Below are 41,922 nucleotides of genomic sequence, written 5' to 3'. Positions count from 1 at the left end.
CACGAAAGCCGTCAAGTCATGGCGAGGGTTCGCAGGCAAACAGCGAAGGCGGATAGAGCCATCAAGGATTGGCAAGGATTGGCAAGGATTGGTGGCCAGGCACCCAGGAGGGGGAAGTCAGAGGGGTTTGGGAGGAGATTGGTGGCCACGCACCCCGAGGGAGGAGATTGGTGGCCACGCACCCCGAGGGTGAATCCGGAAGCGTCGATCCGTTCAGGCGGTGCGTCCTTTCTGGTTCCCTGGCTTCTCGATCCTGGCTGTGTGCCCAATGATGGACCCCGATGCCCCTGCCTGCCGAGCTCGGGAGGGAGCTCCCGGTCAGCCAGCCGCCGGCGAAGTGCCTGGGGTGCGGGGGCGGGAAGTGGTGCGGGCGGAGGGCGGAGTGAGCCTCGATCAGGCCTAAGCGAGGTCATCGTACATGGCAGGATCGGCCATTGGTTTTTCCGGATACCTCGGGGTCGGGATGCTCGGCGATCCGAGTGAAACCGATTGAGGTTGGAGGAAAACGACGATGATGAAGGTGGCTGCCGGGCCGAGCAGGAGCGAGATGAGCCACCAGGCCATGCCGCTGTGGCCCTTGGATTGCGCCAGTCCGGCATTGATCAGCGACAGGGTGCCCCAACCGATGAAGTATGGCGGTAGTCCCGGATGGTCAGTGGCGGCAAATAGCGGGAGCATCGTAGCCTCCGTTCCTCCGATCACCTCAACGGTGTGTGCTTCGGCGGACATCCGAGAATATTGAGCCCGAGGCATCCACGCCGAGGGCTCTGGCGGCGTGAAGGGATGGGCGGCCAGGCCGCGACGGACGCATCGAGTCGTTCGGGCGGTGCCTTTCCCCGCCCCCGGGCTTCTCAATCCTGGGAGCGTGGCTCCACGCGGGGCCGGCCGGCCAGGGGGCTTCGTCATCCGGGCATTTGCCCGCGGACGGTTCGACCTCATCTCGTCGCGAACACCCGTCCCGCCATCTATCGGTGAGACCACCCGACGAGTAGAATCCCCGCAATGCCGTGGACGACGTCGCCTGCGATCCGCCCTGCGTCTCACCGGGACACCTCTGATGTCGAAGTCGACGACAAGCTGGCTCCTCTCACTCGGGATCGTCGGAACCATGACCGTTCCGAGCCTTGCCCGACCGGACGCCCCCGGTGGCGAGGTCCAGGCCATCGCCGAGGAGGCGTTCATCTACGGCTTCCCGATGGTGATGAACTACGGGACGATGTACGAATACGCGATCGACATCTCCTCGTCGCAGTACAAGGCCCCGTTCAATCGGGTCTACAACACGGCCAGGGTCTTCACGCCCCGGGATACGGCGATCGTCACCCCCAACAGCGACACGCCCTACTCGTTCCTCTGGATGGACCTCCGGGCCGAGCCCGTCGTCCTCACCGTCCCGAAGATCGAGAAGGGGCGGTACTTCTCCGTCCAGCTCATCGATTTGTACACCCACAATTACGGCTACCTCGGCACCCGCATCACGGGCAACGAGGGCGGCCGATACCTGGTCGCCGGCCCTTCGTGGCACGGCGAGACACCGAAGGGCATCGACGGTCTGATCCGGTGCGAGACCGAGTTCTCGCTGGCGGGCTACCGCACCCAGTTGTTCGGGCCGGGCGACCTGGACAACGTGAAGGCGATCCAGGCCGGGTACAGGGCACAGACGCTCTCGGGGTTCCTCGGGACTCCCGCTCCCGCGGCCCCGCCCGGGATCGAATGGCCGAAGATCGACAAGGGCCTGGCCGCGACCGATCCGTTCCGGTATCTGAATCTCGTGCTCTCGTTCTGTCCCACGGTGGGCACGGCGGAGGTCGAGAGGCCGCTGCGGCAGCGGCTCGCCCGGATCGGGATCGAGCCCGGCAAGCCGTTCACGACGGACCACCTGACCCCCGACCAGAAGGCCGGACTGGTAGCCGGGATGAAGAGCGGCCTGGAGAAGATCAAGGCCCGACTCGCCGGCTTCGGCACGGAGGTGAACGGCTGGCGGATCGGGAGTGCCTTCGGGGACCGCGACTTCTACAAGGGCGACTGGGCGCTCCGCGCGGCGGCGGCGATGGGCGGCATCTACGGCAACAACGCCACCGAGGCCGTCTACCCGATCCTCGCCGCCGACAGCGAGGGCCACAAGCCCGATTGCAGCAAGGCCCGCTACGCACTCACGTTCCCGAAGGACCAGTTCCCGCCCGCCAACGCCTTCTGGTCGGTGACGATGTACGACGCCCGGACGCAACTGCTGGTCGAGAACCCGATCGGCCGCTTCCTGATCAACTCGCCCATGCTCGCCCGGATGAAGACCAACGAGGACGGCTCGCTGACGATCTCGATCCAGAGAGATTCTCCCGGCAAGGACGGGGAGTCGAACTGGCTCCCGGCCCCCGATGGGCCGATCTACGTGGTGATGAGGGTGTACTGGCCCAGGCGGGAGGCCCTCGACGGCACGTGGAAACCGCCGGCGGTCGTGCCCGTGAAGTGATCCTCGGCGGCGAATGGCGGCGTGCCACCGAAGATTCGGCCGGCTCGGGGTCGCCTCGTGTCCCGAACGTTCGGCCCCGGATCGATTCCTTTCCACGACCTCTCGAGAAGGCGGCCGATGGGACCGACACCTCCGAAGCATCCGGGTCTCGGGCTGATCGCATTCGTGGCGGCCTGCTTCGTCGCGGCCAGTGTCGGTGGGATGGTGACCGCTCCCAACATTCCCGGCTGGTACGCCGGGCTGGCCAAGCCGAGCTGGAACCCGCCGGCCTGGGTCTTCGGCCCGGTCTGGACGGCGTTGTATCTGGGCATGGCCGTGGCCGCCTGGCTGGTCTGGCGGCAGGGCGGATGGGCCGGGGCGGCACGACCCCTCTCCGCCTTCGGGGTCCAGCTCGTCCTGAACGTCCTGTGGTCGTTCGTCTTCTTCGGGCTGCGCCGGCCCGGCCTCGCCTTCGGTGAGGTCTTGCTGCTCTGGGCGGCCATCGCGGCCACGATGGTCCTGTTCTGGCGGCGGTCGGTCGCGGCCGGGGCGCTCTTCGTCCCGTACCTGGCGTGGGTCACGTTCGCCAGCGTCCTGAACTTCGCCGTCTGGCGGCTCAACGCGTAGCGATCTGATCTCGGCCGGCGCTCTGGCGGGGTGTGGGCGATCTCGCCGCTGTATCGGGAAGTAAATTCCCAGATCCTATGATGAAAATTCGATGGATCGTGGCCGCGCCGGCCCTCGCGGCGAAGGGGGGAGGGCCACGGACGGGCTGTTACGCCGGGACCGCGGGGAGATTCGGGCCAGCGACGGGGACGGAAGACGAATTGAGCCACAGATGGACACGGATGAACGCAGATGAGGAGTGGCAACGGAAGGAGGAGAGGGGATCGGGATGGGGATGAGTTGGGGGGGAAGGTCAGGGCCGGTGGATGCATGAGGCCGGCCGGGATCGGGGGTCGGGACGAACGAGTCTCGGGCCCGCCGACCCATAGTGGTTCATCGGATCATATCTAATTCATCTTTGTGCGTGGATTAGTTGATTCGGCTCTCATTCGTGCCGGGCTGACCATCCCGGAGCGACGTGTCGTTCCAGAGGAGGATGGCGGGCTCGTCGGGGCCGTGGTCGTGGCCGAGGATGCTGACGGACGCGGTGGACAGCACGAGCTGGGCCGCGACGGCGAGGTCCAGGCCCAGCCAGCGGACGGCCAGGGCGCGGAGGAAGTGGGCGTGCGAGAAGACCAGGACGTCGCACGGGGCCTCTCGGAGCCGTGACACGACGCGGTCGGCCCGCGTGGTGACGTCGCGGACGGACTCGCCGCCGGGGCAGCCGTCGCGGAAGACGTTCCAGTTGGGGTGCTGCTCGCGGATCTCGGCGGTGGTCCGCCCCTCGTAGACGCCGTAGCGGAACTCGACGAGGTCCGGGACGACCTCGGCGGCCTCGCCGAAGCCGGCGAGCTCGCAGGTCCGGCGGGCTCGGAGCAGCGGGCTGGTCAGGACCGTGGCGCAACGCCAGGTCCGCGCCAAGGCCCCGAGGGCCCGGGCCTCGTCCTCGCCGCGGGGGGTCAGCGGGATGTCGGAGTCGCTCGTGTGGCGGCCGGAGGCCGACCACTGGGTCTCGCCGTGGCGCAACAGGTAGATACGGGGCATCGTCGACATGGAGATCCTCTGGACCTTCTCCCCTCTCGCCGCGGCCGGCCGCGGCAGGAGGTGCGGGGCGGGAGTCTTACCGTTTGGCGCCGTGGCTGTTCATGAGGTTGCGGTACGCGGGGATGTGGTTCGAAAAGAGCGCGGCGAGGCCGTCGATGTCGTTCCGCCAGTCGCGGTGGAGCTCGCAGGCCATGCCGAACCAGGTCATGAGGTGGACGCCGGCGGCCTGCATCCGGAGCCATGCCGCGTCGCGGGTGGTCTGGTTGAACGTGCCGGAGGCGTCGGTGACGACGAAGACCTCGTAGCCCTCCTCGCGGGCCGAGAGCGCGGGGAAGGCCACGCAGACCTCGGTGACCACGCCGGCGATGATGAGCTGCTTCTTGCCCGTGGCCTTCACGGCCTTGACGAAGTCCTCGTTGTCCCAGGCGTTGATATTCCCGGGCCGGGCGATGTAGGGCGCATCCGGGAACAGTTCCTTGAGCTCCGGCACGAGCGGGCCGTTGGGGCCGTTCTCGAAGCTGGTGGTCAGGATCGTGGGGAGCTTGAAGTACTTCGCGGAGTCCGCCAGCGCCAGGACGATGTTCTTGAACTCGTCCGGCGAGAAATCCCGGACCAGGTTGCAGAGCCCGGTTTGGTGATCCACCAGCAGGACGGCGGCGTCGTTCTTGTCGAGGCGGCGATAGGGCACGGAATGGCTCACGGCGGATACTCCGTTGTGGACGCTTTGGCACGGATGACGTCGAGGAGAGGACGTTGTGGGCTGCGAACGGCGTGCCGCCGCGAGAGTGGCTCGACGTTACGAAGACGCGGGCGGAAACACAACCCTTGCGTCGGCGCCCGGCGAGGCGCGAAGATGTGGCCCTCGAGTCGATCGACCGACCACTCGCACGGAGCCAGTCATGAGAGCGGCCTTCCCCCTCGCCCTCGTCGCCCTGCTTTCTCCGCTCGCCGCGGCCTCGGACCTGCCCCGGAGCCGGCCGGAGCCGCAGGGCGTCTCCCCCGCGGCGGTGGTCGCGTTCGTGGAGGCGGCGGACCGCATCGAGACGATGAACAGCTTCATGCTCGTGCGCCACGGCCAGGTCGTCGCGGAGGGATGGTGGGCCCCCTACGCGGCCGGGACGCCCCATTCGCTCTACTCGCTGAGCAAGAGCTTCACCTCCACGGCCGTCGGGCTGGCGATCGCCGAAGGGAAGCTCCGGCTCGATGACCCGATCCTCAAGTTCTTCCCCGAGGACGCGCCCGCCGAGCCGAGCGCCAACCTCAAGGCGATGCGGGTCAGCGACCTGCTGCGGATGTCCACCGGGCATCAGACCGAGCCCGAGCGGAAGAAGGACGGGGTCTGGACGAAGGACTTCCTCGCCCACCCGGTCCCGTTCAAGCCGGGGACGCACTTCCTCTACAACACGTCGGCCACCTACATGCTCTCGGCGATCGTCCAGAAGGTGACCGGCCAGAGGCTCCTCGATTACCTCACCCCGCGGCTCTTCGAGCCGCTCGGGATCGAGCGCCCGACGTGGGAGCAGAGCCCGCAGGGGATCGACACCGGCGGCTACGGCCTGAGCGTCCGCACCGAGGACATCGCCAAGTTCGGCCAGCTCTACCTCCAGAAGGGGAAGTGGCAGGGCAAGCAAGTTGTCCCCGCGGAGTGGATCGAGGCGGCGACGGCCCGGCAGACCTCCAACGGCAGCAATCCGGCCAGCGACTGGGACCAGGGCTACGGCTACCAGTTCTGGCGGTGCCGGAACGGGGCGTTCCGGGGCGACGGCGCCTTCGGCCAGTACTGCATCGTCCTGCCGGAACAGGACGCCGTGATCGCGATCACGAGCGGGGTGAAGGACATGCAGGCCGTGCTCAACGTCGTCTGGGACAAGCTCCTCCCGGCCTTCCATTCTTCCCCCCTGCCCGCCGAGGACGGCGCGTGGGCCGGGCTCTCCGAGAGGCTGAAGGGGCTAGCCGTGGGCTACCCGCAGGGCGGCGGCAAGCCCGCGAACCCGGCCGGCAAGACGTACACATTCGGGACCAACCCGCTCAAGCTCGAATCGGTCGCCGTGGAGGCCGATGATCGGGGCGAGACCCTGGTCCTCAGGGGCGGCGGCAAGGAAGGGCGGATCCGGGCCGGGCATGGCGTCTGGGAGAAGGGGACCTCGACCATCGGGCCGCTGTCGGCCCTCTCCGGCGGGAAGTCCGAATGGCTGATCGGGGCGACCTCCGCGTGGACGGCCGACCAGACGCTCGCCGTCAAGGCCTGCTTCACGGAGACCCCCTTCATCGCCACATTCCGCTTCAAGTTCGACGGCGACGAGGTCCGCCTCGACGCCGAGAACAACGTCGGCTTCGGGTCGACGAAGACGTCGCCGCTCGTGGGGAAGGCCCGCTGATCGGCGAGGGCATGAGAGGTCGACGACCATGACGCTCGGACGATTCCTGTCGATGGTGGTCATCGTCCTGGTGCTCGCACCCGCATCCGCGGCTGCGGCGGAGGAACGGCCCAACGTCGTCCTGATCCTGGCGGACGACCTGGGGATCAACGACCTGGCCTGCTACGGGCGCAGGGACCACGCGACGCCGCACCTGGACCGGCTGGCATCGGGCGGCTCGCGGTTCACATCGGCCTATTGCGGATTGTCGATCTGCTCGGCCTCGCGGGCGGCGCTCATGACGGGCAAGTCGCCGGCGCGGCTGCACCTGACGACCTTCCTCCCGGGCCGGCCCGATGCGGAGACCCAGAAGCTGCTCCACCCGGCGATCGTCCAGGACCTGCCCTCGTCGGAGGTCACGCTGGCGGAGCGGTTCCGGCGGGCCGGCTACGCGACGGGGATCTTCGGCAAGTGGCACCTCGGCAACAAGGCGGGCTCAAAGCCCGAGGATCAGGGCTTCGACGAGGTCTTCCTGCCGGCCACCGACTCCATCCCCTCGGCCACCGAGGGGGGCAAGAACGAGTATGCCATCACGCGGCGGGCGATCGACTTCATCGACCGCCGCAAGGGGGGGCCGTTCTTCCTCTACGTGGCCCATCACAACCCGCACATCCGACTGGCGGCCAGGCCGGAGCTGGTGGCGAGGCATCCCGACGCCTTCAACCCGGTCTACGCCGGGATGATCGAGACCCTGGACGACACGATCGGCCTGATCGGCGAGTCGCTGGAACGAAGCGGGCTGACTCGTCGGACGATCGTCGTCTTCATGTCGGACAACGGCGGCCTCCACGTCCTGGAAGGGGGCGACGTCCCGACGCACAATACCCCTTTTCGCGCCGGCAAGGGATATCTCTACGAGGGGGGCCTGCGGGTCCCGTTGATCGTCTCGTGGCCCGGCCGGATCCCGGCCGCGGTGATCGACGAACCGATGGTCAACATGGACCTGACGCCGACCCTCATGGATCTCTGCGGCCTCCCCGCGGCGGCGGAGTCGAGCCTCGACGGCGTGAGCCTGGCGGCGCGGCTGAAGGGCGGTCCGGCCGGTCCGCCGCGATCGTTCGCGTTCCACTTCCCGCATTACACCAACCAGGGGAGCCGTCCCGCGGGCTCGCTCCGCGAGGGGAGCTGGAAGCTGATCGAGTCCTACGACGATGGCCGCCTCGAGCTCTACGACCTGGCCGCCGATCCCGGCGAGCGGACGGACCTGGCCGCGCGGGAACCGGGCCGGGCACGAGCCATGCAATCGCGGCTGGCCGCCTGGCGGGCGTCGGTCGGTGCCCAGTCGAACGAGCCGAACCCGAATTACCGCGCCGATCTCGCCCGCCCGCTCTACCTCGACTTCGACGCCTCCGCCGTCCGGCCCCTGGCCACGGCGGCCGAGACGGCCCGGGTCTTCGAGCGTTGGCGAAAGCTCATGAACGCGGCGGTCGCCGGCTCGCGGCCTCGGTAGCCGGGCGAACGGTGGGGCTCAGGGACCGCAGGTGGCTCAGCTCGCCGGCTTTCCCGCCCCGATCGGCCGCGCCGGGATGCCGACGACGGTCTCGCCCGGCGGCACGTCCTTGCCGCGGGTGACGACGGCCCCGGCGCCGACGACGGCGCCCTCGCCGATGGAGACCGGGGCGACCATGATCGAGCCCGAGCCGACGAAGGCGCGGGCGCCGATCGTGGTCTCGCTCTTCCTGACGCCGTCGTAATTGGCGGTGATCGTCCCGGCGCCGATGTTGACGTCGCGGCCGACGGCGGCGTTGCCGAGGTAGGCCAGGTGGCGGACGACCGTGCCGGCCTCCAGGCTCGAGCGGCTGATCTCGACGAAGGCCCCGACCTCGACGCCGTCGGCGAGGGCCGTGCCGTCGCGGAGGTGCGCGAGCGGGCCGACGCGGCAGCGGGCGCCGATCGTCACGGAGCCGGAGATCACGGTGAACGGATAGATCACCGTATCGGGGCCGATGGTCGCCCTGCCGTCGATGTAGGTATTCAGGGGGTCGACGATGGTCACCCCCTCGGTCATCCAGTGGTCCTGGATCCGCCCCTGCATGACCTTGTCGGCCTGGGCGAGGTGCTGGCGGGTGTTCACGCCCAGGATGTCGTCGCCGCGGAGGACGTTCAGGGCGATGACCTTCTCGCCCATCGCGGCGAGTCGTTCGGGGGCGTCGGTCAGGTAGTATTCGTTCTGGGCGTTGCTGGTGTCGATCCGGTCGAGGGCGTCCCAGAGGACGGGGAGCTCGAAGACGTAGCAGCTCGGGTTGACCTCGCGGATGGCCTTCTCCTCGGGCGTGCAGTCGCGCTCCTCGACGATCCGGAGGAAGCGGCCGGCGGAATCGCGAAGGATCCGGCCGAAGCCCATCGGGTCGTGGACCTTGGCCGTGCCGAGCAGGCAGGCGGCCTGCTCCTGGGCCTGGCGTTCGAGGAGGTCGGCCAGGGGTTCGGGGCGGAGCAGCGGCTCGTCGCCGACGAGGATCATGACGGGGCCCGAGTAGCCCTCCAGGAGCGGCCGGCAGACCTTGGCCGCGTGGCCGGTCCCGAGCTGCTCGGTCTGGAAGGCGAAGAGGATGTCGGGCTCGCCGGAGAGCGCCTGGAGGACCTGGTCGGATGCGTAGCCGACGACGACGATGACCGTCTTCGCCCCGGCGCCGCGGGCGGCCTCGACGACGTAGCGGATCATCGGCCGGCCGCAGACCTCGTGCAGCACCTTGGCCTTCTCGGACTTCATCCGCTTGCCGTGCCCCGCGGCCAGGATGATCGCGACCGGTCCGTTCACGCTCATGGGAAACCGTCTTCCGCTCCCGCGTCGGCCCGTTCGACGACGCCGCCCCACGCTGGGCCGGCCGTCGCGGACGGCGCGATCGCGTATCATAGGTGGATCGCCGGGCCCGCGTCAAACCGCCCTCGGGCCCGCTCGCCCGCTCGGTCGTGTCCGGTCGGCGAACCTTGAACGGGCGGGGTGAATCTGTCAGACTGGCGTCTTCCATGCACCGATCTCCGGGCGGGGGCTCCTCCTCCGTCGGGGACGGGTCGGGCGAAGGGCCGGACGGACCGCGGTAAGGGTTGGAATCTCCCATGTCGCTCTCGATCGAAGACGTTGCCAAGGTGGCGATCCTGGCCCGGCTGCGGGTCAGCCCGGATGAGCTTTCGATGTTCACCGGCCAGTTGAACTCGATCATGGACTACGTGAATCAGCTCCAGGGGCTGGACACGGCCGACGTGGAGCCGCTGGCCCACGGGGTCGAGGTCCGCAACGTCTTCCGCGAGGACGTCCGCGGCGAGGCCCTGCCGCGCGAGTCGGCCCTGGCGAACGCGCCGAAGCGGAACCAGGACAGCTTCCTCGTCCCGGCCGTCCTCGATTGACGCGACGCGACGCGGCGTGACCCGACCAGACCCGCCTCGACGGCCCGACCGATCCACCGCCCCCACGCCAGCCTCCCGCGGTCGACCCGCGCCGCACGACCCGCGAGCGACCGACCGGACCGGGCTTCTTTTCCGCGACAGGACGCCGACCGATGACCAGCGCCACCGCGACCTCGCTCCTGAAGTCCCTGGAGAAGGGAGAGACGACCTCGGAGGAGATCGTCAAGGGCCTCCTCGACCGCGTCGATCGGCTCAGGCGGCTGAACGTCTTCGTCCACCTCGACCCGGACCGGACGCTGGCCTCCGCCCGCGAGGCGGATCGGCGGCGGAAGCAGGGCGAGCCGCTCGGCACGCTCGCGGGGGTGCCGGTGGCGATCAAGGACGTCCTCTGCGTGGACGGCGAGCCCACGACCTGCGGCAGCCGGATGCTGAAGGACTTCCGCCCCCCCTACGACGCCACGGTGATCACCCGGCTGAAGGGCGCCGGAGCGATCCTCTTCGGCAAGACGAACATGGACGAGTTCGCGATGGGCTCGTCGACGGAGAACAGCGCGTACGGCCCGACCCTCAACCCGTGGGACGAGGCGCGGATCCCGGGGGGATCGTCGGGGGGCTCGGCGGCGGCCGTCGCGGCGGACCTGGCGCCGCTCTCGCTCGGCTCCGACACCGGCGGCTCGATCCGCCAGCCGGCGGCCGTCTGCGGGATCGTCGGCCTCAAGCCCACCTACGGCCGCGTCAGCCGGTATGGACTGATCGCGTTCGCCAGCTCGCTCGACCAGATCGGCCCGTTCGCCCACGACCTGGCCGACACGGCGCTGGTCCTCAAGGTCCTGGCCGGCCGCGACCCGAGGGACTCCACGAGCGTGGACACGCCGGTGCCCGATTACACGGCCACCCTGGACACGCCGCCCGAGTCGCTCCGGATCGGCGTCGCCCGCGAGTTCTTCGGCGAGGGGCTCGATCCGGAGGTGGAGGCCGCGGTCCGCGAGGCGATCCGCGTCTACGAGGAGGCCGGCGCGAGCATCAAGGAGGTCTCGCTCCCGACCTCGAAGGTGGGCGTCGCGGCCTACTACATCGTGGCCCCGGCGGAGTGTTCCAGCAACCTGGCCCGCTACGACGGCACGATCTACGGCCACCGCGCCGAGGACTTCTCGCCGAAGTATCCCGGCGAGGAGGAGATCGCCCCGCTGGTCCGGATGATGATGGTCAGCCGGGCCGAGGGCTTCGGCGCCGAGGTGAAGCGGCGGATCATGCTGGGGACGTTCGCCCTCTCCGCCGGCTATGCCGACCAGTTCTACAACCAGGCCCTGAAGGTCCGGCGGCTGATCCGGAATGACTTCGACCGGGCCTTCAAGGATGTGGACGTCATCCTCGGCCCGACCTCGCCGACGGCCGCGTTCAGGCTCGGCGAGCGGACCGATGACCCGCTGGCGATGTACCTGTCGGACATCTACACGATCACCGCCAACCTCGCCGGCATCCCCGGGGTGAGCATCCCCTGCGGCCTGACGAAGTCCGGCCTGCCGATCGGCCTCCAGCTCCTGGCCCCCGCCTTCGCCGAGGAGATGCTCCTCCGCACCGCCCGGGTCTTCGAGCGGGCCACGGACTGGCACCTGAAGCGGCCGGGGCTCGTATGATGGCCAAGCAGAGCAGGCATGCGGAACTCGGGGCTCAGGCGGCCGATTTGGAGCAGGCCTGGCAGGATCGGCTGGCCGATGCGAATGCCGCACTCGCCGTCAGCCGCCACGCCCTGACTATTTCCTCCGGCCTCTATGCCATGGAGATCCTCCTGAAGAGGCGAGTCTGCAGCCAACTCAACGTGGGTCAATTGCCCAGGTTGCTCGAGATCCACGACCTCTTCGGCCTGGCAACCTTCGCGGGTTTGAGGAACACTCTGGATGACCCGTCGTTCAAGACGACCAAGATCGGCTTGAACTGGAGGCTCCTCGTCGATCGTTCCGAGGAGCTGAACGATCTGCGCTATTACCCGGATTCTCGATGGTCGGATCAGGACGCCCTCGACCTGTTGACGTGCCTGCAAGATCCCGTAGACGGAGTGATCGCATGGCTACGCTTACAGCCCTGACACGCGTGGTTGTTGATGTGTCGCGTGCGTTCGCTCGTTATGCCGAGGAGCAGGGATGGGGCCGGGGGGACTATTCGATCTACTACAAGATCAACAGCGACTGGGGGGTCGTCCACTTTACCTTCGTCTCACGAAGGATCGGGCCAAGCGAGGAGGATCGATATTACAAGGACGTTTGGGACTACATGGTTCGATCATTCGAGCAGGATCCGGAGATCCTGCGGATCTTCGACCTGCTCGTGAAGAGCAAGGACAACGTCGATAAGGGGGGGATTTCCAGGATCCCCGGGGGATACGAATTGCTCGACGAATTCTCCGTGCTGGCTCCGCTGCTCGATGCCCACGAGAGGTAAATGGTCGAACCGTGACGGCCACCCATCGAGCCCGTCCTTGACTCGAAAGCACCGGTTCTCTTGCGGCTTCCTCCAGGCGGACAACTTCCCATGGACCACCCCTACGATATCGTCATCGGCCTCGAGATCCACGTCCAGCTCCAGACCGAGAGCAAGATGTTCTCCTGGTGCGGCACCGAGTTCGGCCTGCCGCCTAACACCCAGTGCGACCCCGTGTCGCTCGGGCTGCCGGGGACGCTGCCGGTCATGAACGGCAAGGCGTTCGAGCTGGCGCTCAAGACGGCCGTGGCCCTGCACGCGACGATCACGCCGTTCACGAAGTGGGACCGGAAGAACTACTACTATCCCGACCTGCCCAAGAACTATCAGATCAGCCAGTATGACCTCCCCTTCTCCACCGGCGGCTGGCTCGACATCCCGACGCGGAAGGACGGCGGCGGGGGCGGCCGGTGTGCCCTGACGCGGGTGCACCTGGAGGAGGACACCGGCAAGCTCACGCACGCGGCCGGAGGGTACTCCGAGGTGGACCTGAACCGCGCGGGGATCCCCCTGCTGGAGATCGTCTCCGAGCCGGAGATCCGCAGCCCGGCCGACGCCCGCGGCTGCCTCGAGGAGCTGCGGCTGACTCTCCGCTACCTGGGCGTCTCCGACTGCGAGATGCAGGAGGGCTCGCTCCGCTGCGACGCCAACGTCAACCTGCACATCCACAAGGACGGCACGACGATCGCCACGCCGATCGTCGAGATCAAGAACCTGAACAGCTTCCGCGCCGTCGAGAAGGCCCTCCACCACGAGGCCGAGCGTCAGTACAAGAAGTGGCTGGACGACGGCAAGACCATCAAGGACGCCCCCAAGACGACCCGCGGCTGGAACGACGTCGAGGAGGTGACCAAGCCCCAGCGCGAGAAGGAGACCGCCGCCGACTACCGCTACTTCCCCGAGCCGGATCTCGTCCCCGTGGTGGTGGACGAGCCCTGGCTGGAACGGGTGCGGGCCTCCATCGGCGAGCTCCCCGCCGCCCGCCGCCAGCGGTTCGAGGCGAGCTACGGGCTGTCCCCCTACGACGCCAACGTCCTCGTCGAGCAGGGGCAGGACGTGGCCGACTACTTCGACGAGGTCGCCGGCGCGACCGGCGAGTCGAAGCTGGCGAGCAACTGGATCCAGCAGGATGTCCTGCGGACGATCAAGGAGAAGAAGCAGGCCATCGCCGACTTCCCGGTCAAGCCGGACGGCCTGGCGGACCTGATCAACCGCGTCAAGCGGGGCGAGCTGAACACCAACCAGGGGCGCGAGGTCCTGGGCCGGATGATCCAGACGGGCGACCCCGCCGAGGTCATCATCGCCATGGGCGGCTACAAGATGGTCTCCGACCGCGATTCCATCGCCGCGGCCGTCGACGCGGCGATCGCCGCCAATCCCCAGGCGCTCGAGGACCTGAAGAAGGGGAAGAAGAAGCCGGATGCCGTCAAGGGCTTCCTCCGCGGCCAGGTGATGAAGCAGACCGGAGGCAAGGCCAATCCGGCGCTCGTGGGAGAGCTGCTGGAGGCGAAGCTTGCCGCGTTGGAAGCCTGAGTGAACCGGACCGATGAGCGAGCACCACGAGGCCAGCCGGCCCGACCCGGGAGCATGACCATGAATCGCGTCGATCGCAGGACGTTCGTGAAGGCAGCCGGCGGAATCCTCGCCGGGGCGGGACTCGCGGGGCAGGGCAACGCGGACGAGCCCGCCGCTCCGGGGCAGGCCCAGGCGGCCCAGCCCAAGCCGGCGGCCGCGCCCGGCAAATGGAAGCGGGCCTACATGCTCGGCCACGTCACCAAGGGGCCGGTGCTGCCGACGTTCCAGCTCCTGAAGGAGGCCGGGTTCGACGGCGTCGAGCTGATCAGCCCCAACCAGCTCGACATGAAGGAGGTCCTGGCGGCCCGCGACAAGACCGGGCTGATCATCCACGGCGTCAGCGGCGGCCGGCACTGGCAGGACCCCCTGTCGGATCCGGATCCGCTGGTCGTCGAGCGCAGCCTGCTGGCGATCAAGCAGGAGATCGCCGACTGCAAGGCCTATGGCGGCGACACCGTGCTCATCGTCCCGGCCGTGGTCAACAAGAAGGTCTCCTACCGCGACGCCTACGCGCGCTCCCAGGAGAACATCAAGAAGCTGATCCCGACCGCCGAGGCCGCCGGGATCAAGCTCGCCATCGAGGAGGTCTGGAACAAGTTCCTCCTGAGCGCCCCGGAATTCGCCCGCTACATCGACGAGTTCGGCAGCCCGGTCGTGGGCGCCTACTTCGACGTCGGGAACGTGGTCGAGTACGGCTTCCCGGAGGAGTGGATCCGCGAGCTCGGCAAGCGGATCCTCAAGATCCACGTGAAGGAGTACGGCAAGTCGAAGCGATTCGACTACAAGCTCGGCGAGGGCGAGATCGACTGGCCGGCCGTCCGCAAGGCGCTCGGGGACGTGGGCTACGAGGGCTGGATCACGGCCGAGGTCTCGTTCGGTGACCTCGCGGCGATGAAGGACGTCGTCCGGCGGATGAACGAGGTCCTCCAGATGGCCTGACTCGACTCCGCGGATTCTCCCAGGAAACTTGCATCCGCTTCCGCCTCTCGGCGACATTAAGGGGGTAGTGGAACGATCGATCTCCCGGGGGGCGAGGCCTTGATCACCGAGCCGGACAGCGACGCCCGCCTGCTCGAACGGTTCGCCCGCCGCCGCGAGGAGGCGGCGTTCCGCGAGCTGGTGGAGCGGCACGGGCCTCGCGTCCTTCGGGTCTGTCGGAGGATGCTCGCGTGCGACCATGACGTCCAGGACGTCTTCCAGGCGACGTTCCTGACGCTCGCCCGCAAGGCGGGCCGGGTCTCGTGGACCGGGTCGGCCGGCCCCTGGCTCGGCTCCGTGGCCCGGCGGCTGGCACTCCATGCCCGCGGCAGCCTGGTGCGGCAACGCGCCCGGGAGCGGACGGGCTCGACGCTCATCGAGGGCCCCGCCCCCCTGCCCGACTTTCCCGATCCGGCCGGCCCTCCGGACGAGGACCTGGAGCGTCGGGAGCTGCGTCAGATCCTCGACGGCGCGCTCGGGCGGCTCCCGGACAAGTACCGCGAGCCGATCGTCCTCTGCTACCTGGAGGGGATGACCAACGACGAGGCCGCCCGCCGGCTCGGCTGGCCGTCCGGCTCGATGTCCCGACGACTGGAGCGGGCCCGGGCGCTGCTCCGCCGGCAGCTCGTGCAGTCGGGCGTGACGGCCTCGCTGGCCCTCTTCCTGGCGGCGGCGATCGCGTGGCAGGCCGGCCCGGCCATGCCCGTGCCGGGTGACGGCCAGGGCCTCCGGCTGGCGATGCGGGCCTTCGCGACGACGCCGGGGTCCGATCCTCGCCGACCGGCCGTCGGCGAATGGGTCGCCGGGCTGGGGCGCGACGCCTCGTCCGTCGAACAGCTCGCGGACTTCGCACGTAAGGCGGAAAAGGCCGCCGTCGCGGCCTCCGAGCACGTCCCCGACTTCCGACCCGGACGCGCTCGCTGGCGGACCCTCGCCGCGGGGATGCTGTCCGAGTCGCGGGCCCTGGCGGAGGCCGGGCGGGCGGGGGATCGCGACGCGTCCGTGGCGGCGGCCCGCCGGCTGGATTCCACGTGCGTGTCGTGCCACCTGGCCTTCCGCCACTGACCCCCTTGAACCCCCTGCAATCCACGGCGTTCGGGCGGCCGTCGCTCGCCGCGACTGGCTGCCGGCGCCGGCCCCGGATAGAATGAACTCGTCAACCGGGCGAGCAACCGACGGTCCTCCTCACGCGGATCAGGCCCGCCGGACGCCCGGTCCCTCCTTGCAGTGCGACCCTCCTCGTCAGGTGAGAACATGGCGACCGCCGCGAAGAAGTCCCCGGTGATCGACTCGTCGACCGCCGCGGACGCGAAGTCGAAACATCCGTCGCGGCAGCCCGCGTCCGGTCGGGGCGTCGTCGGCCTGCTCATGGCCGTCTATCGCTTCCTCGCCTCGCTCAAGCTGGCGGTGATCGGGCTCGGCTCGCTGGCCGCGGCCCTCGCCTTCGCCACCTGGCTGGAATCCCGCTACGGCACGGCCACGGTCCAGGACTACGTCTATCGCAGCACCTGGTTCGCGCTCCTGCTGGGATTCCTCGCGGTCAACATCTTCTGCGCGGCGGCGATCCGATTCCCCTGGAAGAGGCGCCAGACCGGGTTCGTGGTGACCCACCTCGGGCTGCTCGTCCTGATCGCCGGCTCCTACGTCAGCTTCCGGACGGCCGACGAGGGCGAGGTCGTCATGCTGGAGGGGGAGACCAAGTCGCAGCTCCTGCGGCTCCAGGACTCCGTGATCCGCCTCCGGGAAGTCGATCCCAAGACCGGAGAGCCGGGCACGCCCCGGGAGTTCCACTTCGCCCCCGGCCCGTTCGCCTGGGGCAACGGCCAGGCCCGGCTGAACAACCTGATGGACTTCACGCTCAACGGCCTGACGGACGGCCGGCTCCCCGCCCCCTCGTCCGCGGGCGAGGTCCTGAGCGAGCCCGGCGATCCCGTCAAGGTGGTGATCAAGACGTTCCTCCCGGCCGCCGGCCCGGCCACGCTCCACGAGTCCGACCCGTCGGGCGTCCCGATGGCGCGGATGCAGCTCGAGTTCAAGGCCCCCGGCATGCCCCAGGCGCGGGAGGCCTTCATGTCCGAGGACGACCAGTGGTTCGCCCTCGATCGCCGATTCTACCGGGTCGCCCGGACCGAGATCGGCGGGCGTGAAGCCCCCGCGCTCGTCGCCTTCGCCTACGTGGACCGGCCGGAGCTCGTCGAGGACTTCCTCAAGCCGCCGATGGACGCCGGCCCGCGCGGGCTGGCCCGGTTCCGCTATGCGGACAAGGCCGGCAAGCCGCGGACTTTCGACCTGGCCCTGAGGGATCAGGAAGGGAAGACGATCACGCTCCCCGACAGCGACCTCTCGGTGCTGGTGGAGAAGGTCGCGGACTTCCCGACGAACGACGGCGGCCTCTTCCGCGTCCTGGGCGAGGCGGCCGTCCCGGTGGGCATCTTCGAGATCCGCAAGGGGAGCGGCCCCCCGGTGAAGCACTGGGCGCTCGGCTCGCTGCCCATGATCCCCAACGTGGCCCCGAATACCGAGGACCCGGCCGCGCCGATGCCGCAGCCGCTGGCCTCGATCCACCTGATGGTCGTGCCCGATCTCGACCCGAAGCTCTCGGGCCGGATGGGGCAGATCGAGGTCCTCGCCGGGCCCGACGGCAAGCTCTTCTACCGCGTCTTCGGCCGCGGCAAGGACGGCAAGACCGTGCTCCGCTCGGCCGGCCCGGTCGACCTCAAGAAGGCGACCCCCGCGCTCGGCGGCGGGGACATGCCGATGTTCATCAATTTCCGCGTCGACGACTACCTGCCGTCGGGCGTCGAGCGGAGGATCTACGAGCCGGTCTACCTGCCCAAGGCCCAGATGGACCAGGCCATCCCGGCGGCCCTGCTGGAGCTTTCCACGGGGGATGCCACCCGCGAGGTCTGGGTCCGCCGCGACGACTCGACGGAGGCCCCCGCGTTCCAGCCGATCCAGCTCGGCGACCGGGTCTTCCAGCTGGCTTACGACGTCGATCGCCAGCCGCTCGGGTTCCAGCTCAAGCTCGACAAGTTCGAGGTCGGCTTCAGCCCGGGGACCGAGAACGCGACCAAGTTCGAAAGCCAGGTCGAGCTGACCGACGAGAGCCGGGGGATCAAGGATCGCCCGCACCTGATCTCGATGAACGAGCCGATGACGCATCGGGGCTATACGTTCTACCAGATGCGTTACTCGGCCGTGGCGGATCGGGAGACCGGGCAGCGGAGCGGGATCTATCAGTCCGTGCTGCACGTGGGGGTGGACCCCGGCCGGCCGGTCAAGTATGCGGGCTGCCTGATCCTGGTCGTGGGCATCTTCCTCCAGTTCACCATGAAGGCCGGCGTCTTCAGCGACTCCGCCAAGCGGACGCTCCGGCAGGCCGCCCGCCGGCTGTCGAGCTCGGCCGCGGACCGGGCCGACGAGCCCGAGACGCTCTGAGTACAGAATGACGAGCGGAATCGAAGCGACCCGACGAATCCCAGCAATTCCCCAGCAATCCCCGGGCACTGCCCGTCAAGACGAGCCGCGGAGACCCGTTATGAAAGCGAGACGAGCCGTGCGGTATCTGATCTCCTGGCGGCATCTCGCCGCGGGCCTGGCGGTCGTCCTCTTCGCGACGGTGGCCGGCGCGAGGGCCGAGGAGTCGAAGGTCGAGGACCTGGGCCGGGGCCCGGCCTATGACCGCGTGGGCGAGCTCGCCGTGATGCACGCCGGCCGGGTCAAGCCGCTGGACACCGTCGCCCGCGAGGAGATCAAGGAGGTCTTCGGCCGCGAGTCGATCAACCTCCGCGACGACCGGGGCAAGGTCGTCGCCTCCTGGGGGCCGGTGGGGGCCTTCCTGGACTGGATGGTCCGCCCCGAGTTCTGGGACGACCAGGCATTCGTCCTGGTCGATTTCGGCCCGCTCCGCCAGAAGCTCCTGGACGGGACCCTCAAGCAGCAGGTCAAGGACCTGGCCGCGAAGGCCCCGGAGGCCGAGCGGCCCGCGCTCGAGGCGCTCGCCTCCGGCCCGGAGCTGACCACGAAGGCGTTCGAGGACTACCTCCGGGGCAGCCACCTGGACGACGCCGGCAAGAAGGCCGTCGCGGCGATCGGCCTCCGGCTGGGCGAGGAGCTGAAATGGCTCTCACCCCGCGAGATCGAGGACGCGAAGATCGCCGGCCACGGCGACCCCGAGCCGTTCATGCAGTGGGCCTCCGAGCTCAACGAGCAGAAGGAGAAGTACGAGGCCAATCCGAAGTCGGCGGCCCGGCTCACCGAGACCGAGCGGCGGGCCATCGAGGTCGCCCGCCGGCTGATGACCTACAAGGCCGTCAGCGGCGACGATGCCCGCTCCTCGACCATGATCCGGGTCATGCCCCGGACCTCGTCCGCGAAGGCGATGACCTACCTCGCCGGGGTGGTCAAGAAGGCCCGCGAGTCTCGCGACGTGCGGTCGCTGGCGCCGATCGAGTTCGACGTCCTCAAGGCGCTCGACACCTACTGGGACGCCATCCCCCGCGACCAACGCAAGGACCCGGGCGAGGACGCGAAGTTCGACGACAAGTTCGGGGCCTGGCTCCGCGAGAACTCGGCCTGGGTGCCGCTGAGGGTCTTCGTCAAGGCGGGGGCGAGCGACCTGGTCGCCGCCGGCTATCCCGAGGCCGAGACGAAGGCGTTCCTGGATGCCTACGCGGCGATGATCCAGGCCGAGGATCGCCAGCCGGGCAGGCTGCCGGAGCCGCTCGCCGCGGCGATGATCGCCAGCTCGCGGACGCTCGGCGACGCGGTCGCCGCCGGCCACTATGCCCCGGTCGCCGCCATCGAGCGCGAGACCCACTTTAATAGCATGAACCCGTTCTGGCTGGCCCCATTCGGCTATGGCGCGGCCACGATCCTGCTGGTGCTGACCCTGGTCCTGAAGGCCTTCCGGTCGAGCGGGGCGGCGAGCGTTGGCAGGGCGGTCTACGCGGCGGGGCTGGCGGCCCTGGTGGGCGGCATCGCGATCGAGGCCTACGGCTTCTATCTCCGGATCCGGATCTCCGGCTGGGCCCCGGTCACCAACATGTATGAGACCGTCATCTGGGTCGCGCTGGTCGCCGCGGTGCTCTCCGTCGTGCTGGAAGGGGTCTACCGCAAGGTCTTCGCCGCGCTCGGCGGCTCGGCCGTCGCGCTCCTTGGGACGATCACGGCGGTGAACGTGCCGCTCCTGGACCCGAGCATCGGCAGCCTGATGCCGGTGCTCCGGAGCAACTTCTGGCTGACCATCCACGTGCTCACGATCGTCTCCAGCTACGCGGCCTTCGGCCTGGCCTGGATGCTCGGCCTGATCGCCATGGGCTATTACCTGACCGCCGTATACAAGCGGTCGCCCGGCTATGCCGAGCTCGCGATGCCCATCGCCCCCGGCTTGGGGACGCTGGCGGCCGGTTCGCTCGGCCTCATGGCCACCTCGTCCGGGGCTGGCACGTCCTGGGTTTCCGGCGACGTCCTGTTCTCGTCCTTCCTCCTGATCGCCGAGGCGGGGGGCGCCCTCGTGCTCGCCGGCCTGCTGGCGATGGGGGGCGAGTTCGTGAACCGTCGCGTCTTCCGGAACGCCCTCCGCGACGCGGCGGCCGGTGAATTGGAGGCCGACGACCTGGCGGGCAGCCGGCGCGAGCCGGCCTACGCCGGTGCCCATGCCGCGTCGTCGTCCTCGGGCGGCGGCGTGGCGACGATCGCGCGGCCGACCGTGGCGCAGATCTTCGCCTCGGAGAAGACGGCCTGGGGCAACCTGGACGCCCGCGGCCTGGCCATGCAGGCGACGGCAGCGAACATCAAGCCGATCGCCAACCTGATCTACCGGGCGATGCAGGTCGGCGTCCTGCTGGTCGCGGCCGGGACGATGCTCGGCGGCTTCTGGGCCGACTACTCCTGGGGCCGGTTCTGGGGCTGGGATCCGAAGGAGGTCTGGGCCCTCATCACGCTCCTGGTCTACCTGGTCCCGCTCCACGGGCGGTTCGCCGGCTGGGTCAACACCTTCGGCCTGGTCTTCAGCTCGATCGTCTGCTTCCTCTCGGTGATCATGGCCTGGTACGGCGTGAACTTCGTCCTGGGCGTTGGCCTGCACAGCTACGGCTTCGTGGAGGGGGGCTCGCAGGGCGTGATGAGCGTCCTCATCTTCGCCGTGCTGGCGCTCCCCATCGCGGCGGCCTGGCGGCGGACGCTGGGGTATCGCCTGGCCTGATCGCCGACCATGATTGCCCGCCTCGCCCCCGCCTCCAGGTCGGGGGCGAGGCGGGGTTCCGCACCGCGATCAAGCCACGTCGAACCGATCGAGGTTCATCACCTTCGTCCAGGCCGCGACGAAGTCGCGGACGAACTTCTCCTGGGCGTCGGAGCTGCCGTAGACCTCGGCCACCGCGCGGAGCCGCGAGTCGGATCCGAACACGAGGTCGGCCCGCGTGCCGGTCCACTTCACCGCGCCCGTCTTCCGGCAATGGCCCTCGAAGACGTCCGCGGACTCCGAGGTCGGCGACCAGGCCGTCCCCATGTCGAGCAGGTTCACGAAGAAGTCGTTGCTCAGGGTCTCGGGTCGCTTCGTGAAAACACCGTGGGAGGACCCGTCCGCATTGGCGTTGAGCACCCGCAATCCGCCGACGAGGACCGTCATCTCCGGCGCGGTCAGCGTCAGGAGCTGTGCCCTGTCGATCAGGAGTGCCTCGGCCGGGACCGAGAACTTGCCCCCGAGGTAGTTCCGGAAGCCGTCGGCGATCGGCTCGAGCACCGCGAAGCTCTCCACGTCGGTCTGGTCCGCGAGGGCGTCCATCCGCCCAGGGGTGAACGGGACCGTGACGTCGATGCCGGCGGCCTTCGCGGCCTGCTCGACGCCCACCCCCCCGGCCAGGACGATCAGGTCCGCGAGCGAGACCTTCTTGCCGCCCGATGCGGAACCGTTGAAGTCCTGCTGGATGCCTTCCAGGGCCTGAAGCACGGCCGCGAGCTGCGCCGGCTGGTTGACCTCCCAGTCCTTCTGGGGTGCCAGGCGGATCCGGGCGCCGTTGGCCCCGCCGCGCTTGTCCGAGCCGCGGAAGGTCGACGCCGAGGCCCAGGCCGTCGAGACGAGCTGCGAGACCGTGAGCCCGGCCGCCGCGATCTTCGCCTTGAGTGCGGCGATGTCGTTCGAATCCACGAGCGGATGATCGACCGCGGGGATCGGATCCTGCCAGATCAGGTCCTCGGCGGGGACCTCGGGGCCCAGATAGCGTGCCTTCGGGCCCATGTCGCGGTGCGTCAGCTTGAACCAGGCGCGGGCGAAGGCGTCGGCGAACTGGTCCGGGTTCTCCATGAACCGCCGGGCGATCTTCTCATAGGTCGGGTCGAACCGGAGCGCCAGGTCCGTGGTCAGCATCGACGGCGCGATCCGCTTCGAGGGATCGTGCGCGGCCGGCACGGTCCCGGCGCCGGCCCCGTTCTTCGGCGTCCACTGGTGGGCCCCCGCCGGGCTCTTGGTCAGCTCCCAGTCGAAGCTGAACAGGTTCCAGAAGAAGTTGTTGCTCCAGTGTGTCGGGGTGCTGGTCCAGGTGACCTCCAGGCCGCTCGTGATCGCGTCGGCCCCCTTGCCGGTGCCGAAGCTGTTCTTCCAGCCCAGGCCCTGCATCTCGAGCCCGGCCGCCTCGGGATCGGGCCCGACGTTCGAGGCCGGCCCGGCGCCATGGGTCTTGCCGAAGGTGTGGCCGCCGGCGATGAGGGCCACGGTCTCCTCGTCGTTCATCGCCATACGGCCGAAGGTGTCGCGGATGTCCTTGGCGGCGGCGACCGGATCCGGGTTACCGTCCGGGCCTTCTGGGTTGACGTAGATCAGTCCCATCTGCACCGCGGCCAGCGGGTTCTCCAGGTCGCGGCTGTGGATCTTCCCATCGGCCGAATCGTCGGAGGAGACGACGCCGCCGTCCTTCTCCACGCCCTTCGACCCATGGGAGTAGCGCTCGTCGCCCCCCAGCCAGGTCGTCTCGCTGCCCCAGTAGACGTCATGGTCCGGTTCCCAGGTGTCGGCACGGCCGCCGCCATAGCCGAATGTCTTGAAGCCCATGGTCTCGAGGGCGACGTTGCCCGTGAGGATGATCAGGTCGGCCCACGAGAGCTTCCGGCCGTATTTCTGCTTGATCGGCCAGAGGAGGCGGCGGGCCTTGTCCAGGCTGACGTTGTCCGGCCAGCTATTGAGGGGCGCGAACCGCTGCTGACCCCGGCCGCCGCCGCCGCGGCCGTCGGCGATCCGGTAGGTCCCGGCGCTGTGCCAGGCCATCCGGATGAAGAGCGGACCGTAATGGCCGAAGTCCGCCGGCCACCAGTCCTGCGAGTCCGTCATCAGCGCCGCGAGGTCCTTCTTCACCGCCGCCAGGTCGAGCGACCTGAACTCCTCGGCATAGTCGAAGGACTCGCCCATCGGGTTGGACCGGGCCGAATGCTGATTGAGGAGATCCACTCGCAGCTCATGCGGCCACCAGTCGCGGTTCGTCGTCCCCCCGCCCGCGGTGTGAAAGACACCCTCGCCCGCGAACGGGCACTTCGTCGCCTGCTCTGACATCGGCGTTCTCCCCTGGCTGGTCGATTTGCAGGATCAGTCGGACGGGTTGGAGACGTTCGTTCTCAATCGTGATCCGGCGGCGGAGCCGCGGCGAGGCATTCGGGGCAGGTGCCCCAGAAGATCACCTCCGCCTCGTCGATCCGGTAGCCCGCCGCGTCGGACGGCGTCAGGCAAGGCATCGCGCCGACGGCACAATCCACGTCCACCGTCTTGCCGCACGACCGGCAGATGACGTGATGGTGGTTGTCGCCGACCCGGTCCTCGTACAGCGCCGGCGAGCCGGCCGGCTGGATGCGGCGGATCAGGCCCCTGTCGGCCAGGATCCCGAGGGCGTCATAGACGGCCTGCCGCGAGATCGTGCCGATCTCCGCGCGTACCCGCTCGGCCACCTCATCTGCCGTGCAGTGCGGCCGCGCCTGGACCGCCCGCATCACCGCCAGCCTCTGGGCGGTGACTTGCAGCCCTCGCGAGCGAAGCAGCTTGGCCTTGGCGGGATCTCTGGGCATGATTCGAGACTAAATCTAATTCTGGACTCTGTCAAGAATGTAGGTCCGCGAGTTTCGTTTGCCTCAGATGGTGGCCCGACCCGGATGGCCTGGCCTCGGACGGCCCGAGCGAAACAAGACGCAGGACTTGACCCCGGACGGCTATTGGGCTGCTTGGGGATGAACCTCGATCTCCGGGCGGCGGTCCTTGAGACCGCAGAGTCACTGAAGTGCGCCCCTGGGATTGGACCATCACCTTGGTCGGTACTGGCCTCCCAGGAGCGTCCTCGGGTGCCCAAACGCCGTCGCCGAGCTTTCACGCCCCAGTCCAGGGCCCGGGTCGTCCTGGAAGTGCTCTCCGGCCTGAAGGGCCAGGCCCAGGTCGTCCGACAGCGAACCGGGGCGGCGCGTCCTGCGCGAGGGCCGGGCCGGGCCGGAGAGGGCGATGAGCATCGCGGTCACCTGGTCGAGCTGGGGATCGTCATCTCGTCGCCGTTGCCCTTATCGGAAGACCGGGATTAGGGGGCGCGTGACCATCACCAGCTCCTCGGCAGTCACCAGCGTCCGGCGTGCGCCCCGCCGTCGACGTGCAGGGTCTCGCCCGTCACGAACCCGGCCGACTCCAGGTACAGGACCGCCTCGACGATCTCCGAGACTTCCCCCATCCGCCCCAGGGGGTGCATCGCGGCGAGGGCGGCGAGCGTCTCGGGGGGATGCATCGGCGTCCGGATGTTGCCCGGCGCCACGGCGTTGACCCGGATGCCCCTGTCCGCGTACTCGATCGCCAGCGACCGCGTGACGGCGTCGAGCCCTCCCTTGGTGAGGGATGTCAGGGCCGACGGCACCCCCTTCACGGGCTGGCCCACGAGCGTCGTCGTCAGGTTCACTACGTGCCCGCCGCCCCCGCGCGCCAGCATATGCTTGATCGCCCGCTGGGTGACATGGAAGAACCCGCCGAGGTTCAGCGAGACCACCCGCGCGTAGTCGTCCTCGGTGTACTCGGTGAACGGCGCGGGGACGAACACCCCGGCGTTGTTGACGAGCGTGTCCACGCGGCCGAACTTCTCGACCGCGACCCCGACGACCCGCTCGGCGACCGCCGGGTCGGTGATGTCACCGGCGACGGCGAGGGTATCACCCTCGTAGGCGTCGGGCCGGATTGACCGGGAGTTGGCGACCACGCGGTAGCCCCTCGCCAGGTATCCGCGCACCAGCCCTTCTCCGATGCCCTGGGAGGCGCCGGTGATGATGGCGACCTTCGAGTCCGTGCCCACGATAAGCCTCCTCCGAAGGTGGCGATCGCCCCGGGGCGGAACCGAATGGGCCGCCACGACGCCGGGAGCGACTTCGCCCGAGTATCCTACCCGCACCGCCCCCGGTCGGTGAGTAGACTCGACCTTCCGCCCCGTCGCGGCCTCGGCGACGCGAGCTCACGCGGCCGCCCAGGCTCGCTCCCCGCGGCTCGGAGATGGCTGAAGGGGCCAGGGATGGCTGAAGGGTCATTCTGGTTCACCATCGGTGCCCAGGAAGATCGGGCCATTGTCCGTCCGGGAGGGCCTGAGACTCACCTGCTTTCCGAAGGAGCTTCAGCTCTGCTCACGCCGGTCCTGGTCTCCGAAATCGCACGATCCGGGGCACGTGCGCCCCGGATCGGCGGAAGCGAAGCGTCGAGAGGGTCACGGATCAGGCATTAAGCCGCTTGTAGAGATCCACGTATTTCGCGAACAGCTCGTCGTAGGCGGACGCGTTGGCCGGGTTCGGGTCGACGGTCTTCTCGATGGCGACCATGGCCTGAGCGGCCTCGTCGAGGTTGGCGAAATCGCCGGCGGCGATCGCGGCGATCATGGCGGAGCCGAGGGCGCAGGACTCGCTCTCGCGGGTCAGATGCACGGGCTGCTTGAGGATGTCGGCGTGGATCTGGAGCCAGAGTGGGGACTTGGCGCCGCCGCCGCCCAGGAAGATCCGCTGGACCTTCAGGCCGTGCTTCGAGGCGTCCTCCAGGATGTGGCGGGTGCCGCAGGCGGTGGCCTCATACAGGGCGCGGAAGATGTGGCCGGGGCCGTGGGCCAGCGACAGGCCGGCGATCGCGCCGCGGGCCTGGGGGTTCTTGTACGGTGAGCGATTCCCCTGGAAATCGTCGCGGACGACCAGGCCGTCGGCGCCGGGCGGGACCTTGGCGGCCTCCTCGTCGAGCACGCTGTAGACGTTCACCCCGCGATTGTCCGCCTCGGCCTGCTCGCGGGCCGCGAAGTGGCGGCGATACCAGTCGAGGATCGAGCCGGTGGCCGTCTGGCCGGCCTCGATGGTGTAGAGCCCCTCCACCGTGGCGTCGGGATAGCAGCCCGCCGCGCCCGAGCCGAACACGCCGTCCTTGCACTGGGCGAGGTGGCAGGTGCTCGAGCCGACGATGGCCGCGACGTCGCCGTCGTTCGTCGCCCCCAGGCCGAGCATCCCGAGATAGGCGTCGATGCCCCCCTGGGCGACGGGCGTGCCGGGTTCCAGGCCGAGCTCCGCGGCCGCCCCGGCGCTCAGCTTGTCATCACCCTTGCCGAGGGGGACGATCTCCGCGGGCCACTTCGACGGCAGGTCGTCCAGGCCGACCTTCGCCATCATCGCCAGCGGCCAGCCGCCGTCGGGGCGGGCGTAGTTCCACTTCACGGCGACGTGGTTCAGCGACAGCGTCCAGCGTCCCGTCAGCCTGTACATCATCCAGTTGGTGCACTCGACGATCCGCTCCGCCTTGCGGTAATTCTCCGGCTCGTTGTTCTTGAGCCAGAGCGCCTTGGGGAGCATCCACTCGGGCGAGACGCGTCCGGAGACATACCTCAGGATCGGGTCATTCGTCGCGCTGATGGCGTCGGCCTCGCGATAGGAGCGCTGGTCCATCCAGAGGATGGCCGGGCGGAGCGGGTTGCCCTCCAGGTCGCAGGCGAGGACCGTGCAGGCGGTGCAGTCCAGGCCAATGGCGGCGATCTGCTTGGGCGAGGCACCGGACTTGTCCAGGGCCTTGGCGATGGCGGACTTCGTCGCGGCCCACCACTGTTGAGGAGACTGCTCTGCCCAGGCGGGGCGGGGATAGGTCGTCTCGATCGGCTCGACGCCGTAGGCCACCGTCCGGCCCTTCAGGTCCACGAGCGCCGCCCGCAGGCTTTGCGTCCCCATGTCCAGACCCAGGACCAGTCGATCCGTCGCCAGTGTGTTGCTCATCGGGAGAGGGCCTTTTCGCTTCAGCGTGCTTGGAATGGGAGAGAAGGCGGCGTCGCCGGGTTCAGAACGCCTTGCGGCTGTCGAGCAGCAGGGTGACCGGGCCGTCGTTGACGAGGGAGACCTGCATCATGGCCCGGAAGACGCCGGTGGCGACCTCCAGGCCGGACCCGCGGAGGATCGCCACGAACCGCTCGTAGAGCCGCTCCGCGTCCGCGGGGTCGGCCGCGGCGGTGAAGCTGGGCCGGCGGCCGGCCCGGCAGTCCGCCAGGAGCGTGAACTGGCTGACCACGAGGATCCCGCCGCGGACGTCCACGACGCTCCGGTTCATCTTCCCCTGCTCGTCCTCGAAGACCCGCAGGTTCAGGATCTTGTCGGCCAGCCAGGCGGCATCGGCCTCGCCGTCGTCGCGGGCGACCCCGAGCAGGACGACGAACCCGGCGCCGATCGCGCCGACGGTCGAGCCGTCGATTTCCACGGAGCCTCGCGACACGCGCTGGACCACTGCACGCATGACAGACGGACCTCGTCGGACCCTACCTCGGTGCCATTCGCGCCATCGTAACCGAGCGGAAGGCGTCTCGCTCGGGTCTTGTTCCGGGTAGCCGCGGGGGGGGCGTTGCTGATAACCTCTCTGGGGTCCGGCCCAAGCCCGGTGGCGGGCCGACGGCGAGGGCCGCGTGGGGTCGCGAGGAGGGGCGTTTGGGAGCGTCGCAACACACCCGGCTTCGGGTGGGGGTCATCGGCCTGGGTCGCCTCTGGGAGAGCCGTCACAAGCCGTCGCTCCTCCGGCTCAAGGACCGGTTCCGGGTGACGGCCGTTTACGACCAGGTCCACCGGCGGGCCCGGACCGAGGCGGAGCAGCTCGGATGCGTCGCCTGCGAGGGCCTCTCCGCCCTGGTGTCCCGGACCGATGTTGATGTGATCTATGTGCTCTCGCCCCAGTGGTTCGGCCTCCATCCGCTGGCCCTCGCCTGCGAGGCGAAGAAGTCGGTCTATTGCGGGCTCCCGCTGGCCGAGTCCGCCGACGAGCTGGAGGGCCTGGCACGCCAGGTCGGCGAGGCGGGCATCGCGTTCATGCCCGAGTTCGCCCGCCGCTGCTATCCGGCGACCCTCCGCCTCAAGGAGCTGCTGGCGACGTCGCTGGGGCCGCCGCGGCTGATCCTGGGCCAGTCGCGGCTCTTCGGGTTCGACCGCTATGCCGTCCCCGGCCCGAGCACCCAGCTCGCCCCCTCCCCCCTGCTCGTGGATCCGGGGAGCTACCTGCTGGACTGGTGCTGCTCGCTGATGAACGCCCTGCCGGAATCGGTCGGTGGCGCCAGGGCCCAGGTCGTCCCGGCCGCGGAGGGGAAGCCCCCGGAGCCGGACTTCGGCAGCTTCGTCGCCGAGTTCCCCGGCGGTGCGTCGGCCCAGGTCTCCTTCGGCCGGTACGACCGCGGCCGTTGGGGCGAGGCCAGCCGGTTCCTCCCCCCCGCGGGCTTCCAGGTCTTCGCCGAGCGGGGCGCGGCCTGGCTGGAGCTCCCCGAGCGGATCCAGTGGTCCGACGCCTCGGGGACGCACGAGGAACGCCTCCCCCTGGAGCCGACCGTGGGCGACGTGCTCAACAAGCAGTTCCACGAGCTGGTCCACGGAGAGCCCTCGGCCGCCCCGACGATCCGCGACGCGCTCCGGATCGCCAGGCTGGTCCGCGAGATCGAGCGGAGCCAGGCCGAGGGCCGGGTCATCCGGCCAGGCGAGCCGTCCGGCTGAGGAGCGGCCCATGGGTAGGAAGCCCGGATCGATCCTGTTCGTCGGACTCGTCGCGACGGCGGCGATGGTCGGCCTCGCGCTGATCGCGGACTCGGCCGGGCGGACCTCGGCGACCTACGACGAGACCACCTACCTCCGGGTCGCGGCCCGCTGGTGGCGGACCGGCGAGCAATCCGAGATCACCCGCATGGGCTCCCCCCTGACCTTCTGGAAGCTCCAGCAGACGCCCGTGTTCTGGGTCCTCGACCGGACGGGCCGGGGCGGCCTCATCGACGAGCCGATCCGCCGCCAGTCGGAGTTGCTGCCGATCGTCCGCATCGGCGGATCCTGGATCTGGCTGGCGGGGCTGCTGCTGACCGCCGGCTGGAGCCGCGCGGCCTACGGCGACCGCGCCATGGCCCTGGCCGCCTGGCTCTTCGCCCTCAGCCCCAACCTGCTGGCGCACGGCGGCCTCGCCACGATGGAGACGCCGATCCTCGCCTGCACCGCCGCCGTGCTCTTCCTCTTTTGGCGGTTCCGCGCCACCGGCCGCACGCGATGGCTCTGGGCCTCGGCCGCGGCGGCCGGCCTGGCCTTCTCGTGCAAGTCGACCGCGGTGCTCCTCCCGCCGCTGATCGCCGCGGCCTGGTGGATCGACGACCTGGCGCGGGCGGGACGAGCGGGGTTGATCGCGCGGACGCTCCGACTCGCCGCCGCCATGGCGGGCTTCGTCGCGCTCATGCTGGCCGCCGACGTCGCGGTCACGGGCTTCGCGCTCATGCCGCTCAGCGGCTCGACCGGCGATCACCCGAGCATCGCCGCCCGGTTCGGCCGGCTCGGTCCCCTCGCGCGGGCGATCTATGAGACGCGGTGGCCCCAGGATTGGGTTGGCTTCGCCACCCAGGTCCATCACCAGATGTCGGGCGGGCCGAGCTACCTCCTGGGCGAGCGGCGGATGACCGGCTGGAGGTCCTACTACCTGATCGCCATGGCCGTCAAGGTCCCGCTGACGTTCTGGCTGCTCGTGATCGGGAGCGCCGTCCTGGGACGCGATCCGCGCCGGGTGGCGGCCGCGGAGGGTCGCGATCCGCACGACGAACTCCTGCCGCTGCTGGTCGTGCTCTTCGTCCTGGCCGCCTCGCTCGGCTCCACGCGGAACTACGGGATCCGGTACATGCTGCCGATGGCACCGGTGGCGATCGTGTGGGTGTCTCGGCTGGCCGAGGGCAACGGGCGACGGGCGGGATGGGCGGCCGGCGTTGTCGGGCTCGGATTGGCCGGCCAGGCGGCGGCCGTCGCCACGTGGCATCCGTTCGAGCTGACCTATTTCAACGCGATCGCCGGCGGCCCGATCGGCGGCCGTCGGATCCTCGCGGATTCCAACCTCGACTGGGGGCAGGGCCTCAGGGGGCTGGCCCGGTTGCAACGCGAGCGGCCCGAGATGCGCGACGTGACCCTGTACTACTTCGGCGACACCGACCCTTCATACTATGGTGTCCAGGGCCTGGCCCACGTCGTGAACGCCGTGGACGACCATTCGGCCTTGCCGCCGCTGGGCGAGGTCCGCACCCGGTTCGTCGCGGTCTCGGCCTCGCTCCAGCACGGCCCGTGGGGGCCGGAGGGATTCTTCCGGGCACTCGACGGCATCGCGCCGATCTGCCTGACGGACGACACGACGATCGCGGTCTACCGGAACCCGGGGGCGGGTGCGATCGTCCCCTGACCGCGGATCAATAGACGTCCCGCCCGCGCGAGAGCCGGTCTTCCAGGCCGTCGGCGAGGTCGGCGATCCGGCGGAAGATGTTGCGGGCGTCGAGCGTCGAGACGACGTCGGCGGCGAGGTTCTCGACGACGACGAAGTATTCCTCGCCCCGGAGGACGCGGATGGCAAAGTGGCCGTCGGTCATCCGGGCGTTGTGGGTCAGCAGGGTCCGGCAATCGCGATCGTTGGCCGGCCCGCAGACCGAGACGAGCCCGAGCAGCGGGCGGCCCTCTACGTCGGTGCCGGAGGGCCCGATGTAGACGGCCTGCTTGCGGTCCAGGCGGAGCGGTACGGTGATCCGCCAGCCGTGGCTGGACGGGACGACGTCGAAGCCGGACCGGGCCACGAAGTCGCGGATCACATGCTCCACGTCGGGGTCCGCCGGCTCCGGCGCCTCGTAGGCACCGAGCGCCTCGACCGCGGCGCCGGCGTCCGCCTGCACCGCGCCGAGCGGCAATCCGCAGCTCGCGCAGAAGCGGTCCGAGCGGATGTTCGGCAGGGTGCAGCGGGCGCAGATGATGGTGATGGTCGCCATGCGGGATGACTCGGCTTGCGCGGGCGATCGGGGCGGGCCTCGACTTCGCTCGGCCCCCCCCGACTGGGCGTCCGGATGAGGCTACTTACCCTCGATTTCGATCGACTCGATCAGCTCGTTGAAGGCCGGCTTGAGCGCGGTCATGGTCTTGTCCGGGCCGACCATCTTGAAGAAGTAGCCGGCCTTCTCGGTCACGACGATCGCGCCGAAGAGCCGGGCGTTGTCCCGCTCGGGCTCGACCGGCCTGCCCGGGAAGTTGGTCGGCGTGTAATGGCCGGCGGTCTCCACGCGGGTGACCTCGACGTTCTTCCCCTTGAGGGCCTTGCTCTCGATCTTGGGGGGATTGCCGTCCGCGTCCTTGAACTGCTGCTGCCACCGCTTGACGTTCTGGTCCACCGTGCCGGCGCCGCCGGGGAAGATGAACAGGACGAGCTCCGCCGGGAACTCGTCGCCGTCGACGGGCGCGACCTTGAGCTGGGCCGCCCGCATGCCGGAGGCGGGGACCGACTTCCACGACTCCGGCGCCTTGAACGAGAGGCCGTTGGTGTCGATCGATCGCTTCGGATCGTCGGCCCCGAAGGCCAGCGTCGCCACGGCCAGCGCGGGCAGGATGAAGAATGTTCGTCGATTCATCGCGTGTCGTCTCCCTGGTGTTTCTCGGGCCCGAACTGCCGCTTGCGAGCATCCCGCCGTCCGAATAACCTACCTGCATCGGCGGCAATCACGTGCTCTCGGCGAGACAGGAGCCTTGTGGTGATACGAACCCGGATCGCTTTCGCCCTCGTTGTCATGTCCATGGTCGTGATGCCCGGGCCGCTGGCCCCAACCCCCGCCCGAGCCCAGAAATACGCGCCCGGCGGGGCGAAGGTCTACCTGCTGACCGGGGGCAAGCGCCAGCATCACGGATACCGCGACCAGGCATTTTACCTTGCCGAGTCGCTGGAGAACACCGGGCGTTACGAGGTCACGCTGGGAGAGGACGCGGCGATCCTGGAGACGCCGGCCCTCCGCAAGTACGACCTGATCATCGCCAACGCCGACCGCCGCGACCCGGAATTCCGCTACACGAAGGCCCAGCAGGAGGCCCTGCTGAACTTCGTGAGGTCGGGCGGGGGCTACGTCTCGATCCACGGCGCGGACAACGCCCCGGACGACTGGGTCCCCGAGTTCAAGGTGATGCTCGGCGGGGTGTTCTCCCACTTCGGCCTCCCGGATGGGAAGACGAAGAAGGGGGAGTACACGGTCAAGATCGCCGACAGGGCCAGCCCGATCACCGCGGGGCTCGCCGACTTCAAGATCAAGGATGAACTGTACTATCACATGCAGATGGCCCGCGAGATCCAGGCCCTGGCCACCGTCGAATACCAGGGCGCGACATGGCCGGTCGCCTGGACCAACGTCTACGGCTCCGGCCGCGTCTTCCACCTGGTCTTCGGCCATCGCGACTTCGGCCCCGGCAAGGACGACCCGGTCCGCGACGCGAACCTGGGCCGGCTCCTTTTGCAGGGGATCGACTGGGCGGCCGCCGGCAAGAAGAGCAAATGACCCCGGCGCGGCCCTCCTTCCGCCCTCGTCGGTCGATCCCTCCCGCTGATCGGGGAGATGGTTGAAGTGGCGGCGGGGCGCGCGACAATGCACGCAGTTGCGATGACCGCCGCGACCGCCGGGGGGAGGACCATCGATGGCCACGATGCCGATCACGAGGGTCGTGCTCTACAAGCACGGCGTGGGGTACTTCGAGCGCGAGGGGAAGGTCCACGGCGAGGAGTCGGTCGCGCTGGCCTTCCGGAAGGAGGAGGTCAGCGACGTGCTCAAGTCGCTGATCGTCCTGGACCTGGACGGCGGCCACGTCTCGTCCGTGTCGTACGACTCGACCCGGCCGCTCCACGAGCTGCTGGCCGACGTGGCGCTCGAGATCTCGGACGAGGACGGCGTCGCCGGGCTCCTGCCCCAGCTCACGGGGGCCACGGTGGCCCTCGGTACGGCCGGCGGCGGTGTCGCGGAGGGGATGGTGCTGGGGCTGGACACGATCAGGACGACGACGCCGGAGGGGCTCGTCGAGACGCCCGTGCTGTCGATCCTGAACGACGGCCGGATTCGCTCGTTCGAGCTCCCCGAAGTCTCGTCGATCGAGATCCGGGACGAGGCCGTCCGCCGCGACCTGGAGTACTACCTCAGGACCCGGCTATCCGCCAAGAAGAAGGACGCGCGCGGGTTCTCGATCTTCGCGAAGGGTGAGGGGGAACGGCGGCTCCGCCTGGCCTATACCGTGGCCGCGCCGGTCTGGAAGGCGACCTACCGGCTGATCCTCGGCGAGGAGGACAGGGCCCCGATGATCCAGGGCTGGGCCGTCGTCGACAACACCCAGGATGAGGACTGGGACGACGTCAGGCTCTCGCTGATTTCCGGCCTCCCGGTCTCGTTCGTCCACGACCTCTACACGCCGCGATCGATCCGCCGGCCGGTCGTCGAGGTGAAGGAGACGACCGGAGTGCTGCCGCCGGAGGTGGAGGCGGGGATGGACATGGACATGCTCACGCTGTCCTCGCTCGACGAAGTGGAACCTGCGGCCATTGCGGAGCGATCGGCGTACCGGCGGATGGCGAGCAGCGTCAAGGCCGCGGCCCCGGCGCCCCCACCACCCTCCGCGGTCAGCTCGACCCCCACGCAGGTCCGGGAGCGGAAGCTCGGGGACCTGTTCGAGTACGAGATCGAGCACCCGGTGACCATCAAGCGGAACCAGGCGGCGCTGGTGCCGATCGTCCTCCGCGAGTTCAAGGGCCGGCCGGTGCTCCTCTACAACAAGCGGACGCGGGCCGAGAACCCGATGCGGTGCGTCGAGCTCGAGAACACCACGGGCCTGACCCTCGAAGGGGGCCCGCTGACGGTGCTGGAGGGTGGGAGCTACGTCGGCGAAGCGATGCTCGACACGCTCAAGCCGGACGAGACCCGGCTGGTGCCGTTCGCGGTGGAGCTTGGCGTGAAGGTGCTGGACAACGTGGACAGCCACGACGAGCAGACCGCCCGGGTGGTCATCCGCCGCGGGACGCTCGAGAGCCGCCGCGGCCAGATCCGGAGCACGACCTACGCGTTCGACAACAAGGGGGACGCGCCGGCCGTGGTCTACCTGGATCATCCCCGCGAGGCGGACGACTGGACGCTCGACGAGCCTCCGACCGCCCACGAGATCACCGAATCCTACTGGCGGTTCCGTTTCGACCTGGCCCCGAAGGGGATCACGACGTTCACCGTCCGGACGCAGCGGCTGATCCGCCAGCGGATCGTGCTGGCCGACACGTCCGCGTGGCAGCTCGAGTTCTGGGCCGAGCAGAAGGAGCTGGATGCCCCGACGGTGAGGGTCCTCCGCGAGGCCCTCGCGCTGATCAACCGGGCGAGCGCGGCCCAGGAGCAGGCCCGCCGCCTGGCGGAGGAGAACAAGGCCCTGCACAAGGAGCAGGAGCGGCTGCGAGAGAACCTCAAGGCGCTCGGCGATCGGGCCTCGGAGAAGGAGCTCCGGGAACGGTTCGTCAAGACCTTCGGCGCGCAGGAAGACCGACTGGAAGCCATCGCCGCGGAATTGAAGCGGCTCGAGGCCGAGGCCGCAAAGCTCCGCAAGCAGGCGTCGGATTCGCTGGGGGCGCTGAGCTTCGAGGCTGACCTTGGCGGGGATTCGCCCCCGCCGGGCCCCGGCGGCGGGAGGCCCTCGCCGAGGCCGAAGGCGAAGCTGAAGTGACGGGGGGGAGGCGACGCGTCGCGTCCGCGAGGCGGGCCCGTGGGGCCGGCCTCGCGGGCTGCGAAGGAGGGCTACCGGCTCAGAGGCCCGGCTTGGGGGTCGCCGCGCCGGCCGCGGGTGCCGGTGCGGCCCCACCCGCCGGGGCGGCGGGTGGGTTCGGGAACAGGTCCTTCGGCATCGGCTTGACGTCGATCTTGGCCTGCTTTCGCTCCTCGTTGAGGAGGTTCTTCTGGAGGTCGCCGGCGTAGTAGCGGATGATGGCGGTCTTGACCTGGTCGAAGTCCGGCAGCTTGCCCTCCTTGCGGTCGGTCACCTGGATCAGGTGGAGGCCGTAAGGCGTCTCGACCGGGCCGGAGATCGACCCCTTCTTGAGCTTGAAGGCGACGTCCGTGAACTCGGTGATGAAGCCGCTGCTGAGGGTGATGTAATCGAGGTCGCCGCCGGCGGTGCCGGCGTTGGCCGGGTCCTCGGAGTACTTGTTGGCGGCCTCGGCGAACGTCAGCTTGTTGGCGTCGAGCTGGGCCTTGATGTCCAGGAGCTTCTTCTTGACCTTCTCCTTCTCGGCCGCCGGGGCGTCCGGCTCGACCCGGAGCAGGATGTGGCTGGCGCGGACCTGGGTGCCGCTGAAGAGGTCCTGGTTGTCGATGAGGTAGCGCCGGAGCTCGGCGTCGGTCGCCTTCGCCTGGACGTACTCCGACCAGCGGATCCGGTTCTCCATCTCGGACCGGAGGTCCTTGATGTCGAGGTTGTTCTCCTTGAGGGCGGTCTGCAGGTCCTGCTTGTCCTGCTTCAGGCTGCTCTCGACGCGGGCGATCTCGGCGTCCACCTTGGAGGGATCGACGGCGATCTTCTGGCGGTTCAGGAACATGGTCAGGAGCTTGGTGTTGACCAGGGAATCGACCGCATCGTGGTAGAGCTGATCGCGGTTCTCCGTGGCCGGGATCGGATACCGGCTGAGGAAGTTGACGAGCTCCCCCTTGGTCACCTTCTCGCTGACGCTCCCCTCGGTGACGGTCGCCAGGACGTCGTCGGCGCCCGGGACCTTGGGGGCGGCCTGGGTCCCGGCCGCCGGGGCGGCCGGCTGGGCCTGGGCGAGCGCAGGGGCCGCAACCCCCGTGCTCATCCCCACGATCATCATCGAAAGTAGCCCGGCCTGGACGCTCCTGCCCATCGAACCATTCTCCGTCGCGAGGGATCACCGAGGACGATCGCCGGTCGAAGGCGGCGATGGGGCGGGGAAAGGGCCGCCCCGCGTCCCCTCGCAGCGGGGACGCCGGTTTATCACTTTGTACCGGTTTTGCGGGCTCCGCTCAATCCCGGGGGCTGGCCCGCCGGCATCAGGACCACCTCCGCGCAGGGCTCGCGCGGTCGCCCGTCGGGGCCGGCTCCTACATTATTTCGCCCGCGGATGCTCTAATACGTGGCGTCCGCGACCATGGTTCGCCGCCGCGCCATCGAGGCTGAGGAGCCCTGTCATGAGCCCGCCCCCCCTCTATCCATTGCACTTCACCCCGATCCTCCGCCGGCTCCTCTGGGGGGGACGGCGACTTGGGACGGTGCTCGGGAGGCCGATCGGCGACGCCGCGGACTACGCCGAGAGCTGGGAGCTCTCCGATTACAAGGACCTGGTCAGCGTGGTCGATGAGGGGCCGCTTGCGGGGACCTCGCTGCGGGACCTGATCCGGGAGCGGCCCGCGGAGCTGCTGGGGGACGGGCTCGCGGGGCGGACGCAGTTCCCGCTGCTGGTGAAGTTCATCGACGCCCGCGAGGACCTCTCGGTCCAGGTCCATCCCGACGACGAGAAGGGGAGGCGGCTGGCCGACGACAACGGCAAGACCGAGACCTGGGTCATCGTGGCGGCCGAGCCGGGGGCGAGGATCTACGCCGGCCTCAAGCCGGGGGTGGACCGCCGGGCGCTCGCCGCGGCGATCGAGGCCAGGAATTGCGCGCCGCTGCTCCACCATTTCCCGGCCCGGCCCGGCGATTGCGTCCTGATCGAGGCCGGGACGGTCCACGCCATCGGCGCGGGGGTCCTGCTGGCCGAGATCCAGCAGATGTCCGACGCCACCTTCCGGCTCGACGACTGGGGACGCGTCGGCGCCGACGGCAGGCCCCGCGAGCTGCACGTGAGCCAGTCGCTGGAGTCCACCGACTTCTCCCGCGGCCCGGTCCAGCCCGTGGTCCCAACGCCCACCAGGACGGCGGCGGGGAACCTCCGGGAGGGCCTCTCACGCACCGACTACTTCGCGCTCGAGCGCTGGCGGCTGACGGCCCCGGAACGCCTGGGGACCCCGGGCCGGTTCACGATCCTGGTCGGGATCTCGGGCGAGGCGACGGTCTGCGGGGGCGGGACGGCCGTCCCCCTGGGCCCGGGCCGGACGCTCCTGCTGCCGGCATCCGCCGGGGCCTGCGAGGTGGTCCCGGGCGCCGAGGCCGTGCTCCTTTCCTGCACGGTCCCCTGACCCGCCCGGCGCGCGGCGTTGGCATGGGAGCGACCATTCTATATACTGACCGGCTATTCCAGGTCGCGGCCAGGGGCCGCCCCACCAGGCTCGAGTGGCACGCATGAATCAACCCCAGACGATCGAATCGGGCACCGACGAACAGACACTCGACGACCTGCTGAGCTTGTCCAACCGCCTGGTGGAGAACGTCGGCCTGGTCGTCCTGGGCAAGGCCGAGGTGGTCCGGCTCGCCATCGTGGCCCTGATCGCCGAGGGGCACATCCTCATGGAGGACGTGCCCGGCGTGGGCAAGACCCTGCTGGCGCGGGCCATCGCGGCCAGCATCGACTGCACGTTCCGGCGGATCCAGTTCACCCCGGACCTGCTGCCATCGGACGTCATCGGCTCCAGCGTGTTCCACAACCCCACTGGTGAGTTCGTCTTCAAGCCGGGGCCGCTGTTCTCGAACGTGATCCTCGCGGACGAGATCAACCGGACGACCCCGCGGACCCAGAGCGCGCTGCTGGAGGCGATGAGCGACCGCCAGATCTCGGTCGAGGGGAAGACCTATCCCCTGGACCCGCCGTTCATCGTCCTTGCGACGCAGAACCCCTACGAATTCGAGGGAACCTACGTCCTGCCCGAGAGCCAGCTCGACCGGTTCATGATCCGGCTGCACATGGGCTACCCGATCCGCTCCGAGGAGCGCCGGCTGCTGGCCAGCCACCGCGACGGGACGCCGGTGGAGTCGCTCTCCCCGGTCCTCAGCATCGATGACGTGCTCCGGCTCCAGCGGGGTGTCCGGCAGGTCCGCGTGGACGACTCGATCGCGGATTACCTCCTGGACATCGTCCACCTGACCCGCCGGAGCGAGGACCTGCACGTCGGGGTCAGCACCCGGGGGGCGCTGACGCTCTACCGGGCGGCCCAGGCGCTGGCGCTCGCTTCCGGGCGGGATTACGTGATCCCCGACGACATCAAGGGGCTGGCGGTCCCCGTCCTGGCGCACCGCGTCCTGGGCAAGTCGTTCCTCCAGGCGGGGCAGTTCGGGGCCGCGGAGGCGATCATCCGCGACATCGTGGACCGGGTCCGGGTGCCGGGCTGATCCGGATCGGCCCGGCGGATTCCATCGATCGAAGGGCGGCGGCGGGCAAGAAGGGCGGGACGGGACGGTACGAGGCGGAGCGAGTCCGGGTACGACCGGAGGGGTCCCCAGCGATGAGCATCGAGGAGAGGATCCGCCCGGCCGGCTCGCGGGGGGTCGTGGGCCGCGTGGCGCGGGGTTTCGCCCAGGCGCTGGTGCCGACGGATCGGACGATCCCGACCCGCGAGGGCTTGCTCTATTGCCTGGTGGTCGCGCTCCTGCTGGCGGCCGGATGGACCCAGCAGGTGAACCTGATCCTGCTGGTCTCGACGCTGGCGGCGGGGCCCGGGCTGACGTCGCTGATCGGCGGCCGGGCGTTCCTGAAGAAGCTGAGCGTGGTCCGGCGGGTGCCTCCATACGTCTTCTCGGGCGACCCGCTGGTCATCGACTACACGCTCGAGAACGGCCGTCGATGGTCGGCCGCCCTGGCGATCTTCATGGAGGACCTGCTGGTGCCGGTCGACCGCCAGTCGACCGCGTCGGCGACCGCGCCGCGGGTCTTCTTCCCCCGGGTGCCGCCCGACGATCGCGTCCGCGTCCGGTGGGAAGGCGAGACGCCCCGCCGCGGGAGATACCGGTTCCGCGACCTGGACCTGGGGACGAGGGCGCCCTTCGGGCTGGTCGAGCGGCGCGTGACCATCCCGCTGGCGGAGGACATCGTCATCTATCCCAGGATCGGCCACCTCACGCGGCGATGGTTCCAGCTCCAGCGGCTCGCCAATGAGAACCGGATGGGGAAGCGGCGGGACAGCTCGTCCCAGCACGAGGAATATCACGGGCTCCGCGACTACCGTTCGGGCGACAGCCCCAGGTGGATCCACTGGCGGACCTCCGCCCGCCGCGGCGAGCTGATGGTCAAGGAGTTCGAGCAGCAGAACGAGCAGGAGTTGGCCCTCCTGCTGGATCCGTGGCTGCCGCGAACCAAGGTGCCGCCGGAGCTCCGCGACGCCATGGAGGAGGCCATCTCGCTGGCCGCCACCGTCTGCGTGGAGACGTGCCGCCGCCAGGGGCGGCGGATGGTGCTGGGCTGGACCGGGGCGACCCCGGGCGTCTGCCAGGGCCAGGGGTCGGTCAAGCTGCTCCACGAGCTCCTCGAGCAGCTCGCGGTGATGCGGCCGGCCACCGAGGGGACGCTGTCGGAGCTGATCAACGCCCTGCCGCCGACCACCCTGCGGGATTCGCTGCTGGTGATCATCTCCACCCGGCCGGTGCAGCTCGCCGAGGAGGCGGAGCGGTCGGCGCGGCTGGCCGGCGGGGCGGCCCGCAGCCTGCTCTCGCGGACGATCCTCCTGAACGCGGCCCAGGGTGAGCTCGCGGAGCTGATCGAGGGGGTCGGCAAGGGCTCTCGAAGCCTGATCGAGCATCGCCTCACGAGCGCGGAGCAGGACCGGCTGGAGGACCATGAGGAGCGAAGGCGGGCGATGCCGGCGACCGTCGCGGGCGGGACCCGCAAGGGAGGCACGGCGCCGTGAAGACCGGCATGATCTATCGGGTCAGCTTCTACCTGATGCTGACCGTGGCGACCAAGCTCCTCTGCGGCGACGCGGCGGATTCCCGGATCGACGGCCTGCTCCCCTTCGCGGTGGCGGGCGCGGGAGTCCTCGCCTTCCTCACCGTGGACCAGGTGCCGCGGTGGGGTCTGCCCCGGGAGGTCGCCAACCTCCTGGCGGTGGGGACGCTGGCGATCCTCTACGGCGAGTACAAGTCGGACGAGACCCAGTTGATCCGCGCCCTCGGGCACTGGGTGGCCTGCCTCCAGCTCCTCAAGTACTTCCTCCCCAAGACCTCGGAGGACGACTGGTTCCTCTTCCTCCTGGGGCTGACGCAGGTGCTGATCGGCTCGGTGACCAACCAGGGGGATTCGGTCGGGCTCTGGCTCTTCTTCTGGGCCGTGCTCGCGGTCTGGGTCCTCGGGCTCTTCTTCCTGGAACGAGAGGCGAGGAGGTACGGGGTCCGGGGCGACGAGGAGGCCGGCCCCGGCGAGGCGTCGGACCCCTATCGCGGCCTCTTCGACATGGCCTACGTCTTCATGAGCGTCCGCGTGCTGGCCCTGACCCTGGTCCTGGGTGGGCTCTTCTTCCTGCTCCTGCCCCGCCAGGTCGGGGCGAGTCGGGCACGCGGCTCCGGCGGCATGGCCCGGCACCTGACCGGGTTCGACGAGGAGGTCAAGCTCGGCCAGCTCGGCGAGATCCTCGAGAACGACAGCATCGTGATGACCGTCGAGCTGACGGACATGGATCACAAGCCGGTCCGGCCGGCGGCCGAGCCCCTCTGGCGCGGGGTCACGCTCACGAAGTACGAGAAGGGGCTGTGGCGACGCCAGAACAAGGGGGCGATCCACTCGATCCAGGTCCTCGCCTACAAGCCCTCGACGGATCTATCGACCACGCCGATCCGCCAGGTCATCAAGCTCGAGCCGAACGACTCGCCGACGCTCTTCGCCATGAGGCCGGTCCTGGACTGGCCGTCGACGGGCCGGCAGTCGCCCGCCATCTCCATGAATCCGATCGACGGCACGCTGGCCCGCAGCGAGACCCGCGGCACCTTCGACTACGAGGTGATCTCCGACGCCGATGGCGAAGGGCCGCAGGTCCAGGAGTCGCCGATCCCGGCGGATCGCCGGAAGGCACTCCTTACGGTCGAGGAATCGATCCTCGAGCGGCTCCGGGAGATCGCCGGGCCGATCGTCGAGGGCCTCCCCGCCGAGGGGCGGGAAGGCGTGACGGCGCGGGCCCGCGCCCTGGAGGCCTACCTCCGCGACAGCGGCGCCTTCGGGTACACGCTGGAGATGAGCGTGGCCGACCCGAAGGTGGACCCCGTGCTGGACTTCCTCACCAACCGGCACGAGGGCCATTGCGAGTACTTCGCCAGCGCCCTGACCCTGCTGCTCCGCTCCGTGGGCATCCCCGCACGGGTCGTCAACGGCTTCAAGGGGGGCGACTGGAACGAGATCACCAAGATGATGAGCGTTCGCCAGAAGCACGCCCATAGCTGGGTGGAGGCGCTCATCGAGGAGCACCCCATCGATGCGCCCCTCTGGCTGACGCTCGACCCCACGCCCGGGACCGAGCGCGAGCAGTCGCTGGCCCAGGTCGGCAGCATGCCGGGCCAGCTCAGGTCGGTCACCGACCTCGTCCGATACGTCTGGGTCTTCTACATCCTCGGCTACGATTCGGCGCGACAGAACCGGATCCTCTACGAGCCGATCGCGGCCACGGTGAAGGCCGTCCGCGACGGCTATGCCACCATCTGGGGGTGGGCCAAGCGCACGTTCGCGCGGCTCTTCGACTTCCAGACCTGGGGCTCCTTCATCAGCGTCCGGGGGTTCGTCGTCACGTTCCTCCTGGGCACGATCCTGGTGTTCGTGGGCAAGTTTGCCGGCTGGCTCCTCGCCAGGGCGATGAGCTGGTGGAGGGGCCCCCAGGACGACTCGCCGGGGCTCACCGCCGG

General features: G+C 69.4%; 34 protein-coding genes (1 of these 34 cut by a window edge). 22 read left to right on the top strand and 12 right to left on the bottom strand.

What is annotated here, in order from left to right:
- Nucleotides 1–399: 399 nt before the first annotated feature.
- Nucleotides 400–678: a hypothetical protein gene (locus G6O54_RS16030; RefSeq protein ID WP_165226597.1), complete on the bottom strand. Its 279-nt coding sequence runs from the start codon at nucleotides 676–678 to the stop codon at nucleotides 400–402.
- Between the two features lie 430 nt (nucleotides 679–1,108).
- Here G6O54_RS16030 and G6O54_RS16025 point away from each other — a divergent pair, with 430 nt between their 5' ends.
- Entirely contained in the window at nucleotides 1,109–2,470 is a 1,362-nt protein-coding gene (locus G6O54_RS16025; RefSeq protein ID WP_205678839.1) for a DUF1254 domain-containing protein, read from the top strand.
- Between the two features lie 117 nt (nucleotides 2,471–2,587).
- Nucleotides 2,588–3,076 carry a TspO/MBR family protein gene (locus G6O54_RS16020; RefSeq protein WP_165226655.1) on the top strand — a complete coding sequence of 163 codons (489 nt, stop codon included), beginning with the start codon at nucleotides 2,588–2,590 and terminating at the stop codon, nucleotides 3,074–3,076.
- Between the two features lie 408 nt (nucleotides 3,077–3,484).
- Here G6O54_RS16020 and G6O54_RS16015 read toward each other — a convergent pair whose 3' ends face one another.
- Together G6O54_RS16015 and ycaC are read right to left on the bottom strand one after the other, a co-directional pair.
- Nucleotides 3,485–4,108: a histidine phosphatase family protein gene (locus G6O54_RS16015; protein ID WP_165226654.1), complete on the bottom strand. Its 624-nt coding sequence runs from the start codon at nucleotides 4,106–4,108 to the stop codon at nucleotides 3,485–3,487.
- A gap of 67 nt (nucleotides 4,109–4,175) precedes the next feature.
- Nucleotides 4,176–4,799, bottom strand: a complete 624-nt coding sequence (gene ycaC / locus G6O54_RS16010; RefSeq protein WP_165226653.1) for an isochorismate family cysteine hydrolase YcaC — start codon at nucleotides 4,797–4,799, stop codon at nucleotides 4,176–4,178.
- Between the two features lie 199 nt (nucleotides 4,800–4,998).
- Here ycaC and G6O54_RS16005 point away from each other — a divergent pair, with 199 nt between their 5' ends.
- Together G6O54_RS16005 and G6O54_RS16000 are read left to right on the top strand one after the other, a co-directional pair.
- Nucleotides 4,999–6,477 (top strand): serine hydrolase domain-containing protein, encoded by a 1,479-nt coding sequence (locus G6O54_RS16005; RefSeq protein WP_165226652.1) that lies wholly within the window; start codon nucleotides 4,999–5,001, stop codon nucleotides 6,475–6,477.
- Between the two features lie 28 nt (nucleotides 6,478–6,505).
- Nucleotides 6,506–7,966 (top strand): sulfatase, encoded by a 1,461-nt coding sequence (locus G6O54_RS16000; protein WP_165226651.1) that lies wholly within the window; start codon nucleotides 6,506–6,508, stop codon nucleotides 7,964–7,966.
- 36 nt (nucleotides 7,967–8,002) lie between these two features.
- Here G6O54_RS16000 and G6O54_RS15995 read toward each other — a convergent pair whose 3' ends face one another.
- Nucleotides 8,003–9,280 (bottom strand): bifunctional UDP-N-acetylglucosamine diphosphorylase/glucosamine-1-phosphate N-acetyltransferase GlmU, encoded by a 1,278-nt coding sequence (locus tag G6O54_RS15995; RefSeq protein ID WP_165226650.1) that lies wholly within the window; start codon nucleotides 9,278–9,280, stop codon nucleotides 8,003–8,005.
- Between the two features lie 293 nt (nucleotides 9,281–9,573).
- On the opposite strand from G6O54_RS15995, the gene gatC reads away from it, so the two are divergent.
- From gatC to G6O54_RS38645, 9 genes are all read left to right on the top strand, one after another.
- On the top strand, nucleotides 9,574–9,861 hold the full coding sequence (gene gatC, locus G6O54_RS15990; RefSeq protein WP_165226649.1) for an Asp-tRNA(Asn)/Glu-tRNA(Gln) amidotransferase subunit GatC: 288 nt from the start codon (nucleotides 9,574–9,576) through the stop codon (nucleotides 9,859–9,861).
- A gap of 152 nt (nucleotides 9,862–10,013) precedes the next feature.
- Nucleotides 10,014–11,498 carry an Asp-tRNA(Asn)/Glu-tRNA(Gln) amidotransferase subunit GatA gene (gene gatA, locus G6O54_RS15985; RefSeq protein WP_165226648.1) on the top strand — a complete coding sequence of 495 codons (1,485 nt, stop codon included), beginning with the start codon at nucleotides 10,014–10,016 and terminating at the stop codon, nucleotides 11,496–11,498.
- Entirely contained in the window at nucleotides 11,498–11,947 is a 450-nt protein-coding gene (locus G6O54_RS15980; protein ID WP_165226647.1) for a hypothetical protein, read from the top strand. The genes gatA and G6O54_RS15980 overlap by 1 nt, the downstream gene beginning before the upstream one ends.
- Complete coding sequence (locus tag G6O54_RS15975; protein ID WP_165226646.1) at nucleotides 11,926–12,300, top strand: hypothetical protein; 375 nt, start codon at nucleotides 11,926–11,928, stop codon at nucleotides 12,298–12,300. The genes G6O54_RS15980 and G6O54_RS15975 overlap by 22 nt, the downstream gene beginning before the upstream one ends.
- 90 nt (nucleotides 12,301–12,390) lie before the next feature.
- Nucleotides 12,391–13,872 carry an Asp-tRNA(Asn)/Glu-tRNA(Gln) amidotransferase subunit GatB gene (gene gatB, locus G6O54_RS15970; protein ID WP_165226645.1) on the top strand — a complete coding sequence of 494 codons (1,482 nt, stop codon included), beginning with the start codon at nucleotides 12,391–12,393 and terminating at the stop codon, nucleotides 13,870–13,872.
- Between the two features lie 60 nt (nucleotides 13,873–13,932).
- Nucleotides 13,933–14,853 carry a sugar phosphate isomerase/epimerase family protein gene (locus G6O54_RS15965; RefSeq protein ID WP_165226644.1) on the top strand — a complete coding sequence of 307 codons (921 nt, stop codon included), beginning with the start codon at nucleotides 13,933–13,935 and terminating at the stop codon, nucleotides 14,851–14,853.
- A gap of 99 nt (nucleotides 14,854–14,952) precedes the next feature.
- Nucleotides 14,953–15,957: a sigma-70 family RNA polymerase sigma factor gene (locus G6O54_RS15960; RefSeq protein WP_165226643.1), complete on the top strand. Its 1,005-nt coding sequence runs from the start codon at nucleotides 14,953–14,955 to the stop codon at nucleotides 15,955–15,957.
- 189 nt (nucleotides 15,958–16,146) lie between these two features.
- Nucleotides 16,147–18,330, top strand: a complete 2,184-nt coding sequence (locus G6O54_RS15955) for a cytochrome c biogenesis ResB family protein (protein WP_165226642.1) — start codon at nucleotides 16,147–16,149, stop codon at nucleotides 18,328–18,330.
- Between the two features lie 100 nt (nucleotides 18,331–18,430).
- Nucleotides 18,431–21,097: a cytochrome c biogenesis protein gene (locus G6O54_RS38645; protein ID WP_165226641.1), complete on the top strand. Its 2,667-nt coding sequence runs from the start codon at nucleotides 18,431–18,433 to the stop codon at nucleotides 21,095–21,097.
- 69 nt (nucleotides 21,098–21,166) lie between these two features.
- Here the strand turns inward: G6O54_RS38645 and katG are convergent, their stop codons facing one another.
- A complete protein-coding gene (gene katG, locus G6O54_RS15945) occupies nucleotides 21,167–23,437 on the bottom strand; it encodes a catalase/peroxidase HPI (protein WP_165226640.1) in 2,271 nt (756 codons plus the stop codon).
- Nucleotides 23,438–23,499: 62 nt separating this feature from the next.
- Entirely contained in the window at nucleotides 23,500–23,943 is a 444-nt protein-coding gene (locus G6O54_RS15940) for a Fur family transcriptional regulator (protein WP_165226639.1), read from the bottom strand.
- Between the two features lie 270 nt (nucleotides 23,944–24,213).
- Between G6O54_RS15940 and G6O54_RS15935 the strand changes: the two genes are divergently transcribed.
- The gene (locus tag G6O54_RS15935; protein ID WP_165226638.1) at nucleotides 24,214–24,444 is read left to right on the top strand and encodes a hypothetical protein; all 231 of its coding nucleotides are present in this window, start codon (nucleotides 24,214–24,216) and stop codon (nucleotides 24,442–24,444) included.
- 32 nt (nucleotides 24,445–24,476) lie between these two features.
- Here the strand turns inward: G6O54_RS15935 and G6O54_RS15930 are convergent, their stop codons facing one another.
- The 3 genes from G6O54_RS15930 to dtd all read right to left on the bottom strand — a co-directional run bounded on the left by G6O54_RS15930 (nucleotide 24,477) and on the right by dtd (nucleotide 27,640).
- Nucleotides 24,477–25,196: an SDR family NAD(P)-dependent oxidoreductase gene (locus G6O54_RS15930; protein WP_165226637.1), complete on the bottom strand. Its 720-nt coding sequence runs from the start codon at nucleotides 25,194–25,196 to the stop codon at nucleotides 24,477–24,479.
- Between the two features lie 409 nt (nucleotides 25,197–25,605).
- Nucleotides 25,606–27,129, bottom strand: coding sequence for an FGGY-family carbohydrate kinase (locus G6O54_RS15925; protein ID WP_165226636.1), 1,524 nt, complete (start codon nucleotides 27,127–27,129; stop codon nucleotides 25,606–25,608).
- 61 nt (nucleotides 27,130–27,190) lie between these two features.
- The gene (dtd, locus tag G6O54_RS15920) at nucleotides 27,191–27,640 is read right to left on the bottom strand and encodes a D-aminoacyl-tRNA deacylase (protein WP_165226635.1); all 450 of its coding nucleotides are present in this window, start codon (nucleotides 27,638–27,640) and stop codon (nucleotides 27,191–27,193) included.
- A gap of 188 nt (nucleotides 27,641–27,828) precedes the next feature.
- On the opposite strand from dtd, the gene G6O54_RS15915 reads away from it, so the two are divergent.
- Both G6O54_RS15915 and G6O54_RS15910 read left to right on the top strand, forming a co-directional pair.
- Nucleotides 27,829–28,875 carry a Gfo/Idh/MocA family protein gene (locus G6O54_RS15915; RefSeq protein WP_250846919.1) on the top strand — a complete coding sequence of 349 codons (1,047 nt, stop codon included), beginning with the start codon at nucleotides 27,829–27,831 and terminating at the stop codon, nucleotides 28,873–28,875.
- A gap of 10 nt (nucleotides 28,876–28,885) precedes the next feature.
- On the top strand, nucleotides 28,886–30,577 hold the full coding sequence (locus G6O54_RS15910) for an ArnT family glycosyltransferase (protein ID WP_165226634.1): 1,692 nt from the start codon (nucleotides 28,886–28,888) through the stop codon (nucleotides 30,575–30,577).
- 7 nt (nucleotides 30,578–30,584) lie between these two features.
- Here the strand turns inward: G6O54_RS15910 and G6O54_RS15905 are convergent, their stop codons facing one another.
- Nucleotides 30,585–31,151, bottom strand: a complete 567-nt coding sequence (locus tag G6O54_RS15905) for a hypothetical protein (RefSeq protein WP_165226633.1) — start codon at nucleotides 31,149–31,151, stop codon at nucleotides 30,585–30,587.
- An 81-nt stretch (nucleotides 31,152–31,232) separates the two neighbouring features.
- Nucleotides 31,233–31,784 carry a hypothetical protein gene (locus G6O54_RS15900; protein ID WP_165226632.1) on the bottom strand — a complete coding sequence of 184 codons (552 nt, stop codon included), beginning with the start codon at nucleotides 31,782–31,784 and terminating at the stop codon, nucleotides 31,233–31,235.
- A 120-nt stretch (nucleotides 31,785–31,904) separates the two neighbouring features.
- Between G6O54_RS15900 and G6O54_RS15895 the strand changes: the two genes are divergently transcribed.
- Both G6O54_RS15895 and G6O54_RS15890 read left to right on the top strand, forming a co-directional pair.
- Nucleotides 31,905–32,696 carry a ThuA domain-containing protein gene (locus G6O54_RS15895; RefSeq protein WP_250846918.1) on the top strand — a complete coding sequence of 264 codons (792 nt, stop codon included), beginning with the start codon at nucleotides 31,905–31,907 and terminating at the stop codon, nucleotides 32,694–32,696.
- 136 nt (nucleotides 32,697–32,832) lie between these two features.
- Nucleotides 32,833–34,884 (top strand): hypothetical protein, encoded by a 2,052-nt coding sequence (locus G6O54_RS15890; protein ID WP_165226631.1) that lies wholly within the window; start codon nucleotides 32,833–32,835, stop codon nucleotides 34,882–34,884.
- Nucleotides 34,885–34,963: 79 nt separating this feature from the next.
- On the opposite strand, the gene G6O54_RS15885 is transcribed toward G6O54_RS15890, so the two are convergent.
- Nucleotides 34,964–36,055: a peptidylprolyl isomerase gene (locus tag G6O54_RS15885; RefSeq protein WP_165226630.1), complete on the bottom strand. Its 1,092-nt coding sequence runs from the start codon at nucleotides 36,053–36,055 to the stop codon at nucleotides 34,964–34,966.
- 304 nt (nucleotides 36,056–36,359) lie between these two features.
- Between G6O54_RS15885 and G6O54_RS15880 the strand changes: the two genes are divergently transcribed.
- From G6O54_RS15880 to G6O54_RS15865, 4 genes are all read left to right on the top strand, one after another.
- On the top strand, nucleotides 36,360–37,346 hold the full coding sequence (locus G6O54_RS15880) for a type I phosphomannose isomerase catalytic subunit (RefSeq protein ID WP_165226629.1): 987 nt from the start codon (nucleotides 36,360–36,362) through the stop codon (nucleotides 37,344–37,346).
- A 103-nt stretch (nucleotides 37,347–37,449) separates the two neighbouring features.
- Nucleotides 37,450–38,433 (top strand): AAA family ATPase, encoded by a 984-nt coding sequence (locus tag G6O54_RS15875; RefSeq protein ID WP_165226628.1) that lies wholly within the window; start codon nucleotides 37,450–37,452, stop codon nucleotides 38,431–38,433.
- A 113-nt stretch (nucleotides 38,434–38,546) separates the two neighbouring features.
- Entirely contained in the window at nucleotides 38,547–39,944 is a 1,398-nt protein-coding gene (locus G6O54_RS15870; RefSeq protein ID WP_165226627.1) for a DUF58 domain-containing protein, read from the top strand.
- Nucleotides 39,941–41,922: the 5' portion of a transglutaminase TgpA family protein gene (locus G6O54_RS15865; protein WP_250846917.1), read on the top strand. The gene runs 286 nt beyond the window's last position; only the first 1,982 of its 2,268 coding nucleotides appear in the window; its start codon is at nucleotides 39,941–39,943; its stop codon lies beyond the right edge, outside the window. The genes G6O54_RS15870 and G6O54_RS15865 overlap by 4 nt, the downstream gene beginning before the upstream one ends.

Source organism: Aquisphaera insulae (genome assembly GCF_011064615.1).
Classification (GTDB): Bacteria; Planctomycetota; Planctomycetia; order Isosphaerales; family Isosphaeraceae; genus Aquisphaera; species Aquisphaera insulae.
The sequence above is the reverse complement of the archived record's forward strand: the minus strand, read 5'-3'. Positions and strand labels throughout refer to the sequence as shown.

Bases quoted from the DNA above. Each gene is read 5' to 3' on its own strand.
- G6O54_RS16030 (WP_165226597.1), bottom strand. From the start codon at position 678: ATGCTCCCGCTATTTGCCGCCACTGACCATCCGGGACTACCGCCATAC.
- G6O54_RS16025 (WP_205678839.1), top strand. From the start codon at position 1,109: ATGACCGTTCCGAGCCTTGCCCGACCGGACGCCCCCGGTGGCGAGGTC.
- G6O54_RS16020 (WP_165226655.1), top strand. From the start codon at position 2,588: ATGGGACCGACACCTCCGAAGCATCCGGGTCTCGGGCTGATCGCATTC.
- G6O54_RS16015 (WP_165226654.1), bottom strand. From the start codon at position 4,108: ATGTCGACGATGCCCCGTATCTACCTGTTGCGCCACGGCGAGACCCAG.
- G6O54_RS16005 (WP_165226652.1), top strand. From the start codon at position 4,999: ATGAGAGCGGCCTTCCCCCTCGCCCTCGTCGCCCTGCTTTCTCCGCTC.
- G6O54_RS16000 (WP_165226651.1), top strand. From the start codon at position 6,506: ATGACGCTCGGACGATTCCTGTCGATGGTGGTCATCGTCCTGGTGCTC.
- G6O54_RS15995 (WP_165226650.1), bottom strand. From the start codon at position 9,280: ATGAGCGTGAACGGACCGGTCGCGATCATCCTGGCCGCGGGGCACGGC.
- gatC (WP_165226649.1), top strand. From the start codon at position 9,574: ATGTCGCTCTCGATCGAAGACGTTGCCAAGGTGGCGATCCTGGCCCGG.
- gatA (WP_165226648.1), top strand. From the start codon at position 10,014: ATGACCAGCGCCACCGCGACCTCGCTCCTGAAGTCCCTGGAGAAGGGA.
- G6O54_RS15980 (WP_165226647.1), top strand. From the start codon at position 11,498: ATGGCCAAGCAGAGCAGGCATGCGGAACTCGGGGCTCAGGCGGCCGAT.
- G6O54_RS15975 (WP_165226646.1), top strand. From the start codon at position 11,926: ATGGCTACGCTTACAGCCCTGACACGCGTGGTTGTTGATGTGTCGCGT.
- gatB (WP_165226645.1), top strand. From the start codon at position 12,391: ATGGACCACCCCTACGATATCGTCATCGGCCTCGAGATCCACGTCCAG.
- G6O54_RS15965 (WP_165226644.1), top strand. From the start codon at position 13,933: ATGAATCGCGTCGATCGCAGGACGTTCGTGAAGGCAGCCGGCGGAATC.
- G6O54_RS15955 (WP_165226642.1), top strand. From the start codon at position 16,147: ATGGCGACCGCCGCGAAGAAGTCCCCGGTGATCGACTCGTCGACCGCC.
- G6O54_RS38645 (WP_165226641.1), top strand. From the start codon at position 18,431: ATGAAAGCGAGACGAGCCGTGCGGTATCTGATCTCCTGGCGGCATCTC.
- katG (WP_165226640.1), bottom strand. From the start codon at position 23,437: ATGTCAGAGCAGGCGACGAAGTGCCCGTTCGCGGGCGAGGGTGTCTTT.
- G6O54_RS15940 (WP_165226639.1), bottom strand. From the start codon at position 23,943: ATGCCCAGAGATCCCGCCAAGGCCAAGCTGCTTCGCTCGCGAGGGCTG.
- G6O54_RS15925 (WP_165226636.1), bottom strand. From the start codon at position 27,129: ATGAGCAACACACTGGCGACGGATCGACTGGTCCTGGGTCTGGACATG.
- dtd (WP_165226635.1), bottom strand. From the start codon at position 27,640: ATGCGTGCAGTGGTCCAGCGCGTGTCGCGAGGCTCCGTGGAAATCGAC.
- G6O54_RS15910 (WP_165226634.1), top strand. From the start codon at position 28,886: ATGGGTAGGAAGCCCGGATCGATCCTGTTCGTCGGACTCGTCGCGACG.
- G6O54_RS15905 (WP_165226633.1), bottom strand. From the start codon at position 31,151: ATGGCGACCATCACCATCATCTGCGCCCGCTGCACCCTGCCGAACATC.
- G6O54_RS15900 (WP_165226632.1), bottom strand. From the start codon at position 31,784: ATGAATCGACGAACATTCTTCATCCTGCCCGCGCTGGCCGTGGCGACG.
- G6O54_RS15890 (WP_165226631.1), top strand. From the start codon at position 32,833: ATGGCCACGATGCCGATCACGAGGGTCGTGCTCTACAAGCACGGCGTG.
- G6O54_RS15885 (WP_165226630.1), bottom strand. From the start codon at position 36,055: ATGGGCAGGAGCGTCCAGGCCGGGCTACTTTCGATGATGATCGTGGGG.
- G6O54_RS15880 (WP_165226629.1), top strand. From the start codon at position 36,360: ATGAGCCCGCCCCCCCTCTATCCATTGCACTTCACCCCGATCCTCCGC.
- G6O54_RS15875 (WP_165226628.1), top strand. From the start codon at position 37,450: ATGAATCAACCCCAGACGATCGAATCGGGCACCGACGAACAGACACTC.
- G6O54_RS15870 (WP_165226627.1), top strand. From the start codon at position 38,547: ATGAGCATCGAGGAGAGGATCCGCCCGGCCGGCTCGCGGGGGGTCGTG.